At 45.8% G+C, this 57671-nt stretch carries 46 protein-coding genes and 1 tRNA gene (2 of these 47 running past the window's edge); 18 read left to right on the top strand and 29 right to left on the bottom strand.

Annotated elements, in window-relative coordinates:
• The 3 genes from AC3WS5_RS14040 to AC3WS5_RS14030 all read right to left on the bottom strand — a co-directional run.
• Window positions 1-742: the 5' portion of an arsenite methyltransferase gene (locus AC3WS5_RS14040; RefSeq protein WP_492468030.1), read on the bottom strand. The gene continues 95 nt to the left of window position 1, outside the view; the window shows 742 of its 837 coding nt (coding positions 1-742); the start codon lies at window positions 740-742; the stop codon falls past the left edge of the window.
• A gap of 38 nt (window positions 743-780) precedes the next feature.
• Window positions 781-1110, bottom strand: coding sequence for an ArsR/SmtB family transcription factor (locus AC3WS5_RS14035; protein WP_492468029.1), 330 nt, complete (start codon window positions 1108-1110; stop codon window positions 781-783).
• A gap of 468 nt (window positions 1111-1578) precedes the next feature.
• The gene (locus AC3WS5_RS14030) at window positions 1579-3087 is read right to left on the bottom strand and encodes an arabinose isomerase (RefSeq protein WP_492468028.1); all 1509 of its coding nucleotides are present in this window, start codon (window positions 3085-3087) and stop codon (window positions 1579-1581) included.
• Between the two features lie 200 nt (window positions 3088-3287).
• Here AC3WS5_RS14030 and AC3WS5_RS14025 point away from each other — a divergent pair, with 200 nt between their 5' ends.
• Window positions 3288-4193 carry an AraC family transcriptional regulator gene (locus AC3WS5_RS14025; RefSeq protein ID WP_492468027.1) on the top strand — a complete coding sequence of 302 codons (906 nt, stop codon included), beginning with the start codon at window positions 3288-3290 and terminating at the stop codon, window positions 4191-4193.
• A 227-nt stretch (window positions 4194-4420) separates the two neighbouring features.
• Here AC3WS5_RS14025 and AC3WS5_RS14020 read toward each other — a convergent pair whose 3' ends face one another.
• The 5 genes from AC3WS5_RS14020 to AC3WS5_RS14000 form a co-directional block, all read right to left on the bottom strand.
• The gene (locus AC3WS5_RS14020; protein WP_492468026.1) at window positions 4421-4822 is read right to left on the bottom strand and encodes a hypothetical protein; all 402 of its coding nucleotides are present in this window, start codon (window positions 4820-4822) and stop codon (window positions 4421-4423) included.
• 376 nt (window positions 4823-5198) lie between these two features.
• Entirely contained in the window at window positions 5199-5633 is a 435-nt protein-coding gene (locus AC3WS5_RS14015; protein ID WP_492468025.1) for a hypothetical protein, read from the bottom strand.
• Window positions 5620-6093, bottom strand: coding sequence for a helix-turn-helix domain-containing protein (locus AC3WS5_RS14010; RefSeq protein WP_492468024.1), 474 nt, complete (start codon window positions 6091-6093; stop codon window positions 5620-5622). Before AC3WS5_RS14010 ends, AC3WS5_RS14015 begins: the two co-directional genes overlap by 14 nt.
• Window positions 6083-6511 carry a hypothetical protein gene (locus tag AC3WS5_RS14005; protein WP_492468023.1) on the bottom strand — a complete coding sequence of 143 codons (429 nt, stop codon included), beginning with the start codon at window positions 6509-6511 and terminating at the stop codon, window positions 6083-6085. Before AC3WS5_RS14005 ends, AC3WS5_RS14010 begins: the two co-directional genes overlap by 11 nt.
• Before the next feature lie 407 nt (window positions 6512-6918).
• A tRNA-Arg gene (locus tag AC3WS5_RS14000) sits at window positions 6919-6992 on the bottom strand.
• Between the two features lie 97 nt (window positions 6993-7089).
• On the opposite strand from AC3WS5_RS14000, the gene AC3WS5_RS13995 reads away from it, so the two are divergent.
• The 3 genes from AC3WS5_RS13995 (at window position 7090) to AC3WS5_RS13985 (ending at window position 8806) form a co-directional block, all read left to right on the top strand.
• The gene (locus tag AC3WS5_RS13995) at window positions 7090-7563 is read left to right on the top strand and encodes a 23S rRNA (pseudouridine(1915)-N(3))-methyltransferase RlmH (protein WP_492468022.1); all 474 of its coding nucleotides are present in this window, start codon (window positions 7090-7092) and stop codon (window positions 7561-7563) included.
• Between the two features lie 234 nt (window positions 7564-7797).
• The gene (locus tag AC3WS5_RS13990) at window positions 7798-8442 is read left to right on the top strand and encodes a rhomboid family intramembrane serine protease (protein ID WP_492468021.1); all 645 of its coding nucleotides are present in this window, start codon (window positions 7798-7800) and stop codon (window positions 8440-8442) included.
• Window positions 8443-8521: 79 nt separating this feature from the next.
• On the top strand, window positions 8522-8806 hold the full coding sequence (locus tag AC3WS5_RS13985; RefSeq protein WP_492468020.1) for a hypothetical protein: 285 nt from the start codon (window positions 8522-8524) through the stop codon (window positions 8804-8806).
• Between the two features lie 60 nt (window positions 8807-8866).
• On the opposite strand, the gene tilS is transcribed toward AC3WS5_RS13985, so the two are convergent.
• Window positions 8867-10198 carry a tRNA lysidine(34) synthetase TilS gene (gene tilS, locus AC3WS5_RS13980; protein WP_492468019.1) on the bottom strand — a complete coding sequence of 444 codons (1332 nt, stop codon included), beginning with the start codon at window positions 10196-10198 and terminating at the stop codon, window positions 8867-8869.
• Between the two features lie 58 nt (window positions 10199-10256).
• On the bottom strand, window positions 10257-10571 hold the full coding sequence (locus AC3WS5_RS13975) for a tetratricopeptide repeat protein (RefSeq protein ID WP_492468018.1): 315 nt from the start codon (window positions 10569-10571) through the stop codon (window positions 10257-10259).
• Window positions 10572-10642: 71 nt separating this feature from the next.
• Here AC3WS5_RS13975 and AC3WS5_RS13970 point away from each other — a divergent pair, with 71 nt between their 5' ends.
• From AC3WS5_RS13970 to AC3WS5_RS13955, 4 genes are all read left to right on the top strand, one after another.
• Window positions 10643-11386, top strand: coding sequence for an electron transfer flavoprotein subunit beta/FixA family protein (locus AC3WS5_RS13970; protein WP_492468017.1), 744 nt, complete (start codon window positions 10643-10645; stop codon window positions 11384-11386).
• A gap of 68 nt (window positions 11387-11454) precedes the next feature.
• Complete coding sequence (locus AC3WS5_RS13965; protein ID WP_492468016.1) at window positions 11455-12423, top strand: electron transfer flavoprotein subunit alpha/FixB family protein; 969 nt, start codon at window positions 11455-11457, stop codon at window positions 12421-12423.
• Window positions 12424-12573: 150 nt separating this feature from the next.
• Entirely contained in the window at window positions 12574-13191 is a 618-nt protein-coding gene (locus AC3WS5_RS13960; protein WP_492468015.1) for a helix-turn-helix domain-containing protein, read from the top strand.
• A 70-nt stretch (window positions 13192-13261) separates the two neighbouring features.
• The gene (locus AC3WS5_RS13955) at window positions 13262-14800 is read left to right on the top strand and encodes an MFS transporter (protein WP_492468014.1); all 1539 of its coding nucleotides are present in this window, start codon (window positions 13262-13264) and stop codon (window positions 14798-14800) included.
• A gap of 135 nt (window positions 14801-14935) precedes the next feature.
• On the opposite strand, the gene AC3WS5_RS13950 is transcribed toward AC3WS5_RS13955, so the two are convergent.
• Together AC3WS5_RS13950 and AC3WS5_RS13945 are read right to left on the bottom strand one after the other, a co-directional pair.
• Complete coding sequence (locus AC3WS5_RS13950; protein WP_492468013.1) at window positions 14936-17350, bottom strand: sodium-translocating pyrophosphatase; 2415 nt, start codon at window positions 17348-17350, stop codon at window positions 14936-14938.
• 354 nt (window positions 17351-17704) lie between these two features.
• A complete protein-coding gene (locus AC3WS5_RS13945; RefSeq protein WP_492468012.1) occupies window positions 17705-18388 on the bottom strand; it encodes a DUF4230 domain-containing protein in 684 nt (227 codons plus the stop codon).
• A gap of 246 nt (window positions 18389-18634) precedes the next feature.
• Here AC3WS5_RS13945 and dnaG point away from each other — a divergent pair, with 246 nt between their 5' ends.
• Entirely contained in the window at window positions 18635-20659 is a 2025-nt protein-coding gene (dnaG, locus tag AC3WS5_RS13940; protein WP_492468011.1) for a DNA primase, read from the top strand.
• Between the two features lie 40 nt (window positions 20660-20699).
• Here dnaG and AC3WS5_RS13935 read toward each other — a convergent pair whose 3' ends face one another.
• Window positions 20700-21476, bottom strand: coding sequence for a M90 family metallopeptidase (locus tag AC3WS5_RS13935; RefSeq protein ID WP_492468010.1), 777 nt, complete (start codon window positions 21474-21476; stop codon window positions 20700-20702).
• A 385-nt stretch (window positions 21477-21861) separates the two neighbouring features.
• Here AC3WS5_RS13935 and AC3WS5_RS13930 point away from each other — a divergent pair, with 385 nt between their 5' ends.
• From AC3WS5_RS13930 to AC3WS5_RS13920, 3 genes are all read left to right on the top strand, one after another.
• Window positions 21862-22908 carry an efflux RND transporter periplasmic adaptor subunit gene (locus tag AC3WS5_RS13930; protein WP_492468009.1) on the top strand — a complete coding sequence of 349 codons (1047 nt, stop codon included), beginning with the start codon at window positions 21862-21864 and terminating at the stop codon, window positions 22906-22908.
• A gap of 181 nt (window positions 22909-23089) precedes the next feature.
• Complete coding sequence (locus AC3WS5_RS13925) at window positions 23090-26212, top strand: efflux RND transporter permease subunit (protein ID WP_492468008.1); 3123 nt, start codon at window positions 23090-23092, stop codon at window positions 26210-26212.
• 24 nt (window positions 26213-26236) lie between these two features.
• Complete coding sequence (locus AC3WS5_RS13920; protein WP_492468007.1) at window positions 26237-27571, top strand: TolC family protein; 1335 nt, start codon at window positions 26237-26239, stop codon at window positions 27569-27571.
• Between the two features lie 122 nt (window positions 27572-27693).
• Here AC3WS5_RS13920 and AC3WS5_RS13915 read toward each other — a convergent pair whose 3' ends face one another.
• The 9 genes from AC3WS5_RS13915 to AC3WS5_RS13875 all read right to left on the bottom strand — a co-directional run bounded on the left by AC3WS5_RS13915 (window position 27694) and on the right by AC3WS5_RS13875 (window position 37583).
• Window positions 27694-28086, bottom strand: a complete 393-nt coding sequence (locus AC3WS5_RS13915) for a hypothetical protein (protein ID WP_492468006.1) — start codon at window positions 28084-28086, stop codon at window positions 27694-27696.
• A gap of 54 nt (window positions 28087-28140) precedes the next feature.
• Entirely contained in the window at window positions 28141-28641 is a 501-nt protein-coding gene (locus AC3WS5_RS13910) for a DinB family protein (protein WP_492468005.1), read from the bottom strand.
• 51 nt (window positions 28642-28692) lie between these two features.
• Window positions 28693-30408: a sodium:solute symporter family protein gene (locus AC3WS5_RS13905; protein WP_492468004.1), complete on the bottom strand. Its 1716-nt coding sequence runs from the start codon at window positions 30406-30408 to the stop codon at window positions 28693-28695.
• Between the two features lie 128 nt (window positions 30409-30536).
• The gene (locus AC3WS5_RS13900; RefSeq protein WP_492468003.1) at window positions 30537-30719 is read right to left on the bottom strand and encodes a hypothetical protein; all 183 of its coding nucleotides are present in this window, start codon (window positions 30717-30719) and stop codon (window positions 30537-30539) included.
• Entirely contained in the window at window positions 30716-33220 is a 2505-nt protein-coding gene (locus tag AC3WS5_RS13895; RefSeq protein WP_492468002.1) for a PIG-L family deacetylase, read from the bottom strand. Before AC3WS5_RS13895 ends, AC3WS5_RS13900 begins: the two co-directional genes overlap by 4 nt.
• Before the next feature lie 277 nt (window positions 33221-33497).
• Entirely contained in the window at window positions 33498-34004 is a 507-nt protein-coding gene (locus tag AC3WS5_RS13890) for a TlpA family protein disulfide reductase (protein ID WP_492468001.1), read from the bottom strand.
• Between the two features lie 184 nt (window positions 34005-34188).
• Entirely contained in the window at window positions 34189-34596 is a 408-nt protein-coding gene (locus AC3WS5_RS13885) for a heavy-metal-associated domain-containing protein (protein WP_492468000.1), read from the bottom strand.
• A gap of 76 nt (window positions 34597-34672) precedes the next feature.
• A complete protein-coding gene (locus AC3WS5_RS13880) occupies window positions 34673-36778 on the bottom strand; it encodes a putative porin (RefSeq protein WP_492467999.1) in 2106 nt (701 codons plus the stop codon).
• A complete protein-coding gene (locus AC3WS5_RS13875; protein WP_492467998.1) occupies window positions 36699-37583 on the bottom strand; it encodes a purine-nucleoside phosphorylase in 885 nt (294 codons plus the stop codon). Before AC3WS5_RS13875 ends, AC3WS5_RS13880 begins: the two co-directional genes overlap by 80 nt.
• Window positions 37584-37692: 109 nt before the next feature.
• Between AC3WS5_RS13875 and sucC the strand changes: the two genes are divergently transcribed.
• Window positions 37693-38904, top strand: a complete 1212-nt coding sequence (sucC, locus tag AC3WS5_RS13870) for an ADP-forming succinate--CoA ligase subunit beta (RefSeq protein ID WP_492467997.1) — start codon at window positions 37693-37695, stop codon at window positions 38902-38904.
• Window positions 38905-38971: 67 nt separating this feature from the next.
• Here the strand turns inward: sucC and AC3WS5_RS13865 are convergent, their stop codons facing one another.
• Window positions 38972-41542, bottom strand: coding sequence for a beta-mannosidase (locus AC3WS5_RS13865; RefSeq protein WP_492467996.1), 2571 nt, complete (start codon window positions 41540-41542; stop codon window positions 38972-38974).
• Window positions 41543-42204: 662 nt separating this feature from the next.
• On the opposite strand from AC3WS5_RS13865, the gene AC3WS5_RS13860 reads away from it, so the two are divergent.
• Entirely contained in the window at window positions 42205-42684 is a 480-nt protein-coding gene (locus tag AC3WS5_RS13860; protein ID WP_492467995.1) for an LEA/WHy family protein, read from the top strand.
• Window positions 42685-42848: 164 nt separating this feature from the next.
• The gene (locus AC3WS5_RS13855) at window positions 42849-43760 is read left to right on the top strand and encodes a hypothetical protein (protein ID WP_492467994.1); all 912 of its coding nucleotides are present in this window, start codon (window positions 42849-42851) and stop codon (window positions 43758-43760) included.
• 74 nt (window positions 43761-43834) lie between these two features.
• Here AC3WS5_RS13855 and AC3WS5_RS13850 read toward each other — a convergent pair whose 3' ends face one another.
• The 3 genes from AC3WS5_RS13850 to AC3WS5_RS13840 form a co-directional block, all read right to left on the bottom strand.
• Window positions 43835-45136: an amidohydrolase family protein gene (locus AC3WS5_RS13850; protein WP_492467993.1), complete on the bottom strand. Its 1302-nt coding sequence runs from the start codon at window positions 45134-45136 to the stop codon at window positions 43835-43837.
• 20 nt (window positions 45137-45156) lie between these two features.
• A complete protein-coding gene (locus AC3WS5_RS13845) occupies window positions 45157-48222 on the bottom strand; it encodes an amidohydrolase family protein (protein ID WP_492467992.1) in 3066 nt (1021 codons plus the stop codon).
• Window positions 48223-48482: 260 nt separating this feature from the next.
• On the bottom strand, window positions 48483-49805 hold the full coding sequence (locus AC3WS5_RS13840) for an ammonium transporter (RefSeq protein WP_492467991.1): 1323 nt from the start codon (window positions 49803-49805) through the stop codon (window positions 48483-48485).
• A gap of 141 nt (window positions 49806-49946) precedes the next feature.
• Here AC3WS5_RS13840 and AC3WS5_RS13835 point away from each other — a divergent pair, with 141 nt between their 5' ends.
• Window positions 49947-50540, top strand: a complete 594-nt coding sequence (locus AC3WS5_RS13835; RefSeq protein ID WP_492467990.1) for a GNAT family N-acetyltransferase — start codon at window positions 49947-49949, stop codon at window positions 50538-50540.
• 49 nt (window positions 50541-50589) lie between these two features.
• On the opposite strand, the gene AC3WS5_RS13830 is transcribed toward AC3WS5_RS13835, so the two are convergent.
• Window positions 50590-51789: a pyridoxal phosphate-dependent aminotransferase gene (locus AC3WS5_RS13830; protein ID WP_492467989.1), complete on the bottom strand. Its 1200-nt coding sequence runs from the start codon at window positions 51787-51789 to the stop codon at window positions 50590-50592.
• Between the two features lie 89 nt (window positions 51790-51878).
• Window positions 51879-52274, bottom strand: coding sequence for a DUF1573 domain-containing protein (locus tag AC3WS5_RS13825; protein WP_492467988.1), 396 nt, complete (start codon window positions 52272-52274; stop codon window positions 51879-51881).
• Between the two features lie 143 nt (window positions 52275-52417).
• Here AC3WS5_RS13825 and AC3WS5_RS13820 point away from each other — a divergent pair, with 143 nt between their 5' ends.
• Window positions 52418-54808 (top strand): alpha-ketoacid dehydrogenase subunit alpha/beta, encoded by a 2391-nt coding sequence (locus tag AC3WS5_RS13820; protein ID WP_492467987.1) that lies wholly within the window; start codon window positions 52418-52420, stop codon window positions 54806-54808.
• A 43-nt stretch (window positions 54809-54851) separates the two neighbouring features.
• Here the strand turns inward: AC3WS5_RS13820 and AC3WS5_RS13815 are convergent, their stop codons facing one another.
• Window positions 54852-57005 (bottom strand): S9 family peptidase, encoded by a 2154-nt coding sequence (locus tag AC3WS5_RS13815; RefSeq protein WP_492467986.1) that lies wholly within the window; start codon window positions 57003-57005, stop codon window positions 54852-54854.
• A gap of 430 nt (window positions 57006-57435) precedes the next feature.
• Here AC3WS5_RS13815 and AC3WS5_RS13810 point away from each other — a divergent pair, with 430 nt between their 5' ends.
• Window positions 57436-57671 carry the 5' portion of a 4Fe-4S dicluster domain-containing protein gene (locus AC3WS5_RS13810; RefSeq protein ID WP_492467985.1) on the top strand. Its footprint extends 106 nt past the window's final position, so only the first 236 of its 342 coding nucleotides appear in the window; the start codon lies at window positions 57436-57438; its stop codon lies off the right edge, out of view.

The following is a 57671-nucleotide window of genomic DNA, read 5'->3' as shown; positions in this document are numbered from 1 at the left end:
TTTCTTCCTCATCCAGGTAGTTTCTCAAAATGTCATCCGGCACAATGATGGGTTTTTCTTTTTGTAAACTGAGATTTGTAAAACCGGCGTCCGTGATAATTTTCAAGTAAGTCGTTTTGGAAATGGCGCTGGCTACGCAACCGGCATACATTTCCGCGGCACTTTTGATCTTTTCAGGTAATTCGCCTGTCAGGACAATATCGGAAATGCTAAAGTGCCCGCCCGGTTTCAGAATCCGGTAAACCTCAGCAAATGCTTTTGGTTTATCTGGCACCAGGTTCATCACACAATTGCTGACTACCACATCCGCGACGTTCGCTGTGATCGGTATTCTCTCAATATCGCCGTAACGGAACTCCACGTTGTTATAGCCAAGTTTTTCTGCATTCTCCCTAGCCTTATCGATCATTGCTTCGGTAAAGTCGATACCGATGACTTTGCCTGTCTCGCCAGTTTCGTGGCGCGCGACAAAGCAGTCGTTACCTGCACCACTTCCGAGGTCAACGACTACATCACCTTTTTTAATGTGAGCAAATTGCGTAGGCAAACCGCAACCCAGACCCAGGTCTGCATCTTTGTTATACCCCGCAATGTCATCATATTCTTCCGACATGATCGTGTAAGCATCGGTACTGCAACATCCGGAGCCGCAGCAGGATGAGCTGTTAGTTTCTTTTGATTGCAGGGCAATCTCGCTGTATTTCTCCCTGACCATCTCTTTTATTTCTTCATTCGTTTGCATATATAATAGATGATTTGTTTTATTTTATTTAATGAAAATCAGCAACAGGTCGTCACGCCGGAGTAGGATTGAAAAAATTGATTGAACGCTTCACTGAGATCTTTCCACACATTTTCGTCAATGCAATAGCAAACGCTGGTCCCGTCAATATTTCCCTTTATAATGCCGACATTTTTCAGCTCTTTCAAATGTTGCGAGATAGTCGCCTGAGCCAAACCGATTTCGCTGACCAGGTCATTGCAGATACAGGCTTTGGCGTTAATGATATGCTGCAGAATGGCAATCCGGGCCGGGTGCCCCAGTGCCTTGAACAGAACAGCCAGCCGGTTCTGCTGATCGGTAAATATGTCGGTTTTTGTGATTCCCATCTCAATCTATTTATTCATTGCAATATTACGATGAATTGAGAAAACTTTAGTAATTCGTCAAATATTTTTTCTATCGAACCGAATTTATCGGCAATGCGTACGCGCAAGATCCACTGAAAGATATTCCTATTTTGTACTGATAACCAACAACCCAGACGTAATTAGTTCTAATTTTTCCTAGGTATCACCAGACGACTTTCTCAAAAGAATTTGCCTGCTCAATCCAATTCAATCAGTTAATGGGTACTGCAGAATGAACAGGTATATTCCTTGGAGCTCCAATCCTTAACGGAGACAACGAATTACACCAGGATTTATGATATACTGCAGAAGTCGGATGGCGATTTTGGAAACTACGCTGATTCGGAGAGACACTGAATATACAAATTAGCCCCATTGCGTAGTCGGAGCCACTACGCTGATGCGCATATACCTTTGAGCCCCTTTAAAAATAAATGCATCTCTTAGTTAGCAAACTTTTACAACTTCCATGTTTATCAAGGCGCCAAGTTTTTCAATTTTGGTTGCTATATGTCCGATGCCCACAGCACAGTGGTGTGCCGGACCGTGCATATTCCAGCTGTTCATGAAATTTCTTGCGCCAATCGGGAACCTGTACCGGCTGTTGGTGTTGCCGATTTGTAAAATCGGTCCTGGGACGGATTCCCCCTCAGCGGTTAAAAGCATCAGTTTACCTTGCCTTGTTTCGACCACGGAAAGTAAGGTAACAGGGCCGTGCTTTACAGACATTTCCACCGATAATCCATTGCCTACTTTTCCATGATAAACAACCAATGGCTTTACTTTCGTCTTCCCCTCTGCAATGGCAATATGCCCCGGCCCGTCATGCCCCATCAAAACCACGTCGTCCTTATAATCCATGGCGTAATATTCGGTGAATGATCCCCCGGCTCCAAAACCATCCAATATTTTCATGGCTTGCACGTTCTTAATTTCGTATTCACCTGCAACAGGGACGCCGTTAGCAGTCAGCAAAGAATTTCCAAGAATAATGGAACTGATGGTGTCCTCATTCTCTTCACAACCTGTACCCTTGTAATAATAAGCGATCGAACCCAACTTGTACTTATCGACTAATTTCTCCAATGCAACAGAGGTTTTTGCAGCACGCTCCAATTCAAATTCCGGGCAATCTTTCTGCACTTCAAAAACGTTCCTGAACAGGCTCACTCTTTTCTCAATGGCCTTTTCGGTCACTTCACGCCGCAAAGCCGACAGCTCATCCACTTCAAGCATTTCCATATGCCCTCCAAAATAAGCATACTGTTTGGTCAGATCCGTATAGATATCCAGCATGCCGCTGTAATAATGCCCCATGCACCCCATTCGGTTGTAAGCCATCATGTGTGATACTTTAGCAGCCTGAATCCAGTCTGTAATTTCATTCCAGCATGGCTCATCGTTCTCCAGCATACCGGTCACCTGGTGAAATTTAATCCCCGTACGATTAAATACATTGGCAATCTCCGGAACAGGGCAAGCTGAACAATACGCAAGCCATTCGCCTGTCATTTTAGTACGGTCACCCAACCTATTGAAAACCTCATAATCAATATTAGCTCCTGGAGAAAGATTTAAAATAATTACCGGGACTTTAGCTCTTTGGACAACCGGCAAAACAGTTGCAGAAAGCGCGTAAGTGGTTACATATAGAAAAATAATGTCAACACCCTCTTTGCGAAAGATATCGCCAGCAGCAAAAGCCTTATCCGTATTATCGACCAGACCAACGTTCAGAACATTATCATGTATTGAAGCTATTCTCTCTTCGACAATCTTTAAATACCCTTCCAGCCTCGTTTCCAACCCATCAAATTGCTCCCAGTACGCATCTAGACCAATACCAAATAAACCTATTTTCAGTTCATTCGCAGAGGTTTTCGTGTTTGTTATAACGCAATCTGATTGCGGGAATCCTGTCCCTTGCGACTCTTCCAAGTCATTAATTTTTGTCATTTTTGTATACTTTAATTTAATATTCCCCTGAAAGATCCGAACCTTATAAACCCGGAAGCTGTAACAATTGACATTAATACTTATACATTTGACAATGTATTGTAAATGGAGATGGGGATTATATTTTACATAGTATATCGTTTATATTTATCTGATAATGATTTAATAACGAATCTGCTGAAAACATGTACTTTAGTAAGATGAAGAAAGGTAATTCCGATACCGTATTCAAATATCTCATTGTCACCAGTAAAGACAAAGACTTTGGGCTGGTGGTTAACACGGTAGGGTATGAAAGCGTTTTACCTTTTGAGAAGTATCCTGTGAAAGGACACCCGACCGAATATAACTTTGCTCCCAACCGGGGCAGGACACTGAAGGAATATCAAATTATCTATTTTGTCGATGGCGAAGGTTATTTCATGCCCGATTCAGCTTCTAAGATCAAGATTGAAAAAGGCAATGCAATCATTTTATACCCACGTCAATGGCACACATATAAACCCTCAGCAAAAACGGGGTGGAAAGAGTTTTATATTGGCTTCGAGGGACCGATTGTTGAAAATATAGTCTCGAACAAATTCATTTCCGAAAAGAACCAGATTTTACAAATTGGTTTCAGTCAGACACTGGTTGACCTATTTAAAAAGGCTATTGAAATCGCCAAAGAGGATAATATATTTTCGCAGCAGAGACTTGCAGCTATTGGGCTAAATATTATGGCCGAGCTCATTTTCTTATCGCAAAGGGATAAATCAAAATTTGATCGATCAGCTGAAATCATTGAACAGGCAAAAGCCATTATGTACGAGAACTACAGTAATGATATAGATTTGGAAAAAGTTGCGCAACGCCTGGGGGCTAGTTACTCGTGGTTTAGAAAAGTATTCAAACAGTATACCAGTCAATCACCCGCTCATTATTTTCAGGAAATTAAAATACGCAAGGCGAAAGAGCTGCTACTGGAAAGTAATTTGTCGATCAAAGAAATTTCCTACGAGTTAAATTTCAGCTCCTACGAGTACTTTATTTCAAGGTTCAAAAAAAACACGGGCATGACTCCGTTTGAATTCAGGCGCGGCAATGCAACTGCGTTCGATAATTAAGTGAATGAAGTCGAACTATCACTGCACGCATATCCTTGACTTGTCACGGCAAAACCTGAAGATAAAAATAACAGCGTAAGAAACACTTTCATATATATTGCCATATTTTGGTTCAAGGCTAAGCTCAACCAATTTCAAATCAAATCAGAACTGATCGCAGACTTTGGCCAATGCGGAAAGGCCAACCGTTGGGGCCGGCCGTTAAGAAAGAATTATTCCTTGCTATTTTACTGTCCGCCGGAAAGTAAAATGAGGGTCGCCGCTAGGTTAACGCCAAAAGCAATTCCAAGGTTTTTCCAGACCTTCCCCTGCTTTATTTTTTTTGCCCGGTTGGAATAACCATCATAGTAATCGGAATTCTTGAGTAGTTCGGGATCAGGGGCATTTAAATTTGCATCAGACGGCGTAGTGGATGATGTAATGATGGCCGGTACTAGCCCAACGATAGGACTCACCAACCCGGTGATTAGCGTACCGGTTGCGGCTGGCTTAAATTTCCGGTAATGCTTCCCTGCATCCAGTCTCCCCTGCGTAAACAAGTCGCCCGCCGATACTGATACTTTTTCGTCCGAAAAGACGTCCTTTGTTCCATTTTCATATTTGATAAATAAGGCATCTGTCTTTGGCATAGAATAGGACGGCCCGTCCGGGTTCTAAAATTTCCTGTACTTGATTTCAGTGGTTCCGACTTCCAGAATTTTCGATTTGATTTCATCACCATTTTTCGTGGTAATTATATCCTGTGAAAAACAAAAGGGCATAGCAATGAAGGTCAGGGCAATTGTTAGAATTTTTCTCATTTTTTGTTAGGTTTTTGTTTAGAAAGGTATCAGGGGCGAATTTACAGTAAAACAAAGAATTTATCAACACTTATTGATTTTTTCCAGCTAATTCCAGTCTGCCTCTCCCTTTTTCATCGGCACACAATCCTGAAATTGCTAACCCAGTGAATTTTTGAGTTAATTTTTTCGATTTGACCGGGCCTATGTGTCGATGCCGGCTTATTTAAATATCTTGTTTACGCACAAACGTCGTAGGATCAACAATTGGCAAGATTGCGTTCTGCAGATAAGTACCTTTTAAGTTTGAGTACATGATTCCCCTGGTTGTCGATAGGGCTATACTGTTCAACGTGGTCGCTGCAGGCGCGGGTAATAAATACTGGTTTTGCTCCTTCTGCACTATATCGCTGAGATTTTCAACATCAAATACGCAAAGAGTGGAAAGGGTCGCCAGACCGGGGAACTTCTCGGTTAACGATATCTTGATAGCGACAATTACAAATACTAATTTATTGGGAAGATCGATTTTTTGCTGAATCTCAATATTAAATGAATATCCATCTTCGCCGACATCCACGGCTGGACAAGGGTTCAAAGAATATTGGACCACGTCAATTGCCTTAATCCTAAAGTTTATTATTTGTTCAGGCTTTCGCATCTGTTAAATTGAAATTCATTGAGCCGGACTTTAATGTCGCATTGTAGGTCCTGACGAGCTTCTTTCCCTTTTTTAGCTCCTCCACATAAGTCTTCAGACTCAAGGGCTTGTCTGCCGGAACTGTCACAACAATCGTCTCATATTTCACTTCGGCTATTTTAGGCACCTCCTTCACAGGTAACAAATCAATTCCTAATGCATCACCGACGGCCCACAGCGTGGTTGCACCCGGATTCTGCGTTCCACTTAAAAGGCGTGAGATCTCTGCCTCGGTTTTATTTAGCGCCGCCGCAAGATCCTTTTGCTTCCAGCCCTTTGCCACCATCGCATCAAATATTCTGGCGGCAAGCATCATTTTCCTGTCGGTTTCTTTCTGCTGCTCAGGTGTGACGCCTTTGAGCAATTCATCCAGCAATTGACTGTCATAATTTTGGGCCTTCACGTTTTTTTTATTCTTCATCTTCCTGATTGAAATTTAAGTTACCGATAAGCTGAAACCCATCTTCAGACCATTTTATCTCCCTGTTCAGCATTCTGTTGTAAATATCCAGGGACACTTGACGTATCCACTTATTTTCTAACGTTAACTTTTTGTCTTCCTGCAATGCCCGGACCCTCTTGGGGCCACCACCGCCAAGCAGGATGCAACTTTTGCCAAATCGAACACAATACAGCCTTAATAATTTTTCAGGCTCGTCAAATAATGCACAAACCAAATCACCTGGACTTCCTTCTTTTTGTTTAAAGAACTGCTCCCTTGCTCCTACCTTATTGGCAATTGATATTAACCTTTCAAGTATACTCTTCAATTCCTCCTGGTATTCGTCTTTGTTTTCTAAGAGAAATCTGTCAAACAACGTGATTTGCTCGTTATCCAAAAGCACGGTATAAACACTTGCCTCCTTACCCGAAAGGGCCTGCAATTTTACCAGTCTGTACTTTACTTTTATGTTAAGCGACGACAAATTTAGTGAAATTATTTCAAATTTATTGATATTTACGTTAAGTTTTTATGAGCCGCAGCTTTCGTTTGCATGTGTTATTGATTTTCACCTCGTTATACAAAACACAGTTTTAAACGCGATGCTTTAAAAATCTTTTTCCCGGCTGATTCAGCAACAATCTTTATACTTACTTCTTTCTTATACTTACTTCTTTTTCAACAACAACAAACAATAATTGACAAAAAAACCGCCCTAAGGCGGTGTAAATTTAATAGCATTTCTCCAATTTCATTCAATTTAACTTCAAATTTGCACGACCAATTAATTATCAAATTATATTGTGACCCCATCAGGATTCAAACCTGAAACCTTCTGATCCGTAGTCAGATGCTCTATTCAATTAAGCTATGGGGCCTTCCGGCGGAGTGCGAAGGTAGCATTTTTCCCTATAAAACCCGAAATTCAGCTAAAAATAATTGCCCGAACCTTAGCTTTGCAACAACTCTGGAAGCATGAAAATCCTCTTTTGGTCGGTCGGTAAATCCCATGAATCCTACGTGCAGGAAGGCGTGAATGATTTTTCAACCCGCATCAACCGTTATTTCAAAACCGAATGGGAAATCATTCCGCCGCTGAAGGATGCAGCCAGTCTGAAACCCGCTGAACTTAAAAAAAGAGAGGGTGAAATGATTCTTGGCCGGATCCTGAAAGACGATTTCCTCGTAGCACTGGATGAAAACGGCAGGCAAATGACTTCCGAAGGCGTCGCTCAATTACTCCAAATCAGGGCCAATGCCGGGACTAAGCGACTGATCTTCCTGATTGGCGGTGCCTACGGATTGGATGAGGCTGTACTAAACAGAGCCAATATAACATGGAGCCTCTCGCATCTCGTGTTCCCCCATCAACTGGTCCGGCTGATTCTCGCCGAACAGATCTACCGGGCATGCACCATCCTCCGCCACGAAAAATACCACCACGCCTGAGTTATGAAATGGACACCGCTCATCAGTCGGCCGAAACCGTTTGTAAAACAAGAGGCGTAGCCTTGATCCGTTCCAATTACCAACTGACACATTAACTATTATCTATCCATCAAGATCTCTGACACGATCTAATCACCTACATCGCTAACGCTAAAATTGACCCATTATTAACGTTGCCAGATCCGTCGCACAAACAGGTTTTGACCATTAAGAATTCCCGTCTAAATTTGCCGGATGGAAATTACTGTCACACTGGCCATTACGATAATAACTACTGCTGTATCAATTTGGGGTTTTAGCAGCCCGAAAGTTATTGACGACCTGATATTTTTCGGACCGGCTATCTCAAAACAAAAGCAGTATTACCGTTTTGTGACACACGGACTGATCCACGCGGACATCATGCACCTCGCCTTCAATATGCTGGCCTTCTACTCATTTTCGGATGTCCTGGAAAAGTATTTTTTCGCCTCCGATCTTATCTTCGGCAAGGACGGCAAATGGTACCTCCTAATGCTGTACCTGGGCGGACTGATTATCGCCAGCATCCCCGACTATTACAAGCATAAGGACGATTATACGTTCAGAAGCCTTGGCGCTTCAGGCGCGGTCTCGGCCATCATCTTTGCTGCAATCGTGCTCTACCCCACCCTGCCCATCAGCATCATGTTTATACCTTATGGCATCCCCGGCTGGATCTTTGGTATTCTATATATCCTGATTTCAGCCTGGCTGGATAAAAGGGGCGGCGGCCGGATCAACCATGGCGCTCACCTCTGGGGAGCTATCTTTGGGATCGTCTACACTGTTGTTTTCGTCAGCCTGAAAGGTCATATCAATGTCTGGCAGAACTTCATACACCAGATCACAGGCGGATGAAATCTATCACAAACTTTAACACTAGAAAATAGGAAAGTCTGAAAATTCAACCTAACTTGTATTTTCAAGTTTATTTACTATGAACGAATCTGACGATCCACAAAAAAAGAAACCGGAAGAATTCGATCTTTCTAAGATTCAATACCCGGCCAGCGAAGACGTTTACCAGACGGATGAGGTATTACCCCTGGAAGAAAAAGAAGTTCCGAATGAAGAATCTGAAATGTACGGTTCCGACCTGGACGTACCGGGGGCTGAATTGGACGATGAAGAAGAAAGTGTTGGCAGCGAAGATGAAGAGAACAACTATTACAGCCTGGGAGGTGATAACCATGACGATCTTGAAGAAGACGATAACAGCTAATACCCGATCGGCTGTCGTGCATCGTCACTAGCCAGGAACTGGTGAATACTGGAACTTCGCCTAACCTTTAATGAACCTTAGCTGAACCTCCTCCCTGGTGGAAGGCCTGATCTTGAACCGGTCATCGATCCGGAATCCTATTACCCAAATAATTTTCTGATTCATCTCAATCACCCAAACTTTTTCTTTATCGGTCAGCGAAAGTTTCTGATCAATGAGAAAGCGTGAGATTTTTTTCTTTTTGGGCATGCCCAAAGGGTAAAAATAATCACCTGTTTTCCAGCGTCTCAAAATCAGCGGAAAAACCAATTGCTTAGCGTCCAGACATGCCATTAACGAATCATGTGGAATTATCCCAGTGACCGGTTCGGGCGAACCAAGCATCAAAGTTCCCTGATCAAATACATAACTTCCCGGCCCCTCTATAATCACCGGCACATTCCCGGCACGTTCCAGCGGAGCAATCACCAGGTGCTTCCGGTTTTTCAGGATCCGGTGCGTGGGTGACAAGACATATTTTCCTGAATCGCTATTGAGCAGTTGCAGAACATCTTTCAACTGACCCGGACTAAAGTGATAATCTCTGACTATTTCATAAAGGATGGACCTGTGCGCCTCCTGCAACTTCAGCAGGGCCACGGGAATAAAAAGCTCCTCCCCTTTTTGAGTCAACAATTTTTTTCGGTATCGATCGATGGCTTCACGGTATAAGATTTCAGTCTCGCTAAACCTGGTAATATTGCCAAGCAGGTTCTCCCGTACCTCAGGGTACACTTTTTCAACGGCAGGGATAATCGTGTTACGAAAATAGTTCCGGGTATAATCATCGCTGTAGTTGGTCACATCCTGAACGAATAAAAGTCTCTCCACAGTGATAAAATATTCCAGCTCCTTTCTGCGTGCGAACAACAACGGACGCCTGATCCTGCCATTTTTTTCACCTATTCCGGTAAGTCCCCTGATACCTGTTCCCCTGAAAAAATTCATCACAACCGTCTCCAGGTTATCATCGGCATGATGCCCCGTGAGTATATGATCATACTGATGTTCGATACGGATCTCCTCAAACCATGCGTAACGCAGATCACGCGCGGCCTCCTGGGTTGATACCCCCTTTTCAGCAGCGTAAGCCTTGGTCTCGAAGCGGGTCGTAAAAACAGGAACACCCATCTCTGCAGCAAGCGAAATCACAAACATTTCGTCGCGCAGACTGTCCTCCCCCCTCAGTTGGAAATTACAATGCATCAGTGCAAAGTTCAATCCCGACAGCTGGCATAACCGGCAAAGCGATACAGAATCAACTCCACCGCTGACAGCTAAAAGCAATTTGTCTTTTTCGGTAAAAAGATTATTTGCATGGTAATGCTCGATAAATCGATCTGATAAAGTCATCCTCGTATGAATCTAAATCAAAGACACAGTAAATTAACGGGCCACTGACTCGTTGCCCTCAGGTAAGCGACAACGCCTCCCTAGCAGCTTTCAGCTCCCGGTAGGCATGCTGGTCACCCGCGTCTTTAGCGACCACCAAACCCTGGTCATAAACACCGACTGCTGCCGTTTCATCTCCCAGTCGCTCAAACAGTTTTCCTAAATGGTAATAACTCCCCACATAACCGGCATCACTGATCAGCAGTTCCTCAAAAATCCGCCTGGCATTTATGTCATCACCCAGTTTCACGTATTCGAGCGCCAATGCATGCTTCAGAAAACTATCGCCGGGATGCTCATGGAGAAAGGATTTTAGTTTTTCAATTCTTTCCATTTAAAAAATTATTCCTTTAACTTTGTTAGATAGTTGCATAAACAACTATTTCACTTTAAAAAAATGCCCGTATGAAGATATTAGTGTGCATCAGCAAAACGCCCGATACCACGGCAAAAATAGCCTTCACCGGTAACAATACGAAATTTGACACCAATGGTGTGCAATGGATCATCAATCCAAATGACGAGTATTATGCGTTAGTTCGCGCCATCGAATGCAAGGAAGCCGACCCCACTGTTCAGATCCACCTGATAAACGTAGGCGGCCCCGATAATGATGCCATCCTCCGCAAAGCCTTTGCCCTCGGTGGAGATGAAGCCACCCGGGTCAATACAGAAGATGGCGATAGCTTCACCGTTGCCACCCAAATCGCTACGATCGCACGGGAAGGCAGCTTCGACCTGATCCTCCTGGGCAAAGAGACCATTGATTATAATGGCAGTTCAATCGGTGGAATGCTGGCAGAGATGCTCGAAATGCCCTTTATTTCTTACGCGACAAAACTCGAGCTATCAGGAAATATCGCTATTGTGACCAGCGAAATAGAAGGAGGAACAGAAACCTGCGAAGTAACACTCCCCGTGGTGATCAGTTGCACCAAGGGAATGGCCGAGCAGCGAATTCCAAATATCCGAGGCATCATGGCGGCAAGGACCAAGCCCCTGAAGGTCGTTGAACCGGTACAAGTTGACGCTCTTACCGAAATCGTTCAATTCAGTTTGCCACCGGTCAAGACCGGCCTAAAGCTGGTCGATCCGGATAATATGGACGAACTCGTTAGACTGTTAAAAGAAGAAGCGAAAGTGATCTGATTCAAACCCTGCCCGGCAGACAATCAGGTTTCCTGACACAGCGGTTTTACTTACTAAATTATCTTAATATGCCTGTTCTTATATATGTCGACGTTGACAGCGATGGCAAGGTCAAAAAAGCCACCCTCGAAAGTTTAAGTTACGGAGCCGCCGTTGCAGGACTACTGGGCGATGAAGCAATCGGTGTAGTCCTGGCTCCGGTGTCTGAAGATCTGCAGCAATTAGGCTCTTCGGGCGCCCGGAAGATTCTGCAGGTAACGCATGAATCGTTGAGTCATTTTGATGCGGGGGTTTACAATAGTGCGCTCGCGCGCGTAACGCAACAGACAGGTGCCACTGTGATCGTATTTCCAAACAATAGCACTGGGAAAGCACTGGCACCGGGACTTTCTGTTAAATTAACCGCCGGGCTTGTCACCGGAGTTTCAGGCCTCCCCGAAATTCAGGGGAATGATTTTACGGTGCAGAAAAGTGTATTTTCCGGAAAAGCATTTGCTGCAATTAAAATCAAGAGCCCCATCAAAATACTGACTATTCAACCCAACTCATTTCCACCCGTTCACCAGGACGGACAAGCAGAACTAATTCCGTTTGAAACAGAGTCGGAATCTCCACGAATCAAAGTAACCGGCATCCACAAGACCAGTGGGGAAGTTCCCCTCACAGAAGCATCAATCGTAGTAAGCGGCGGCCGCGGCATGAAGGGCCCGGAGAACTGGGGTATTCTGGAAGAACTGGCAAAGACATTACACGCGGCCCTGGCCTGCAGCCGGCCAGTATCCGACGCAAACTGGCGGCCACATGAAGAACACGTTGGGCAAACCGGGGGAACCATTGCACCGAATTTGTATATAGCCTGCGGAATTTCAGGGGCTATCCAACACCTGGCGGGTGTGAACAGAAGTAAGGTTATCCTGGTGATCAACAAAGACCCCGAAGCACCTTTTTTTAAGGCTGCAGACTACGGTGTGGTCGGCGACCTTTTTGAAGTAGTGCCCAAATTTACCGCGGCTTTAAAAAAGATATCTGTGGGGTAATTATTCGGATAACCACCCGGGCCCACTTCTAAACCCGCGAAAATCCAGACTGGCGCTAGACTGCCATTTCTTTTCAACCGAATGTGGAAAAGAAAAATGAGCGATCTATAAAAAACCCCGGGAAAAAGTGTATCTTTAAAGATAATCTTAATGATAAGCGACCTTATGAAAAACAATACGCATGAAGGAAGGAATATCCGTCGTTTCCGGGAAATGCTGGGCATGAAGCAGGAGGCACTTGCATTTGAGCTGGGTGAGGAATGGAGCCAGAAAAAAATCTCGCTGTTAGAGCAAAAAGAAACGATAGACCAACGCATCCTGGAAAAAGTCGCGGCTGTTCTGCAAGTACCTGCTAAAGTATTGCAGAACTTCGATGAGGACTCTGCACGCAGGCTGATCATAAGCAGTGTAGAGGGTGTCAACAACCTCACTGATTCGCCTCCGAATCGCCCCCTTTCCATCGCCGATCCCTGGGACAAGATCACAGAACTTTTTGAACAGCTACTCGCCAGTGAAAGAGAAAAAGTGACGCTGATGCGCCAGGTACTGGAATGGTGGGCATCAGACCGGCAATCCGGCAAAATTCCGGAGACAAGCAGTTCGCATATCTACGCCGATGATTCCGCCAGCGAGGAACTGGATGCGCCGAATATTAGCGAATCAACGTCTGTTTACTATCTCACAGCCCCTGGATCCAGCCATAAGCGCAGGCGTCATTTGCCCGCCAATCATCTGGTCCAACAGATGCCGCAGACTTCTTACAACTAATTAATTTGGTAACTTAGGTTACAAAGTAGTTTCATTCCGGCCATCATCTTTGCACTAAAATCAGGAAAAGTTGACAGGTGCACATATTCAATTAGGGCTGAAAGAAAACTGGAAGCAGTTCACGCTCCTCGTTATCGTTAACGCGTTTGTAGGAGGTATGGTGGGCATGGAAAGAAGTATTTTTCCACGTTTCGCCGAACTCGAATTCGGCGTTGCATCCAAAACAGCAATCCTTTCATTTATCACTGCGTTCGGCATTACCAAGGCCCTCACAAATTTTTTCGCAGGTAAGCTGGCCAACAAATTCGGTCGCAGAAACCTTTTGCTTTTTGGTTGGTTCTTTGCAATCCCCGTTCCTTTTCTCCTGATCTATGCCGAAAGCTGGAGCTGGGTCATATTCGCAAACATTCTGCTTGGCATCAGTCAGGGCCTGACCTGGAGCAGTACCATCGTCATGAAAATTGATCTGGTAGGCGAAAAGAACCGCGGGCTGGCGATGGGACTGAATGAATTTGCAGGTTATTTTGCTGTTGGTCTGGTTGCCTTTCTTTCCGGTTACGTTGCAGATCGCTATGGAATCACCCCCTACCCTTTTTACATCGGGATTGTCATCGCGCTGGCGGGCACGCTGACGACCTGGATCTGGATCAAAGATACACGGGCTTTTGTGCACAAAGAAAGCCAGTCAGACACCACCGGTCTTATGAAGAATATTTTTATCGAAACCACGTTCAGAAACAAGACCCTCAGTGCTGTGACTCAGGCCGGACTCGTCAATAACCTCAACGACGGGATGATCTGGGGCCTCCTTCCAATTCTGTTAGCCTCGCTAAGTTTCAATCATGCCAATATTGGTGTTATTGCTGCTGTTTATCCGGCGGTATGGGGAATCGGACAGCTTTTCACGGGACGGATGGCCGATATCTATTCAAAAAAAGCAATGCTTACCTGGGGTATGTTCATTCAGGGCGTCGCGATCCTGCTGATTCCCTTCAGCCATGATTATTTCCTGCTGGTTTCACTTTCGGTCATACTGGGACTGGGAACCGCGCTGGTATACCCAACTTTTCTAACCACTATATCCCTTGCCACCCATCCCGGTCAGCGTGCAGAAGCCATCGGCACGTTCAGGCTATGGCGAGACCTGGGTTACGCTTTCGGAGCCTTGGTTTCCGGTGTGGCCGCAGATCTGTTCGGACTTGGATTTGCAATTATGCTGATTGGTATACTGACCCTGATCTCATCGCTGATCATACAGCTCAGAATGCCCGCGCAACTCAGGGAAGAAACAGCTTGTATGGAACCGGAACAATTAAAAAAACATCTGGCCGGAGGCAAGAAACTGAGGATCATTGATGTCAGAGATCCGGAAGAATTTGAAAAAGGACATATCCCCGATGCGATGAATATCACCCTTGCGAATCTTCAGGCCATGATCCCCTACTTGGATAAAAGAGCTAAATATATTACGGTCTGTGGCAAAGGTGGTGGACGCTCGCTAAATGGCGCAAGTCTGTTGAAGCATTCAGGCCGACAAGCAGTCTGGCTTTGCGGTGGTACCAACCGCTGGCTGGAATTGGAACAACAAGGAAATGCCGCCGGCTCTTGAACCTCAGATGAAAGACAGGTAAAGGACCCAAAGAGCTAAACAGCGATATCGTAATATTCACTGACTGGTGAATAAATACAAAAAAGACGGTCCGTAAACGAACCGCCTTTCAGGTTTGAACAATGGTTATGATAATTATTTTTCTATACGCATCTTATAGAATGATCTCCAGACAAAGATCAACGCTATTGCGAAGAATACTAATCCCACGTAAGGTGCTACGTTCCGGAAGTTTTCTGAGATAGAAATTTCCATAGCCAGCAAGCCAAACAGGGTTGTAAATTTAATAATAGGGTTCATAGCCACGGAGGAAGTATCCTTAAACGGATCACCAACAGTATCTCCGACAATAGTGGCATCATGCAGTTCCGTACCTTTTGCCCGCAAATCAACTTCCACTACTTTCTTGGCGTTATCCCAGCTTCCACCGGCATTCGCCATAAACACAGCCTGGAACAAACCAAACACCGCGATACCTATCAGATAGCTTATAAACAACGCTACCGCGTCATTACCGCCGATGGCAGCGGGTGATGAAATACACGCAAAAGCAAGGGCAAAAAAGAAGACGGCAATAAATATATTGAACATACCCTTTTGCGCATATTGCGTACAAATCTTTACCACTTCCACTGATTTAGCCGGATCAGCTTTTTTAGGTGCGTTTGGATCCAGGTTGATATTCCGCTTGATATATTGAACCGCACGGTAAGCACCCGTGGTAACCGCCTGAGTGGAGGCGCCCGTGAACCAATAGATAACCGCGCCGCCCAATATGAATCCAAGGATGGTGTAGGGGTTCAGTACATTCAGGATGGATGCAGGATCCACGTTGAGGGTCTTCTGGATCAGTAGTATCAGGGAGAAGATCATCGTTGTGGCACCTACCACGGCAGTTCCGATTAATACCGGTTTAGCTGTCGCTTTGAACGTGTTACCCGCACCATCATTAGCCTCCAGGTAGTATTTTGATTTTTCCCAATCAGGTTTAAATCCGAAATCCCTTTCAACCTCCTCATCAATTCCCGGAATAGTTTCGATCAGCGACAGCTCGTAAATAGACTGCGCATTATCTGTAACCGGACCATAACTGTCAACGGCAATAGTCACAGGCCCCATTCCCAGCATTCCAAAAGCAACCAGGCCGAAAGCAAATACGGAGGGGTAGATCATAATTTCATGAAGTCCGAAAGTACTGGCAAAATAGGCAGCAAACATCAGCACGAAAAATATCATACCTTTCCAAAAGGCGCTGAAATTTCCTGCAACGAATCCTGACAGGATCACCAATGAAGCACCACCTTCCTTACCGGCATTTACAATTTCTTTTACATGAGCAGATTTTGGAGAAGTGAAGATCTTCGTAAACTCAGGAATCAGGGCGGCACCCAGGGTTCCGCAACTAATGATAATTGAGAGAATCCACCACATATTGGTATTACCATTTATTTCGGGGATGACCAATTTGCTGACAATAAAGGTTACGATGATGGAAAGTATAGACGTAATCCAAACGAGGTTAGTCAGCGGCGCTTCAAAATCGATTTCTTCTTTATTCGAGTAAAGCATTTTACTAATCCACTTATTAACCCAATACGCTACTACAGAAGTGATCACCATCATGATCCTCATGACAAATATCCAGGCTAACAGCGTGGTCTGAGTTTCAGGTCCGGTAGTAATAGCCAGTAAAATAAAGGAGACCAGCGCAACACCGGTAACACCATAAGTCTCAAAACCGTCAGCAGTCGGTCCGACACTATCTCCCGCGTTGTCGCCTGTGCAATCTGCGATCACTCCAGGGTTCCGGGGATCATCTTCGTCGATCTTAAATACCACTTTCATCAGGTCGGAGCCGATGTCCGCGATCTTAGTGAAAATACCACCGGCAATACGAAGTGCAGCTGCACCAAGGGATTCACCGATGGCAAATCCAATAAAGCAGGCGCCGGCCAGCTCACCCGGCATTAGTAAAAGAATGACCAGCATCAGGATCAGCTCCACGCAGATCAGCAGGACACCGATGCTCATACCAGCCTGTAAAGGAATATTCAACAGATTCAGGGGCTTCCTCCTGAGGGAGGCAAATGCCATCCGGGAATTAGCCAATGTATTCATCCTGATTCCAAAAGCTGCCACCGAATAGGAACCCAGGATACCGATTACAGTCCAGCTGAGAATCAGGAGTACACCTCCAGCGCTAAACAACTGATTACCCTGGTGGTCCTTGGCGAGAAATCCAAAATATCCGGCCACTGCTGCACCAATAAAGATGAACAGGATCGCCAGAAATTTTCCTTGTTGCTTCAGATAAGCCTTACAGGTTTTATAAATCACGTCCGCGATATCGAGCATGGATTTATGTGCAGGTAGCTTTCTTATACGCGAGTACTGAAAAAAGCCAAATAACATTCCCAGCAACGTCACAGCAAAACCCCAATAAAGGAAGGTATGGGATTTAATTCCTTCCGGGACTTTCAAGTCCGCCTCACTGGCCATTGCCGGCACTGCAAATAGCAGGGTGAGAAATAGCGATGATAATCGTTTCATAAATCGTTTAAGTTTAAATAAAGATGAATAGAGTGAAGATATAAATATGAGTTCACAGCGTTATATGTGATCAGACATTTTCCCATTTAAAAAATCTTCAAGGGTTTCATGATACGGCAATCATTACATGAATGATGGGCGAATATAGACCCAATTTTTTAATTAAAACCTGCTTTATATCATAAATCACCAAAATTAATATCAGTGTAATACCTGAACGTGGAAGGCCCGCCGGAGCTAGGAAAAAGGTCCTACCGTCACGATCACCGAATCAAAAAAAGAATCCCCACTACCCCGCCATCATCATGACAAACATTAAACCGTGCTATCAAAAGCTGGCGTAAAATAATTCATTTAATTCAATTCACCACTGTATAATTCCGGATCCTTTTCTGAAAAAAGTATCTTCACCCGTAAATTTCCCGGTGCATACCAAGCCTCGAGGATCCGCGTAATCCGGCTCCTCGAACGATCGATGAGTGCCTGGTTGTTTTCGAGCTGGGCCCGTGACTGACTGTACAGTTTTTGTTGGATGCGATTAAAAACTATTTCATCTCCGGATGTCAGTATGCCTTTTTTTACTCTGGTGTCCGCCTGATCCAGCTTAAGCTCATAACTCAGCAACCTGGGTTCGGGCAGTATAATAAAAACAGTCTGGTCTTTTTCAGTGATCCAGGGCCCATGCTCTTTCAGACTGACGCCAAACCTGGCCGTGTACGGAACAGTGATCTGCACGGTCTTTTCCCCAAAGAGTTTGCGGAATGTATTTTTGAGCCCGCTATCGTCAGTTAGATTTGTACTTTGAATACTGGCCATACCATGAGTCTCAACCGTAGCAAGTTCAGCTATTTCACGAAGTGAGGTGCTGTCAAACCGCGCAGGTGCAACGACCTGACTGCTATTTCCCCGGCCGATCAAATAGGCGATCATTATCAGACCTGTAACCAGCAAGCCCAGCAAAAGGCCCCACAAAAAAGCCTTCCGGTTTATTTTCCACCATGAAAACGGTTTTCCGTATTGATCTTTGTTTGAGTTCATGTCTGCAATATTTTCAGCGTTAAGTTCCGGTCCCGCGCAACTTTCGCCCCTGATTGTCATTTGAATGAATCCCGGGAATCTGAATGTAAATATCCAAAATTCCAGACATAGTGGACAGTCTCCCAACGATGCGGAATAAAAAGCTTAGTTTGCCGGTGTCCCAGCGTTTGTAACTGCTGCGCCTGAGTGCGGGGCCTCAATATGAACAAATTCCTCAAACTGGGGCCTAAACATTAATTTCGTGCAATGATAAGCCAGAGCACCATACAGGAAATACTGGGGCGCATTGATATTGTGGATGTGGTGGGAGAATTCGTAAAATTGAAAAAGAGAGGTGCTAACTACCTGGGCCTCTGTCCGTTCCACAACGAAAAGACGCCTTCTTTTACCGTTTCACCCGCTAAGGAAATTTACAAATGTTTTGGCTGTGGCAAAAGTGGCAATACCATCAGCTTCATCATGGAACATGAGAAATATGGTTACGTGGAAGCGCTGAAATGGCTGGCGGCGCGGTATAACGTGGAAGTAGAAGAAACGTTTGCAAGCGACGAACAACGCGAACAGATGCAAACGGCCGACAGCCTCTTTATCATCAACCAGTTCGCCGAACAATTTTTTATTCGTTCGCTGTTTGAAACGGAAGAAGGACGCAGCGCCGGACTCAGTTATTTCAAGGAAAGGGGATTCCGGGAGGGAACCATCGAAAAGTTCAAACTGGGGTATGCACCGGATTCGAAGAGCGCTTTCACAACCGAAGCCCTAGCGAAACAATATAACCGTGAACTGCTGCTCAAGACCGGGCTGATCATTGATCGTAATGACACGCTGATGGACAATTACCGCGGCAGGGTCATCTTTCCGATACATAATCACAGCGGCAAAGTGATGGGCTTTGGCGCCCGGATTCTGAAGACAAACGACCGGGCTCCGAAATATATCAATACACCCGAAAACGAAATTTATGTAAAAAGCAGGATTCTTTATGGTTCTTATTTTGCACGTACCGCCATCGACAAAGCAGACGAATGCCTGCTGGTGGAAGGATATACCGATGTGGTGTCCCTCCATCAGGCGGGTATTGAAAATGTAGTAGCCTCAGGAGGTACTTCACTGACCATTGATCAGCTCCGGACGATCAAGAAATATTCAAGCAATCTTACCATCATCTATGACGGGGATGCCGCAGGTGTCAAGGCGGCGCTGCGGGGCCTCGACCTGGCGCTGGAGGAAGGACTGAATGTCAAACTGGTGCTGATACCCGATAACGAGGATCCCGACAGTTATGTGAACAAAGTAGGCGCTACTGCGTTCGCGGAATTTGTTCAGAAAAATAAAAAAGATTTTATCCTTTTCCAACTCGAACTGGCACTCAAAGACGTTGGCAACGACCCAGTCAAAAAATCAGAGTTGGTGAACAGGATTGCTGCCTCCATCTCCAAAATAAATAAAGCGGAAGATTTCACCAAACAGCAGGATTACATTAAACAATCAGCTGATATTTTAAAGATCGACGAGTTGGGATTACACGCACTTGTTAATAAGTATATCCGCGACCGGATCACAACCCAGGAAAGGAAAGCCGCAGACTCGGAAGAAAAAAAGGCTCAACGTGGGAGTACCGAAGCGGACAATTTTGATGATGCCAGCTTTGATCTCCTGTTTCAGGATCAATTGCAGGAAAGAGAACTTGCGAGGATCCTGCTGGAGTTTGGCGGGAGACCCTGGAACGACCATTCCCTGATAGCGAATTATGTGTTCGATGAAATCGATGAGATGGATATAGAAGACAGGGAGATATCTACACTCCTGCACACGATGAAAGATCTGTTACATTCCGAACCGGAAAAATTGAATGATAAATATTTCGTATATCATCCCGATAAACAATTGAGCACACTTGCTGTAAGTCTGCTTAACTATCCCTACGAGGAAAGTCCGCGTTGGGTCAAGGATCTTGGGAATACCCTGGGATTTCAGCAGAACCTGTTTGACCGCAGCACGGCGGAGTTTCTGCAGATCATCTCCAAGGGCAATGAAGACGAACTCAATAAATTCAAACACATCTCTGAGGACAGAACGCCGCAGAAAGTCATCTCAGCCATTCAGTACCTGAAGCTGAAAAAGATCAAGAGAATGCTGCTGCAAAATCAACAGGACATGGATAAAGATATTTCAGGTGAAAAATTCATGGAGCTTCATTTTATACATAAGTCACTGAAGGATATGGAACGTGAGATAACCTATCAGTTGGGGACTGTCATTCTGCATTAATGAGGCAGGTCCATACATTACGTCAGATACGAACGAGTCCTTATTTATTTTCATAACCATCATGCAGGATCTGATAAAGTTCAGGATGATTTGCCTGCAGATGTGAAGGTTGCTGAAAATAATACTCTGTAAGAACGGCGAAGAATTCAGCCTCATTGACGCTTGCGTAGGCGTCAATATCGCTGGGATTGTATCGCAGAAAATTCATATAATCATACATCAGCCGGATCCACGAATCCCGATGCCTGTCCTTCAGGATGAGTTCTGGAACGCCGTCTGTTGCCCCGTCTGCCTTATCCAGCAAGTGAGCAAATTCATGAATGGCTGTATTTGTTGCCCCATTGTTACGGAATCCACTGCGCAGCCAGGGCAGGGAAAGAACCATCGTTCGGTGAAGCGCCCCATCTCCCACTAATCCCGCCAGCCGCCACCCGCGCTCCGTATTTGAAAAGTCAATGTTGAAGCTGTCCGGATATAACAAAACCTCGTTCAGGTTATTGAATAGCCATTTCCGGTATCTGAACAAAGGCATTACACCGGCGGCAGCAATCAGAACCCGGTCTTCTTCGGTAACACTTGCAGCGCCTACTCCATTGATCTTGACCCGCTCCAAAAAAATACCCACACGGTGCAAAAACTGTTTCTGATCTTCCTCATTGAGTTTTTCATAAAACAAGACCTTATCCAGCAGAATCGCTTCAATCCGCTCGCGCGCCACCAGATTGGCTGCGGGCACTTCTCTTGCATTCAGATAAGCCCGGTATCCCAGGTAAAACAAGGTGACTGAAGAAAAAAATATGATAGCTCCCGAGATCATCTCATTCTGTAAGTTAATTTATTCCTGATTAACAACAAAACGGTCGGTGCTGACTCGCCAGCTTTTACGCTGAACGATTAAAACAGCGAAAAAAGGAAAAATCAATTTGAAATGAAACCGAATTTCCCTGCTTGAACAAACCGTATTTTGGAGCCATACTTAACCGTCAGAACTTTTACCATTTCTTTTTGTTATCAGGGAGCATGACTTTACAGAGAGTACTGATTTGCCAGCTTTCCATATGGCATCCTGATTTCACAGCATCCAAAAAAGGGCTGGATTCCTGCAGCAACCGTTTATCAAGAAATTGCAAGGTTTATCCGGATTCGGCGTCTTATCTGTTACGGCTGCTTTACCTTTAACCCCAAACGCATAACTAAAACGGATGAATCTGAATTTATTAAGCAAGTTATTTACGATTATATTCCTGGTGATTCTGACGGGCTGTGGCGCTAAGAAACAAGACAAGCGAGCCGCCAACAAACGACCTGTTCCCCGATTGGACGGCTATGTTGTCAAGACTGAAACCTATTCTGAAACGATCCAGGTACCAGGTTCATTACGGGCAAACGAAGTCACTGAGATCCATCCTGAAGTCTCCGGGCGAGTAGTCAGCCTGAATGCCCGGGAAGGTCAATTTGTGAGCAAGGGCGCTGTACTGGCAAAAATTTATGATGAAGACCTGCAGGCCCAGCTGCGAAAACTGAAGGTTCAGTTAGAGATTGCGGAGGCGAATGAAAAGCGGGCCTCTCAGTTGCTGGATATCCAGGGAATCAGCAAACAGGATTATGATGCCACCGTGCTGAATTCGCATAATATTAAGGCCGATTTGGATATTGTCAGGGCAGCTATCACGAAGACTATTGTGAGGGCCCCTTTCAGTGGTAAAATGGGTTTAAAAGATATAAGTCCCGGCGCATATGTGACGCCAGCCACGGTCATTGCGACGATTAACCAGACTAATAACCTGAAGCTGGACTTTTCTGTTCCTGAAAAATATACGCGGAGCATCCACAAAGATCAGGTGGTTAATTTTAAAGTGGAAGGAAACAACAAAAACTATGCAGCCAGGATCACGGCAACGGAATCCAACGTGACGGTCAGCAATCGCAGTCTGGATATTCGGGCAATGGTAACGGGAAATGCGGAAGGACTGTTACCCGGCACTTTTGCCTCTGTGACGGTGGAGTTTTCGCCCCGCTCCAATGTAATATTTGTTCCCACACAGTCTATCATCCCAACGGCCAGAGGAAAGCAAATTATCCTGTATACCAGCGGGAAGGCTCTTTTTACTAACGTGGAAACGGGTACCCGAGACTCAGCCAGGTTGGAAATAACCAGCGGACTTAAAGGGGGGGACACGATACTGGTAACCGGTATGATGTCCACAAAACCCGACGACAGTATTTTAATTAACAAAATTATCAACTAGCAGAAAGGGCGTGTTTACCCGCTTTTCTGTTATTTAAATATTTGATTGGACCCTGTTGCCCTGTAAAAGAAAAACGGTGGCAGCAAACGAGTGAAAAGATACAAAGGCATTGCGCGTCATCCCGCGAAAGCTGGTGAGGATGGAAAGTCTGGCAATTCAATTTTTAATCCACAGTTTCAACATGAATATTTCTGAACTTAGTCTGAGGCGCCCGGTACTAGCCATTGTGATGAGCATTGTCATCATTGTGTTTGGCGTTATCGCGTTCAAGTTTCTGGGTGTACGGGACTATCCGGCTATTGATCCCCCCAATATCGGTGTAAGGACAAGCTATCCTGGTTCGAATGCGGATATCATTGAAACGCAGATCACCGAACCGCTGGAACAGGCTATCAATGGTATTGCCGGAATACGGAATATCACATCCAGCAGCAGCAACGGAAGCAGCACTATTAACGTGGAGTTTAACCTGGGTACGGATCTTGAAGCAGCAGCTAATGATGTTCGCGATAAAGTGTCGGCAGCATTAAGATCCCTTCCGCCGGACCTGGAGGCGCCGCCCGTTGTGAGTAAGGCCGATGCCAGTGCGGACGCTATTATTTCCATGACCGTTCAGAGCGATACGCGCAACCAGCTTGAGCTTACGGAATATGCCAACAATAACCTCGTGGAGCGACTCCAGACGATTCCCGGCGTGAGTGGGATGCAGATCTGGGGTGAAAAGAAATTTGCCATGCGCATCTGGATCGATCCCGAACGGATGACTGCATATGGCATCACGCCATCGGATTTACAGTCGGCGCTGCAACGCGAAAGCGTAGAATTACCCTCAGGCAAAATTTCGGGAAATAATACAGAGCTGATCGTAAGAACCTTTGGGAGACTTAATACAGAATCTGAATTTTCCAACCTGATCATCAAAAGTGTAAAGGGCTCCGACGTTCGGCTCAAAGACGTGGCCGACGTGGTTCTTGGCCCCGAAAATGAAGAAACCATTTTAAAGGAAAGCGCGATTCCCATGATAGCGCTGGCTATCATTCCCCAGCCAGGATCCAACTACGTTTCTATTTCAAACGAATTTTACAAACGCCTGGAGATTATCAAAAAAGAAGTGCCAAAGGATATCAAGCTGAATATCGCGATGGATCAGACCACCTATATCAAGAACTCCATCTCTGAGGTTGAAGAAACACTTTTTATCGCGATAGGCCTTGTAGTGCTGATCATATTCCTGTTTTTCCGCGATTGGATCATGGCGATCCGCCCCCTGATCGACATACCGGTGTCACTGATCGGTGCATTTTTTATCATGTACCTGCTGGGATACACCATCAATGTACTTTCGCTTTTGGCGATTGTCCTGGCAACGGGTTTGGTGGTGGACGATGGCATTGTGGTAACGGAAAACATTTTCAAAAAACTGGAACAGGGTATGCCCAAGCGGAAAGCAGCCCTGGAAGGGTCTAAAGAAATTTATTTTGCCGTTATAGCAACCTCGATAACACTTGCGGTGGTTTTCATACCGATTATTTTTCTACAGGGATTCGTAGGTAGCCTGTTCCGGGAATTTGGTATCGTGGTGGCCGGTGCTGTGCTGATCTCTGCTTTTGTTTCGCTGACCCTCACGCCGGTGCTGAACGTATTCCTGACCAAAAAGAATGTCCATCAGCATTCCTGGTTCTACAATGTAACAGAACCATTTTTTAATGGTATTGAAAATTTTTACAGTCGAACACTCGCATCATTTATGAAAGTGCGGTGGATGGCCTGGGTTCTTGTGGCGGCCTGTGGTGCTATTATTCTCTTCATAGGTTCGAATACACAATCGGAACTGGCGCCCATGGAGGACAAAAGCCAGTTCAGGCTTACGTTAACGGCGCCTGAGGGGACATCATTCCTTGCCATGGACAAATTTGTCGATAGGGTTTCCCGCCTCGTCATGGATTCGGTACCTGAAAGCCAGATCGTGTTATCGGTGACCTCACCCGGCTTCAGCGGGTCGGGTAACTCCAACACCGGGTTTGTGCGGGTCAGGCTGGTTGACCCAACAGAACGAAGCCGGTCGCAGCAAAAAATCGTGGAAATGATCAACCGAAATGTGGCAAAATTCACGGAAGGAAGGGCCTTTGCAATCCAGGATCAAACGATTCAGGTGAACCGCAGGGGCGGACAGGATGTGCAGTTTGTGCTTCAAAATAATAATTTTGAGAAATTGAGTTCGGTGTTACCCAAATTTCTTGAAGAAGCCCAAAAAAGCAATGTTTTGCAGCAGGTGGATGCCGACCTGAAATTCAACAAACCGGAGTTAAGGATTATGGTGGACAGGCTCAAGGCTGCCCAACTGGGCGTGTCGATCAGTGACATTTCTCAGGCTTTGCAGATCGCGTACAGCAACCGGAGACTGGGATACTTTATCCGGAACGGAAAACAATACCAGGTGATGGCACAGGTTGACCGCCTTAACCGGGATGACCCCGAAGATCTCAAGAAGATATTTGTGCGGAACAATGTGGGGAATATGATCAGCCTGGATAACCTGACCTCCGCTGTGGAATCAACAACACCTCCAACCATTTACCATTTCAACCGGTATAAATCAGCCACAATATCGGCCGGATTAGTGCCGGGTAAAACTGTGGGAGACGGGATTAAAGAGATGCAGGGTATTGCTTCCAAAGTGCTGGATGACAGTTTTTCCACGTCGCTGAGCGGAACTTCCCGGGATTTTGCTGAAAGCAGCAGCAATATCAGCTTTGCGTTCTTCCTTGCGCTCGGTCTGATTTTCCTGATTCTCGCCGCTCAGTTCGAGAGTTTCATCGACCCCCTCATTATTATGATCACCGTGCCGTTGGCCCTGGCAGGCGCTTTTCTTTCACTCTGGATATTCGGGCTAACATTAAATATCTTCTCAGAAATTGGTATGATCATGCTGATCGGTCTGGTAACAAAGAATGGTATCCTGATCGTGGAGTTTGCAAACCAAAGCCGCAAGAAAGGAATGGCCAAGCGTGAGGCCGTGTTGTTCGCCGCCCGGCAAAGACTAAGGCCCATTCTCATGACCAGCATGGCAATGTCGCTGGGGGCACTTCCCATTGCCTTATCACTGGGAGCCGCAGCGACCAGCCGTATTCCGCTGGGGATTGTGATCGTTGGCGGGGTTATGTTTTCCCTTGTATTAACGCTTTATGTCCTCCCTGCTATTTATAGTTATTTATCTGCAAACAAAAAGGTAAGGGAGTTTGATGATATTCTTCGATACGAAGAACTTCAAATGAGATCAGAAAAAACTGATGCAAAACAGTAACTATATATATTTTTTCGTATAGATATGAACAAACCACTTAGAATAGCTTTCCTCCTGGTAATGATAACCCTGGCCGCGGGTCATTTACCGGTCATGGCCCAACGGGTCCTAACCCTGGAAGAAGCGATTGCTACAGCTCTCCAGAACAATTTCGATATTCAGCTTTCGAAGAACGACTCGATGGTTGCGGCAATCGACTACAGCTATCGTAATGCCGTTTTTTTACCCTCGCTAAATGCGGGAGCCGGCGCTACCTGGAACAATAATAACCAACGCCAGACCCTCGCTGACGGAAGTAAAAGAAAATCTAATAACATCCGTTCTCATAATATCCAGGGAAATGTTGCTTTGAGCTGGGTGTTGTTCGACGGGTTCAAAATGTTCGCCACCAGGGAGAAGACGGAGGCCCTGTTGCAATCAGGGTCTTATACTATCAAAAATCAGGTGGTAAATACCATCTCGTCCGTCATCCAAACCTACTACAATATTGCACGTCAGGAACAGCTTGTGAAAGCGACCAATGTTCAAATTGAGCTGAACAGCGAGCGGGCTAAGCTGGCACAGTATAAACTCGATATAGGCACCGGAGCCAAACCAGATGTACTGCAGAGCAAGGTGGACCTGAACGAACAACTGGCACTAAAAATGCAGCAGGAGTTGTTTACAGATCAATTGAAAGAACGACTGGTTCAGGCGATGAACAGCGGAATTTCGGCACAGGAATTCAGTATTCCGGATACCATTCCCCTTGATTACAGACTTACGCTGGGTGGCGCGCTTGAAGGACTTGAATCCACCAACCCCTCATTGCTGCTCGCCAAATCCAGGATTGAAGTGGCCAACTATGCGCTAAAAGAAGCCCGGGCGGGAATGTTTCCGACCGTAGCTTTTAACTCGGCCTATAACTATAGCCGGACCAACAACAAGAAAGTCATTAATCAATTCTCACCCCTGTTCAACCTGGCATTTGGATATAATTATGGCCTTACAGCAAATATTCCCATTTTCAATCAGTTCCGCGTCAGACGTCAGATCAGGCAGGACCGGCTGGCTATAGACTTCCAGCAGCTCGCTTATGAGAGCCAGCGTTCTTTGCTGAATCTGGCCATTGTAAACGCATTCAGAGAGTACGAACGGTTAAAAAAACAATTAAAACTGGAAGAGGAAAATATCCTGCTTGCCCGGGAAAACGTAGATATTGTACTGGAAACCTACAAGCTGGGCATGGCGACCCTGGTACAACTCCGGCAGGCGCAGCTCAGCTACGCGCAGGCTGCCGACCGGCTGATCGCAGCGCGTTTTAATACTAAAGTTGCTGAGACCGAACTCATGCGACTGAAAGGAGACATTGTTAAATGAAATCTGTCGGGACAGTCTTACCCATGTATCTCAGTATATGAAGAGTATAGTATGGCGTACGTATCGTACTTACATGTGCCTTCCTGAGACATAATCGAGATCTGGAAACGGCATTTCCGTACCTATTTCTTAAGTTCAATGACCTGGACCTTGTTTGTACCATCGGTCGTTGTCCATTTCTGGAATTTCTTTTTGTTGCTCACAACAATCCAGGTTTTGGCAAATTCTGAATTTTGACTTTCAATAGTCACATACTTGTCTCCACTGGATTTCCAGCTAAAGGGAGTCTGGTCGCGGTGTGTAACGCCAAGCACCGGGTAACTGATATTTTTCTCTCCTGTTCCGTTCTTGTTAAATTGGACCGTTCCAATGTTTTTCAAGGCTACTCCCTGCTGACCGGATGTGTTTGTTTCAAAGCGCTGCACGGTCCAGGTACCTGCTAAACGCGGGGAACAAGAAGCTAAAATTGCGAAACAAAACGCAATTGTAATAACTCTGGCTGTGTTTAATTTCATAGCAATATCAGATTTTTTTAATTTTTATATATTTGTTTCGTAGCGTCGGAAAATTCAATGTAAGCGGTCTTCGGCCGTTGGACCATACAACCCCGGAACGTTGTTTCCCGTTGCCCTCAGATATACGATCAGTTCACCCCGGTGATGGTAAATATGATTAAATAGTAAGCTTCTTACTGCTTGAGCCCGGGGCATGGTGGGGATCAGCTCCACTCCCCTGACCAGCATAGTCCAGTCATCAGCCAGTGATTCATTGGACGTAGATTCAAGTGCATCCAATGCCAGTTTGTAATTCTCTTCGAACTTGTCGATTATATTGGAAACCTGGCTATAGTCCTCCCTGTCGTAATGAAAGGTCGCAAAATCAAAAACATCCTGCTCCAAGGCAGGCGGATACCAGGCATAAATAGCCGCGATATGAGAAGCCAGCTCGGCGGTCGACCAGTTCTTTTCAGATGGCTTCCAATTCAATGCACTGTCAGGCACCGCTTTCAATAGCTTCCGGGTATTCTCGGCTTCATGCAAAAATTCCCCAATTAAGGCATGTACAGACATTTTTTCTTTAAAATTAGTGAAAAAAAACTTCCTATTTTTAAATTCGCAAAGTCAATTTGATACTGAATTCACCCCCCGGTATTTACCATGGAAAAACTGAAAGATTACTGCCAGCACCCAAACAGCCAGGGCGCCGATACCGTTTAGCCAAAGAAACCCAAGGCGGATAACTTTATATTCATTCAAAAAGAATAAAAGGATGACCAGCAGCTCCGCAATCACTGCAGCTATGAATACAGCCTTTCCCTTTACGCGCTTCGCATAGAATGCCACCAGGAAGATTCCCAGGATGGTACCATAAAATAAAGAGCCTAAAATATTGACCACTTCTATCAGGCTATTGCCCCAGTTGCTGACAAACATGGCTACCGCAATACAAAAGACGCCCCAGAGCAAGGAATAGAGCCGCGAGTACCGGTAATCATCCTCATTGCCCTCCCCTCTTTTGAGAAATCTTTTGTGAAAATCCACCATCGTACTCGAAGCCAGCGAATTCAGCGCGGCGGCGATACTGCCCCAGCTCGCCAGGAAAATAACGGCGATAATCAGTCCCACTAGTCCGGCAGGCAGATAGTCAACCACGAAATGCAGAAAAATATAGTTGGTATCATTATCACTCCCGTTATTCTTTTTCACCAGGGCTTTGATTTCATTCCTGGCGCTATCTGTAGATTGTTGCAAGACCCGCATCTCGTCAAATACAGCCAGGGATTTTGTTGTTGCATACTCTTTCAATAACACCTGCTTTTGCCGATCAATATTTCCAAGTTTATGTTCAACAACAGCCAGCTCAGTTTTGTAGGGCGATTCCTTCAGTCTGTCTAATTCGTATTCATTAAAAAATGCCGGCGCCTTGTTGAACTGATAAAATGAAAAAACCAGCACGCCGATGAGAAGAATAAAAAACTGCATGGGAATTTTCACGATGCCATTCATCAATAGTCCCAACCTGCTTTCGGTCGTGTTCTTCGCCGTTAGGTAGCGTCCTACCTGGCTTTGGTCGGTACCAAAGTAAGACAGAGCCAGGAAGAACCCGCCAATAATTCCGCTGAAAAGATTATACCGGTCGCCCCAATCGAACTTTCCGTTTTCCGTGCCAAAAGTAATCACGTTAAATTTTCCGAGCTTACCGCCAACATGAAGGGCCTCCTTAAATCCTATGCTTCCCGGCATATCTTTTACAATGAAATAACCTGCCAGGAACATGGCGGTCATAATAATCACAAACTGGATCTGCTGGGTATAGGCAACCGCCTTTGCTCCGCCCGTCACCGTATAAATGATCAGCAATCCACCCATAAAAAGATTGGTAACATAAATGTTCCAATCGAACAAGGCTGATAAGATAATCGAGGGAGCGAAAATACTGATACCGGTGGAGAGTCCTCTTTGCAATAAAAAAAGAAACGAAGTGAATGTCCTGGTTTTGACATCGAACCGGGTTTCAAGGTATTCGTAAGCGGTATAAACCTTCAGCCTGCTAAACACAGGGACGAACGAAATACAGATTACGATGGCAGCAAGGGGAAGCCCGAAATAGTACTGCACAAAACGCATCCCATCGGTATAAGCCTGGCCTGGAGCTGAAAGAAAGGTGATAGCGCTTGCCTGTGTACCCATGATGCTTAGCAGGATGATATACCAGGGCATGCTACGATTAGACAGAAAATATCCGTCCAGATCCCGGGTAGTGCGGCTCTTATACACGCCGTACAGGATAATAAACGTAAGGGTCGCGATCAGAACGATCCAGTCGAGCAGCCTCATGAGAATTTTTTTGTCAACAGGTAAAATATAATAATCAGCACAACCAGAAAGGCTGCTACCAAAATATACCATACCGTCCAGGACGGAAACAACGGCGGTTTTTCGTCATTTTCATCGTGCATTTCCAGCTATCTTTTTATTCTGAGACTATTCAGAAAAACAATAGAGAGGCCAATAAAAAGACCCAGTAACAGACCAAGTCTTATTTTCTTTACAAAGGCACCAATAATCAGACCGAGTATGATCGCCACAAAAAAAGCCATCTCTCCCCTTCTGATCCCAAAATAAGTTTTTTGATCGTTGTTGTTCATTTCTTTACAGTTGGCTGAGGTTGATTCAATGCGATCAGGTTCGCGATAAGCCGCATCGCTCCCGGTACTGCCGCCGGCAGCTCACGGAAAAAAACCAGGCCAGTATACGTAAAATAACCTTTCCCGTATTTGCCGATGATCAAGCTGCCACCATCGGGCGCTTCATCCGGATCCGCCATTGATAAAATTGATTTGAAATGATTATCCCACCTGGCAGCATGGTAAATACTTCTTTCCTGTATCCATCCCTCAAAATCTTTTTCAGTAATTCGATTTGGAAAATTGAGTACTTTATGACCCGGATCTGAAAAGACCACCTTTGCATTTTCATCAGTGATCCGGTTGCGCGAAATATCAAATGGGAAGGGACCTATTTTCGCTTTTACCGGCCCTATATTGCTGCTGGTATTATATTGCACAATCAGGTTGCCGCCCTGCTGCACATAATTCATGAGCTTATCGTAATAGCTGCTGAGCCACTCATTGGTGTTGTAGGCCCTGACGCCGGTGATAATTGCGTCAAAACCCGCAAGGCTGGCTGCTGCCAGTTTTTGCTGATCCAGGATGGTCACCTGGTAGCCTAGTTGTTCGAGGATATCCGCCACCTTATCGCCGGCACCCGGAATATAACCAATATGACGACCTGCTTTTTTCAGGTCGATATTCAGCACTTTAATCAGATCAGGATAAAAATATTTGACGGAAGGAATATGTTCATAATCGATAGATCTTAATGCCAGGTAATAGCCAAATTTTTCCTCACCTGCATCCTGGTTGGCAAAAGCTGTTACCGAAGATTCGGCGTTCTCAAGATGCGAATTGGTGACCTGGAACCGGAAGGTTTTTGTCTGACCTTTCTCCAGGGCGGCTATCTCCTTTTGCGTCCCTTCATCATCAATACCTCTAAGGCCGGCAGTAACTTGTCCGTTGATGGATGTATTTGCGTGAACGGCGACGGTCACTGTTTTCACTTCCTTTTTCTTGTTATCGAACAGCAGCACTTCGGGTGATGTAGTCAGCGTGGCCCTGGGTATCACACATAAAGGTTGATATTGTTCTCCCTTCACCGGATCAGTGCTGTGGTATTTTACAGGCAGGTCAAAAGTAAAGTCGGTACCTTCAATGCTGAATATCAGTCTGGCCAGATAAGCCGGCTCCGCATCCGCTACGCCCACCAACTGCTGGTTTGGAATATGGAAATGCCCCTCATCCATTTTTTCCTTCAACCAGTAAGGCTGGGTAATCTCTTTGGACGACGGGACAAGAAGCTTACGGGAGAAGCTGAGGTTTTTGTTTTTTTCCAGTTTGATTTCTTTGTCATCAGCCAGGTTTTCCAGCAGCATCTTCCTGAATAAAACGTCGGCACCAAGCCGGTTGTTCAGGGACACATTCACCGTCACTGAATCCGTTTGAACGGCATAAGGCTGACCTACATTTACATCCATATATAATCCGCTGCATTGGGCGACAAGCTGCTGAATTTCGGCAAGCTTCTTTTGTTTCCATACGCTCTCCTCAAGACGACCGACCTCATTGTATAAATTCACCAGTTGGTGAACTGAAAGCTGCGGATCCTCAGGGTTAAAGCCTTTTTCCAATAAGGCAATATTTTTTCTGATGGATTCTCCTTCCTTACCCAGCCGCTCCCATATAGTTTCAACGCCATCCATCAGTCCGTTTTGGGGCACAGGACCACCCGTATTGATAAAATATTCCGTCACTGAACCTCTTGTTGCCGATGAACCAAAACCCTGGCTTTTGTGCTGGCTCCTGCTCAGTGCGGCTATTTCTCCGTAACCCTTGCCCAATAAGGGATTAAAGCCGCCAACATCCAGCTTGAACTGGCTTTCGCTTGTGGTATTGTTCCCGCCAAAATTGAAAGTATTCCATAAAATGCGTTTTGCCTGCCAGGGCTTCACCCATTTTAACTGCTCAGGAAATCGGTTGGGATCGGCTGCGGCCGTAAAAGCCTCATTAGCCAAAATCGCGGAAGCTGTATGATGCCCATGACCACCTTCTCCGGTCACGGGAAAACGGGTGATGATCACGTCAGGCTGGAATTTCCGGATCACCCAAACCACATCACTCAATATTTTTTCCCGGTTCCATTTTGCAAAAGTTTCTTTAGGTGTTTTTGAATATCCAAAATCATAGGCGCTGGTAAAAAACTGTTCCCCACCATCCAGCCGCCTGGCCGCAAGTAGTTCCTGGGTGCGGATCAGCCCCAGTTCGACACCCTGCTCATCCCCAATCAGGTTCTGACCACCATCTCCGCGCGTTAGGGAAAGGTAACCGGTTCGGTACAATTCATCGTTGGCCAGCCAGGAAATCAATCGCGTATTCTCGTCATCGGGATGGGCCGCAACATATAATACCGAGCCCAGTACATTTAGTTTTTTTATTGCCTGGAAAATCTGGCCGGAAGTCCAGGACTGAGGAGCCTGGCCGGCGGCGCCCTTCATACAAGCCATATAAAACAGGAAGATCCAAAGCCGATTCATTTCACGAATATAAAGAAAACTGAACAGGGGAAGTAAACCTCAGGACAATGCGCTCACAAAAAATCGGCAAAGGTATTTATTGGGGTATGAATGGCAGAACCCTTTAACGGAAAAACATTCATCACGCGGCTGACTCCTTACTTTGGATAGCTCTATCAGCAGATCAAGACATGCATAGGGCAATTAAAGAAACTCAACCACGTTTCTTTAGTTAGCTCTGTCTGCAGGTCAAAGCCCGTTAATCGCAAAAAAAGTGAAATTTGAAAAGGTTAAAACGCTATTGGGGCAGCATTTTTTTCAAAATCTGTTCCAGGTCGGCCGGACTCAGATTTACAGCAACAATCTCCTGCTCGGCATTCAGCAAAACAGAGGCAGGTATGGCGTTAATATTCCATGCCTCGGCTATGCTGCCTTTGGACACCGGTTTGTCGAGCAACTGTGACCAGGACATTCGATCCTTCCTGATCGCTTTCTTCCACTTTTTTACCGATTCATCCACAGACACGCTGACTATTTCAAAATTCTTCCCACTGTACTGCGGATACATCCTGGCCAGTTGTTTGTTGGTGATTCTGCAGGGAAAGCACCAGGAAGCCCAGAAATCAAGAAACACGACTTTTCCTTTCAGGCTTTGGATGGACAAAGAGTCTCCGCCTGACGTCATAAGGACAAAATCCGGGATTTTCCTGCCAGGTCCCGGAAATGATTGAGCCCGCAATTGAACTGAGCAAAAAATAAGGATGAGGCTGAGTCCAAGGAAATATTTTATTTTGATGAATTTCACGATATACCTTTTAACCGGGTAGCCAGTTTTAAATAATCATCGGGTCGCTGATTATCGCCCAGATGAGCGTAAATAAACATGTAAGGCCTGATAAAACAGACAGGCTGAACAGTCTCCTGGAGAAAGCCATTTCAGATGAGTGATAAAACGATCACCGCCCCGGCGTTTCTTTCAATCTAACTAGCTATTTTCTCTTTCCACCGGAAGCTGGCAGCTTACCAGGTTTTTCTTTTGTTGAATCTCCAGTGGCGGGATAAGTCCGGGTGCGGTCATACTGACAACATTCATGTAATTTTTTATACGCCTCATCATTGCCCCGGATATCGCGGGTATCATACCCGGCATCCGCAATAGCCTGCTGAATGGCTACCGCCTGCGTTTGCTTCGCATTATATTTCACAGTCAGCATTTTTGTGTCTTTATTCCAATCGGCAAAAGTAACATGTGCCTTCTTTGCAGCCCTTTCGATGTTTCCTTTACACATACCGCAGTTACCCGACACTGGTATCACTTCTTCCTTGTCCTGCGCATGCACCATTGAAATACCCAACGCAAGCGTAAATAACGTAATAAATAATCTGAACTGATACATTATAATCTTTTATTAATAAAGTTTGAGACGATTGTTTCTTTTGAAACCGTTCACAAGCATCAAAAATAGCCAATAATTAATTAACAAAACCCCAAAATACGCCTACCCTGATAACCAGGCCTGGGTAGGGATAACCCTGTATGGCGAAGTTGTGATCGTAAAAGCCATAGTTTTGGCCCAGTTTGCCAAAAGTGTTCAGGTTATCAGCACGAATAAAGGCTTTGAAACTATTGATCCTGAAATTGAGGTAAGCAGAAATGTCGGGCAACCTGTAACGGGTGGTCACCGAATCCTGGTAAAAAAACTGGCCGTTTACGGGCGAATAGTTATTGGCTTTGTAAGCGGTATGATAGCGGGTATCAAACCCGAAGGCCAGGTTTAGATTGGGATACCCTAGATTACCTTCATAAGCGAAACGGTTCCGCGTAAAAACCAACGGTACATGAATAGGCGCATTCCCAACAGCCTGCTGAAAATAAACTTCAGATCGCCATTTCCACTGTTTCTTTCTTCCGGTCTCAAAAATCTTGTTGGCATTGACCTGCAAAATATTGAAAAGCGTTCCGTATTGGTTGATCTTGTAAAAATCGGTGTAATAAACATAGTTGTTTAGCAGGTAATAATGTCCACCAAGACTCAGTTTCAGCAGAGGCTGGAAAAGATTGGCAAAAAGATGGATCGTATTTTCCTTTTTCAGTGATTCTTCATCTTTCATCAGGTGAAATGCACTAAGCGGATTGGTAATAAAAGACGGTTTCCTGCTTACATTTTCAAACCCGAGCCGAATAGAACCAATCTTCTTACCCAGGAGGCTTTGAATGCTTGCCCGGGCTTCATAATCTCCAATATTATAACCAGCGAAATAAAATACGCCATTAGCCAGAAGATCCCATTTCTGATTTTTAGTACGGTTACGGTATTCACCATGACCGTAAACATTCATATATTGTTTATTGCTAACCAATGAATCGAAACTGCCCGAAAGATTTTCCAGAGCCGCGCCGAGCTTGATAAACTGCTGGGTATTCTTTTCATCAGGAAAAGTATAAATGGAAAAATCATTCACCATTCTCTTCCACTGGTCCTTGAGCTCAAACGGGTTGTTGCCACCTGGTAGTGTTAGCTTAAAAAAAGTCTCGTAAGCTGCAGGGGACGGATGAATGTCCGTATAGATATAAGTGTACTTACTCCGGGTTATAGTATGTTCCAGTCTCACCCGCGGAAAAAACAAAGGAACAACGGTGCTGTCGGTTACGATAGAATCCTTCCGGCCAAAATCATACTGCTGGCGCATCACCAGGCTGAAATCGTTATATTTATTACCGGTGTTGATTTTCGTATTAAAGAAATTTCTACCATATGGTGTGCCTTCCCCCAGCTTGGTGGGAATATACAGGCGGTCGCTGTAGATAGGATCATTCAGGTAATTAAGCGTATCGATCAGCCCCCCATTTTCCGAGCCGCCTAACTTATTGGCTGCAAGGATGAAGTAGTTATTATATCTCTTATTTTTCGACTGTAACCAATTTGTCAGCAGGTAATTGTTATGATTCGTCTTCTGGTTCAGAAACATCCCCGGCGAATTGATGAATCTGTATTGAAAATGGGCGTTCCAGTTTGGTTTAATATTTTGCGTATGCAACACTTCAATATACTGCTCTGTACGACTGCCAATCAGGTAATTCAGTTCCGAATAAGGTCGCGTGGTGGTAAAAAATCGCGCCTTTTCAACCGTCGTCCTGTAAACATCATAGGCATGAAAACCTGCATCCCACCCCGCTTTCATTCTCGGAGAAAAAAGATAGGATTGAGCCGCGTTTCCGGTATTGCCCAAATAATAATAAGTTGCAGGAATCGGAAATCGCTTATAGAAATCATCGATGGAGGAGTCCAGCCGGTAAATTCGCGTGGTATCCAGGTATCGGTAGCTAATTGAAATAGAGTCTTCGTTCCGGTTTCGTTTGGCGAGACCTTCGCCGCCTCCGCCACCGCTACCGCCCATTCCCCGCATACGGTCAGCCATTCCCCTAACGCGGCCCTGGGAGTTGCCTTCCAAAACGGTAAATAATATAATGATCGCCAGCAAATACTTCATCTTCCCCTCAAATAACTGCCAGTAAATTAATGAATAAATGTGCGAGTTTGGGTTCTGCGAGATTCGCAGCTTCCAAAACCTCTTCATGTGTGATCCTGTTTTCGTCTTCCCGGATACCGATGTCTGTAATCACGCTTACTGCAAATACGGCCACCCCCATATGATTGGCGACGATTGCTTCCTGTACCGTACTCATGCCCACAGCATCTGCACCCAGCAGCCGGATCATCTTATACTCGGCCCGTGTTTCGAAAGTGGGCCCGGTAACAGCAAAATATACTCCTTTTTTTACATCGATTTGATTACTGAGAGCTGTTTCCACCGCCTTCTCTATCAGCCCCCTGTTGTAAGGTTCACTCATATCCGGGAACCGGGTGCCCCATTCGTCGACATTCTTGCCAATTAGCGGATTTGAAATGGCAAAGCTGATATGATCCCTAATGATCATAATATCACCCACCCTGAAATCCGGATTAACACCGCCAGCCGCGTTACTCAGGAACAAGACTTCAATACCCAATAATTTTAAAACTCTTATGGGAAAAACGACCTCCTGCGGAGTATAACCTTCATAATAATGAAAACGGCCTGCCAAAGCAACGATCTTCCGGCCGGATAGTTCCCCGAAAATCAATTTACCGGAGTGCCCTTTCACCGTAGAAACCGGAAAATTTGGTATCTCCGCATAAGGCACCTCAAGCTCCACCCGGATCTTTTCAACGAAATTACCCAGGCCGCTCCCCAATATAATACCCGCGAACGGGCTGTGCGGGTACCTGGACTTCAGGAAGGAAACCGCCTCATTGACTTTTTCGACCATCTGATCCGGCATATAAGTTTTTGGAGGCAAATATATGGAAAGTCCATCCTCAAAGATTTGTGTCGCAAACAAAGAAACAGAAGTTTTAACGTTTGTATACTCAACCTGATGTTTTTGAAATTGTATCCTGATTATAGGTCCTAAAACTGAATCCCTTATCTTCGCATCAAAGTATTGTTATATGAACCTACATGAATATCAGGCAAAGGAATTATTAAAAAAATATAATGTAAGCGTTCAGGAGGGATATCCCTGCAGTTCGGTACAGCAGGCTGAAGATGCATACCGCAAGATCAAAACCGATACGGGGAGTAAGTTCGCGGTCATCAAGGCACAGATTCACGCGGGAGGCCGCGGGAAAGGAGTAATCAGGGAGACGGGGCTGAATGGCGTGAAGGTGGCCAAGTCTTTGGAAGATGTACAGGAATTTGCCAAAGGCATGCTCGGCAATACACTGGTGACCGTTCAAACAGGACCTGCCGGAAAGGTCATCAATAAAATATTCGTGGCGCAGGACATGTATTATGATGGGATAAGCGACCGGAGAGAGTTTTATTTGTCCATACTGCTGGATCGCGGTAGGGGCCGAAATGTAATCATGTACAGCACAGAAGGTGGCATGAACATAGAAGACGTTGCCCACCAGACGCCGGAAAAAATATTCAAAGAATGGATACACCCATCAGGCGGATTACAACCCTTCCAGGCACGGAAGATCGCTTTTAACCTGGGCTTGAAAGGAGAAGCGTTCAAAAACTGCACCCGGTTTGTCACAAATCTTTATCAGGCTTACCTGGGACTGGATTGCAGCATGCTTGAGATCAATCCCCTGTTCAAAGCCGCCGACGAAAAAATAATTGCGGTTGACTGCAAGATGAATATTGACGACAATGCCCTGATTCGTCATGCCGACTTATCCTCGCTTCGCGATGTTTCTGAAGAGGACCCGACCGAAGTAGAAGCCGGAAAGTATAACCTGAATTTTGTTAAGCTGGATGGTAATGTGGGGTGCATGGTAAATGGCGCCGGTCTGGCGATGGCCACGATGGATATGATCAAACTTAGCGGCGGTGAACCCGCAAACTTCCTGGACGTGGGCGGTACAGCAAACGCTCAGACTGTTGAAGCCGGTTTTAAAATAATCCTGAAAGACCCCGCGGTTAAAGCCATACTCATCAACATTTTTGGCGGTATCGTACGTTGCGACCGGGTGGCCGCTGGCGTAATCGAAGCTTACAAAAATATGGGTAACATCGATATCCCCATCATCGTTCGTTTACAGGGCACCAATGCCACCGAAGCCAAGGCGCTGATTGATGAAAGCGGACTGAAAGTTGAGTCAGCCATCTTGTTGAGCGAGGCTGCCGATCTGGTAAAAAAAGCCGTAGCCTGATTACATCCTTCGGGCACAAACTTTAGTATCGCCGACCGGATTTAGATAAAGGCCATTTAGAAACAATTTAATATCCGTCGACCAGGGAGATAATCTTGAGTTGTTTTTCAAATTCAGCCTGTGTTAAACCAGTCCTCGCCTTTATGCTAACCGGCTTGCCCGGAAGCAGATCAAAATAATTGTTTTCAAAAAAGTTATCGAGACCTTCGATTGACATAAACACCGCACGTGCATATTTATCACTTTGAAGTGAGATTTCAAAGCCGCCTGCAACAGGTTTAATCGTTCTGGAGATCGTCACTTTCGGGTAATTCACATCCTTTTGTTTTACCAGGAAATAGTGATTCGTATATATCGGCCCGCCTTTTTCGCTAAACGACACATACACTACAACATCTCCGCGTGGTATGTCTTTCAATACATCAGCAATTTTCAGCGAAACCTGCTTCTGAACTGAGTTTCCACGTACCCCGACCTTCGACTCCTGATAACTGATCTGTTGTCCGTCCAGCTTCAGTAGTTTCACCTCGAGAGCACCCGTCGCGTCCTTTATCCTATCAGAAACGGTATAAACATTCAGTATCCCCTTTTCTTCTATCGGCGAGACAAGGATATCGCGGTAAGCGTCCCTCGCAAAATACTGCTGCGCTTTCCATCGGCCGTAATAATCCCTGGCCGACCAGGAGGCAACCGGCCACACATCGTTATGCTGCCAGTAAAGACTGCCCATATTATAAGGCATCATCCTACGATGCGCCTCCATGGCGGTTTTAATCGCATCCCCCTGCAGCACCTGGTTCATGTACAAAAAGGACTGAAAGTCTTTAGGTTTGCGGTACTCATTTTCAAGATAGGTCTCGATCAGGGCATTGGCGTGAGCTCCCCCCCGCTGATGCGACATCATCACCTCTGACTCAATGCTCCAGTCGCGTGGCTCCGGTGCATATTTCTTAATGGATTCAAACTCAGGAAACGACTGAAAGCCATATTCACTGAAGAACCGGCTTTTCTCGACGTTGTATTTTGCGATAGGTTCTTTACCATGCCATACGGACCAGTAATGCCTGTCACCACTGTGATCATTGGATCGCACCCCGTATTCTGAATAAGGAGAAGACGGCCAGTAGAAAGCGCCCGGATCATTATCCTGAACCACTTTCGGCAGCATGACATTGTACTGCTCTGTAAACTGCTTCCACATCGTTTCGGCGTACTTAGGGTTCTGTTTTTCTATTTCCTGTTTCCAACCCCAGGTTAGCCAGGCTTCCTGGTTCTCGTTATTGCCGCACCATAACGCAATGCAGGCATGATTTCGCAGGCGCCTGACATTACCAATAGCCTCCTGCCTCATATTCTCCAGCAAAGCTCCCTCCGCAGGATACATGCTGCAGGCAAACATAAAGTCCTGCCATACCATGATGCCATATTTGTCGCATAGCTGATAAAAAATATCATTCTCATAAATCCCTCCACCCCAAACGCGCAGCATATTCATATTCGCTTTCACGGCATCACCGATCACCGAATCATATTTAGCGTCTGTGACCCTTGGCAGGAACATATCATTCGGTATATAATTAGCACCTTTCGCGAAAACGGGCCTGCCGTTCAGCTCGACGTAGAAGGTCTTGCCGTACTCATCCGGCTTATTAATAATACGAATAGAACGAAGGCCTACCTTTTCTGACTGACTATCCGTTATTTTATTTCCAAGCTGAAGTGTCGTAGTAAAATCATACAGGTGAGGTTCACCCAGTCCGTTGCTCCACCAACGCTTCGGGTTCCTGATATTAAACGGCAGTTCTAACCGGTTGGTGCCCGCTTTCAGGGACACTGTTTTTGAAACAAGGACTTTACCTTCAGCGCCTTCCCTAATGGTTAATAAGGCATTCGGAATATCCTCGTTTGCCCTGACCTCCACGACACCCTGCACTGCAGCATTTTTTTCGGTCACCTCCTTTTGATGATAGAAAACATTTTCTATTCTTGCCTGATCCCAGGCCTGCAACAATACGGGCCGCCAAATACCGGAGGTAACAAGTCGCGGACCCCAGTCCCAACCATAGTGGTAACCGGCTTTACGGGCGAAAACGCTCACCTTCTTGTCGAACACACCTCCATTCTCAGACTGGTCGTTACTGGCCTGGTAGTGAAATGGCAGCGCGTCCCATTTCGGAATATCCATCTTGATGGGCGAGGTAAAGTATACCCGCAAAGTGTTTCCAGTGTCTTTCAGCAAGTTTTTAACATCAGCATCCCACTCCCTGAACATGTTATCCGCGGTGATTATTTTTTTGTCATTGAGGTAAACATCGGCATAGGTGTCCAGTCCCTTAAAAAGGAGACGAATATTTTGTTTCTGCAAAATTTCAGGGGAGATGTCAAACTTTGTCTCATAGATCCAATCTTCCTTATCGATCCACTGTGCTCCCCGCTCATTGAGTCGGAAATAGGGATCTTCAATGATCCCGTTCACCATCAGATCCGTATGCACAACGCCGGGCACATTGGCCGGATACCAGTTTGTCAGCCTGGCTTGTTTGAACTTCCAGCCCGAGTGCAGAGGCTGAGATAAGGGTAGCTGTGCCGTACCGATTAAAGTTGAATGCAGAATAGTCATAGCTAAAATAATTCTCATCAGCATGTTCATATGGATGAATTTCCGCAAAATTATGCATTAATCGAATTGTAGAAAGATGATTGTAGTAAGGTTATTTAAATCACTTTAAACCTGCGGGTGAAGTATGCCGACTTAAAAAATCAGATAGCCGGGGGAAGCAAATGCCTGTTGAACAATGCCAGACTGAAGTGCCCAACCATAACTTCAGAAAGATGATCAGGTTCATTCAGGGGTATGAGGGTATCAAACCCGATGCAGTTTGTAGTGTTACTAGATTCATTATATTATCGATATTGTGTATATCATAGTTATCATAAATATATATTAAGATAACCCATGTAGCTAATTGTAAACCAATATTTATGAACAGTCAAATGACTTAAAATATTTCTCGAAAATATCTCCTCATTTACTGCTCAATTTGGCTCGTTTAATATAGAAACTCGCATAATATAATATTTTCTTAAATGCTAATTATCAGCACTTTATAGTTTTTGTAGATACTAATATAGTTAGCAGTTGTTTTGTGCATCTTCGAACGCAGAAATACTAATTATATTAGTATCGCAAAAACGCTCGTTTAACAATATTTTTTTCATTTGAATTTTGCTTTCTGCATTTTCATAGAATTTTAAGTATTAACTCCCCCACCCCACCGAAAGAAATCCTAATTTGCGTTCATGAAGAAATCTTATCCTTTTCTGCCGGGTTTACTATACCTGTTTGTCGTTCTGTCTTTGACTTCGTGTATGCGTTTTGACGACATCCAGTTTGAGGGGATTCAGAATACGAATCTGGGCAAACTGAGCGTTGACGAATCCACCCTGGATATGGACCTGGTATTTCACAACCCTAACCGCATCGGCGGCGTGTTAAGTCGGGCGACCGGCAAGGCCTGGATCCAGGATATTTACGTGGGCGATTTCAGCACCAATAAAGAAGTCAGCATTCCAGCCAGAAGTAACTTCACGGTGCCAGTCAGGGTATCGGCAAATCTGAAGGAAATCTTCTCAAACGCCCTGACACTCATGTTTAAGGACTCCCTCCAGTTGCGGGTGGAAGGCAATGCAAGGATGGGTAAGGGAGCTTTAAGAAGGGACATTCCCATTCGCTACAGGGGTAAGAAAGCCACACTTGAATGGATTAACCAGATCCGGTAAGTAAAATACGGGGGGAGATCTAAAACCCAATAATGGTTCTCCCATTTCAACTTTCTACGTCAGGGAGTTGGCCTATCTACCGGGAGGTGGCTTACCAGGCCTTGAATGATGATATTTAATTAAGGTTTAGTTAAGAACTATATATTTCTGATAACAAGCTAAATATGCATTTTATAATTCCCGGATCAGTCTTATTTTTACTGTTAATAATCATCCTGCCTTTGCTGCCCGATTGTGCAACTGCTCAGCCGTCGCGACTTCAAAAAAAACCAGAACTCAGTATTGGACCGGTATGGCAAAGAACAGATTTCAGGTGGTCTATCGATGGTACGATGAACGGCCAATACATTAATGTTCTGTCGGAACTGATTTTTAAACCCGTACACGCAGCAGGGTTTTTCGCGCGGGGTTCTTATCCTGTTTCTGAAAAGATTTCGGCATCTGCTTTTTTTGCACAACAATTTACGTTTCAGGGAAAGGTTTCCGACCGGGATTATAATGGCTCGGACCGCAGCCAGATGGTAACCGATCTTAATCTTCAAAGCAAGAGCGGTAACAGCCAATCTGTTTCGGCTCAGCTGGATTATGACCTCTACACTGACCATGGATTTTCTATACGTCCCGGTGCCGGTTTCAGTCTGGCTAAAGAATTATTCAACCTGTCCGATGATAACAACCCTGATTTAAAAAGCAGTTATTCCCCAAAATGGTTTGGGCCATTTGCATTGATGAACCTAAAAAAAGAACTATCCCCGAAAGTTGTGGCCGGGGCGGGAGCACGAATCTACTACCTTAATTATCGTGCAAAAGCCAACTGGAATCTGATCGAAACGGTTCAGCACCCGGTGAGCTTTAGGCACCACGCCCGCGGCTATGGGCTGGATCTGGATGCTAAGGTCGACTACCGGGTAAACAGAAATATTACCGCAGGCATTCGTGCCTTTTATTCAAACTGGCGCAGTGAAGTTGGAACCGATAAATTGTATCTCTCGAATGGACAAATACAAACGACAAACATGAACGGCGCTTTTCGGAAAACTTTCGGGACTGAGCTGTCCACAGGCTTTTCCTTCTGACGGACTAGAAATCCTGCTACATCACGCATCGTCGTTAGCAAATAGTCGCCAAATAGTGATATTTATCAATTAGGTTATTTAAGCCCGTACCTGTATTTATATCGCTCGTAAAGTTGGGTCTGTTTATTGGACAGGTCAATTTTCCGGCCCTGGATAAATGCATCCGTTAGTTTGCTATGTTGCATATCCAGTATATCACCTTCGCTAATAATAATATTCGCGTCCTTACCGGCTTCCAGCGACCCGGTCCGGTCGGCAATACCAAGGATCTTAGCGGGATTCAGCGTAATGGCCTGAAGGGCCTGCTCTTTGGTCAGGCCATACGCTACCGCGGTACCTGCCTCAAAGGCGAGGTTCCGGTAACGGCTGCTCCCATCGTCATCATTCAGTGCAAATAACACCCCCGCCTGTTGGAGGATAAAAGGCGTTTTAAAAGGCTGATCGATATCATCATCCTCCATGACCGGCAGGTTATGAAGCTGATTTAAAATAACCGGGATACTGTGCTGTTTAAGCAGGGGCGTCACCAGGTGACTGTCCGCCCCTCCTACCAATACCATATCAATATTCAGATCTTTGACCAGGTCGATGGCAAGCAGGATCTGCCGCAGCCGGTCTGCGTGTACAAACAATTTTTGTTTCTTCTCAAACAGTGGCTTCAGCGCCTCGAATTTGAGATTCACATCCTGCTTGCGGAGCATTAGACTGTAGGCTTTGGCTTCCTGCAGAAACTGTTTTACTCCAGCAACTTTTTGCAATCCCTCTTTCAGCGGGTCGGTTGTTGGTTCGTTCTGTACCGGCAATGATCTGTGCGGAGGAGCCATTAGCGCGGGCATGTTCAGGTGCAGCCCGTAATCTGCCTGGTAAAGCGCGTCCTCCCAGGTCCAGGCGTCCAGCTGAACCACAGAAGAATAACCTGTCAGCAGATTTCCTTCCGGAGCAACGCCAGCCAACAGGATTCCATTGGCGCGGAGTGTATTAATAATTTTTGAATCTGTATTGTATGCAACAATAGAACGGACACTCGTATTGTAATCACCCAGTTCGGAATAATCGTTGCTACCTCTAACGCCGCTGGCAATTTCCTTAAGCCCAAGATCGGTATTGGGTAGGATCAATCCGGGATAAATTTCTCTTCCGCTGGCATCAATAACGGTTCCTGCTGTGGTGCCGGCAGTGGCACTTCCAACGCTTTTAATTTTTCCATTTTCAATAACAATGGTGCCCTGGCTGATCACTTCTCCTGTACCTGTATGGATGTTTCCATTCTTAATGACGATGACTCCTTCCTGAGGTTTGGCGGGATAAATGTCGTCCTGAGCAGAAATACCCAAAGCGGAAAAAACAAACAGGCTTATATATATGTATATTTTCATAATGTAATGTTTTGGCTTATTCAAAAACGGTCTTCATAGCTATCGGTTTCCAGGACACCCTTTGCGTGTTCATGGTCTTCACAGTGGAGTACTACCTGCGGGGTCGGCCTGGCCGCAACCGTTGGGCTGCCTGACTTTCTTTCGCTAATCATTTTTTGGATCAGTCTGTTTCTCTCGGCCGCAATCTCTTTTCGCATTTTAGCATCCTTTTCCCTATCGAAATATACAGTACCGTCTACGAGTGTATACAAAGCTTTGGCATAGATGGAAAGAGGATGATCGCTCCACAGTACCAGGTCGGCATCCTTACCCACACGGATACTCCCTACTCTATCTGAAATATGCAGCGCTTTAGCGGGATTGAGCGTGACCATTTTGAAAGCTTCATCGGGGTTGACGTCACCATATTTAATCGTTTTAGCGGCTTCCTGGTTCAGCCTCCTGGCCATCTCGGGGTCGTCGCTGTTGATGCACACATTGAGTCCAACTTTCTGCATGATAGCCGCGTTGTAAGCGATCGCATCCTGCACTTCGGTCTTATAAGCCCACCAATCTGAAAATGTAGAGGCATTAGCGCCGTGCTGTTTCATCCGGTCAGCCACTTTATAACCCTCCAGGATATGCGTAAATGTATTTACCTTAAACCCATATTTTTCCGCAACGTTGATCAAAGCCAGGATCTCGCTTTGCACATAACTGTGGCAGGTAATAAAGCGCTTTTTATTCAGTATTTCTACCAGGGCATCCAGTTGAAGATCCCTTCTCACATCTTTCCGTTGTTCTTTAGTTGCCTGCTCATAATCTTTCGCCCGCTGGAAGGCATCTGCCAGTACTTCTTCCACACCCATTCGCGTATCGGGAAACCTGGTGTTCCCCATTGGCTGCGCTGTTCTTTTGACATTTTCTCCCAGGGCAAATTTTATAAACGGATCGGCGCCGGCAAATTTAAGTCCCTCATCATCTGCGCCCCACCTGAGTTTAATGAGCTGGGTCTGGCCGCCGATGGTATTGGCTGAGCCATGAAGGATATGAGAAGTCGTTACCCCGCCACTTAGTTGCCGGTAGATATTGATATCTTCCGGGTTCAGGTTGTCGCCGATGCGTACTTCCGAAGTAACCGAATGTGCTCCCTCGTTAATCGAAAACGCGGCAATATGTGAGTGTTCATCAATGATACCCGGTGCAAGATATTTACCGGTGGCATCTATAATCCTGGCGCCGGCTGCCGGAATATTTTTACCGATCTGTGCAATTTTACCATTCCTGACCAGAACATCTGTCTGGCTGAGCGTCCCTTCTTTTTCGTTAGTGATGACGGTTGCGTTTCTGAACAGGAGGTTTTCCTGAAGGGGCAATGTCTCATTTCCGTAATTACCAAATGGGTAAGTGATCTTGGCCTGTGGAAGAGGCGTCTTTCGGTCATTTTTATCTTTAGATGTGATTTCTGCTGTCTGTTTTTCAGCAGTCCAGGTAACGGGCTGCCCGGTAGTATCCTGTCCAATCCCTTGCCAGGAAATTCCATAATCGGCGCCACTCAGTCTGATCATGGCGAATTCCTTCTGAGCTTTTTGGCCAGGTTCCTTTGTAGAGGGCACAGATGATTTCCCTCCCGAACCTGGTGCAAAACTGATCGTGACCAGCTTATCCTCTTTTTTAAACTTTGCAGTAAGGGTGTCTTTGGCCAATATCCTGGCCTGGTTATTATCTTTGACTTCAAGAACATAGACTGAAGTCCCAAAATTTCCCTGAATGGTGAGTTTATATTTCCCTGTCGCGCCTGCAGTAAGCCTCGAGTCGGTATCAAAGCGCTGACCCTGCACCCAGTTTTCAAGGATATGTGTTTTAGTTTCAAACAGGTTCCCATCCGTGATCAGGAAATTCGCTAGTTTGCCTACATCCAGGCTGCCGACTTTGTCGTAGACCTTGAGCAAGGTTGCAGGCGTTTTCGTGAGTGCTTCCAGGGCGGTCTTTTCCGTTAGTCCGTAGTCGATAGCCTTCCTGAGATTTGCGCGAAAACTCTTCAGATCTTTTAGATCTGCTGATGTGATCGCAAATTCAATATTTGCTTTTTCGAGTGCGGCGGCGTTGCCCGGTGCCAGTTCCCAGTGCTTCATATCGCCTAGTGATACGTACCTCGCATCAGCCGGATCCTCTACGTTCTGTGTCTCGGGAAAGTTCAGATTCAGAATAAAAGCCGCTTTAGTTTTTGAAATTTCTTTGATTCGCTGATATTCATCGCCCCCGCCTTTGATGATGAACTGGACGCCAAATTCATCTCCGATCCGGTCGGCCCGGATGTCTGCCCATTTATCGGTAGATTCAAAAATCCAGGGTAGCCCCTTTGAATTGTTCCAGGCCTCGAGCGTCTTGTTGATACCCTCTTTAGCGGGCTTGTTTTTTACATACCAATCGGCATCTAAAAATGTTTGACGTAATAAAGCCACAGCACCCATCATGCTGGAGGGGTAGGTCTGCGTAGAACTTCCTTTGCTGAACGAATAAAATGCTGCTGCTTTTTCTCTGATGACGGAAAGATTTTTCTTGTCTCCGGTTAGGGTGACTAAAAATCCGGTGCCTCTGGCTATTCCATCTTTCTGGTGACTGACAACCGTTCCGAAGCCCTGCTCTCTCAATTGCTTTGCGCGTGTGGCGTCAGCGCTGAAAATGGATACGGCATCGAATTCACTTTTGACTGCCTGATTCCAGTTTACCGGACCCTTGTTATTGCTGGTAAATTGCTGTGGGCCAAAAAATGAAAATCCAACGGCGGGCCTTTGCGCAGCAGGAAGTCCATAATCACTATATATGTCGATCAGTGAAGGGTATATTATCTTTCCCTGACAATCGATGATCACAGCATCATCCGGTGCTTTTCCCTTGCCAACAGAAATAATTTTTCCTTCGCGGATAACCAGTGTAGCGTCTTCAAGCTTTGTCATAGCATCTTTTACGATGGTCGCGTGGGTAAATGCATAATAGCCCGTCCGTGGGTCTGCGACACCGTTTACCGGAAAGGTGGTCTGAGCTGAAATATTCATTCCCATTATGGCCGCAATCAGGGTATTCAGCAGTCTTTTAGTCATCATTCTTGTGTCTATTGTTTATTAGTCAATCTGCAACTTTAACGTTGGTCCGGTGTAATATTGAGATTTTGTTAATCAGCGATGAATTTCCGAATTCTATGCAGGAAAATATAACAAATTGTTGAATCATGTAAAGAAATATGATGAACGGAATTTCAGGCTAGTATCGGGCGTTTCGCGGGTCTAACATCAACCTGCCGAAATAGGAACCGGGGGATCAATGTTCCCCCGGTAAAAACTGTTGCCCCACTTATTCAGCGCTCTTATAAGGATTCACCGTGCTGGCTACGGTCCAGACCTTCCGCTTCTTCTTCTACACTGACTCTTAGTGGTGTTATAAGATCTGTAATTTTAAGCAGCAGAAAGGATGCCCCGAAAATGACTACGGCCACGCTAACCAGTGCTATCAGTTGAGTGAAAAAGAGTTTGGTCTCACCGAAGATCAGACCGTTTCCAGTGACATTTGAGGGATTGATGGCCCTGTTGGCAAATACTCCGGTTAAAAACATACCTACCATTCCACCGATGCCATGGCAAGGGAACACGTCCAGCGTGTCATCAATGGCAGTCCGGCTCCGCCAGTCCACCATAGCGTTGCTGATTAATGATGATACAATGCCTATTACGAGAGAATGCGGCAGGCTGACATACCCAGCCGCTGGTGTGATGGCGACCAGTCCGACTACTGCCCCGATCGATGTGCCCATGGCCGAGGGTTTCCGGCCTTTGACCGCATCAAAAATCACCCAGGCAAAAGCAGCGGCAGCCGAGGCTGTAGCGGTTGTGGCCAGGGCAGATGCAGCCAGGGTATTTGCGCCCATAGCGCTACCCCCGTTGAATCCAAACCATCCAAACCAAAGCAATCCTGTTCCCAGCAATACATAGGTGATCCGGGCAGGTTTGTGTTCGGGCTCATTTCTCCGCTTCAGGTAAATGGCCCCCGCCAGCGCGGCTATCCCTGCACTCATGTGAACTACAGTCCCGCCAGCAAAATCCAGCACCCCCGCCTTGGCCAACAGGCCATCGGGATGCCAGGTGAGGTGAGCCAGTGGGCTATATATAAATATAGTAAAGAGGCATATGAAAAAAAGATAGGAAGTAAACCGGATCCTTTCTGCAAAAGCTCCCGTTATAAGCGCCGGGGTAATAATGGCAAATTTCAACTGGAAAAAGGCAAAAAGCACCAGTGGAATCGTCGGTGCAGCGGGCCAGGGTTTTCCTTCGAGCACCCCATTCATCAGGAAAAATGTGCGCGGATCGCCAATAATTCCCCCGATCGATTTTCCAAAAGCCAGGCTGAATCCAAATACGACCCAAATAACTGTAATGATCGCCATACAAATAAAACTTTGTAACATTGTGGAGATTACGTTTTTCTTCTTAACCATACCTCCGTAAAAGAATGCCAGTCCGGGCGTCATCAGAAGGACAAATGCGGCAGAGGTCAGCATCCAGGCGGTATCACCCCGGTCAATTTCGGGGTGGGCAGAGATGGTTTGAGGATTATGGCCCCAAAACAAAGCAATCAACCCCAATAAAATTAATAGAATGAACGGATAAATCGCCATCTTTCTAGTCATGTGCATAGTAATAATATTAATACTTACAAATTATCGACGTTAAACTAATAAATGACAATCGAACGTCGAATTTTATGTAAAATTAGATACAATTAGCATTATTTTTGATAAAATCGTCAAATTATTTAACATTTTTATTATTACAATATGATAATTAGACCAATTAGAGGTGCTGACGCTCAGCAAGTGCTGGACATTTATGCACCATTTATAACCGGTTCATTTGTAACTTTTGAGAATATTATCCCCTCCCTGACAGATTTCTCAAACCGCATCAAACAAGTTTCCCTACAATACCCCTGGCTGGTAGCCACAGAGGGAGACCAAATTGCAGGGTATGCATACGCAGGCAGATATCGGGATAGGGAAGCCTACCAGTGGATGGTTGAAAGCTCTATCTATATGCGCCCGGATTTTAAAGGGAAAAAAGTAGCTAAACGACTGTACGGGGCACTTTTTGAACTGCTAAAAGAACAGGGGATTTGCAAAGTTTTCGCCGTCATTAGCGTTCCAAACGCGGAAAGCGTGGGATTTCACGAGCATATGGGATTTTCCGGATTCGCAACTTACCGGAATGTTGGTTTCAAACTGGGCGTCTGGAAAGATGTCGGCTGGTGGGAGCTTCCGCTAACCACACAAAACACAGAGCCCACAACGCCGATCCCCTGGTCAGAAATGGACCGTGAGCTAATAGGCGGCATTCTCCAACGCTATAACGCGGAACTAGCGGATCGCCCGTAGACGCACAGGACCAACAGAATTAACTAGCTCTTTCGCGACCGCCGCAAGTTTACCTCCTGCCAGGATAGACCTTCAACGCTTCTTCCAGGCAATCCATGGCAAGATTCAAAGCCTCCATCTTAATTACGTAAGCGAGCCGTACTTCATTCTTCCCGGCGCCAGGCGTGCTGTAAAAGCCGCTGGCGGGCGCAAGCATAACCGTTTGACCCTGGTACGAAAACTCTTCCAGCAACCATTGGCTGAAAAGATCACCATCATCGATGGGAAGACGGGCAATCGCATAAAACGCTCCGCCGGGATTCGGACAATAAACCCCCTCCATAGCGTTTAATCTCCACACCAACAAGTCACGCCGACGTAAATATTCATTTTTTGGTCCGTCAAAATAATCGCTGGGTAAGTCAACTGCGGCCTCCCCCAGTATCTGTCCCAATCCTGGTGGACTCAACCTGGTCTGGGCAAACTTCAACGCCGTCTCATACACTTCCCGGTTCCTTGTTACCAGCGCACCAACCCGAGCCCCACACGCACTGTAGCGTTTACTAACCGTGTCAACCAGGATAACCCTATCCTCCAAACCCTCAATCTGCATCGGACTGAGATACGGCCACCCTTCTTCATAACAGAACTCGCGGTATGCTTCATCGCTGATCAGAAAAAGATCGTGCTTTTTGCATATTTCTCCCAGTCCCCTTACTTCTTCCGGCGTATATAAATACCCGGTCGGATTATTGGGGTTGCAGAGCAGGATTCCCCGGGTCCGGGACGTAATCAATCTTTCAAAATCGGCTATCGGCGGCAGTGCAAAACCGGTCTCTATTGTCGAAGAAACAGGTATAACCCGGACGCCTGCAGCGTGCGCAAATCCATTGTAATTGGCATAAAAAGGCTCGGGAATGATGACTTCATCCCCTGGTTCAAAACAAGAAAGCAACGCAAAAAGGATGGCTTCGCTCCCACCCGTTGTTACCAGTATCTCTTCGTGGCTGACTTTTATCTGCCACCTGTTATAGTATTCCACCAGCTTTCGGCGGTACGACGGGTTACCTGCGCTATGGCTGTATTCCAGTACTTTGATATCTGCATTTCGAACGGCATCCAGAATGGCAGGCGGCGTTTCAATATCAGGTTGCCCAATATTTAAATGATAAACCTGAATACCACGTAGTTTGGCTTTTTCTGCATAAGGCACCAGTTTTCGGATCGGAGACGCGGGCATATCAAATCCCCGCCGGGAAATCTTTACCATACTCAAAGGTAATCCCAAAGTTCGTAATTAAAAACCCCTGCCGTTAAAACAGGGGTCTTTTCAAAATCAATATGTATTTCCTCTATATCTTATTTCTTCGCCAGTACTTCTCCGGTAAAATAAATGATCTTCGGCTCGTTGATTCCGGCAAATTTAATTTCCACATCTTTATTTACAGGCCCTGCTGCTGCTGCATTATACACAACCTTAACCTTTCCGGTTTTACCAGGCATGATCGGCTTCACCGGTTTATCCGGTACCGTACACCCGCAGCCCGCCATCGCATTTTCAACTACGACCGGTTTGCTGCTGATATTGGTAAATTCCATATAGAAAGTATATGGTACTCCCTGTGGAATTTTTCCGATATCGTACTTTTCCTTACTCATCTTAATAATCTTGTCTGCGGGATCGCCCGACTGAGCTTTGGCGACCATGAAAGACCCGGCACAAACTAACATCAGCATCAAGGATAATTTTTTCATAATTATTGCGTTTATAAGTAAAATAGCATCTTTTGACGACTCAAAATTAACGGGTAGACGATTTACTTGTTTAAATGGTTGCACAAAATTTGCCCAAATTCATTATATTCGTAGCTATTGGGGAGGACCCACTTCTATATTGCATGGATAATTTAACAAGTTCAGCGACAGAGCAGGAAAGTGTCCTGTCTTTTGATAAATTCAGAAATCAGGTTCTGGGCGATTACTATATTGCAGTCCTGAGTCGTGAGATCAGCCTCCTGGCCAGACGGGAAGTATTGACCGGGAAGGCTAAATTTGGCATATTCGGCGATGGCAAGGAAGTTGCACAGGTGGCGATGTCCAGATTTTTTAAGCCTGGCGACTGGCGAAGTGGTTATTACCGCGACCAGACCTTGTTACTGGCTCTGGGTATAGGTACGCCGCAGCAATATTTTGCGCAGCTATATGCAGATCCGATCGAAGGAAGGGACCCTTTCAGCCGTGGACGCCAGATGAGCAGCCATTACGCCAGCAGGATCGTCGACGAGAACGGAGAGTGGCTGGACCTGGTTCACCGTAAAAATGTGGCGGCGGATATGGCTCCGACTGCATCACAAATGCCCAGATCCCTGGGTCTCGCCTTCGCGTCCCGGGTTTTCAGAGAAGCACCTGTGTTGAAACAGTTCTCAAATCTTTCAGATAACGGCAATGAAGTTTGTTTCTGCACGATTGGCGATGCCAGCACCAGCGAGGGACATTTTTGGGAGACGATCAACGCAGCCGGTGTATTGCAAGTTCCTCTCGTGATTTTTGTTTGGGATGATGGCTATGGCATTTCAGTCCCGACAGATTACCAAACCACAAAAGGTTCAATTTCCAAGGCCCTTAAAGGATTTGAAAAGGAAGAAGGCACCAACGGCTTTTATATCGCCGAAGTGAAAGGCTGGGATTATATGGGTATGGTGGAAAGTTTTGAAGATGGGATCACGCTGGCGAGAGAAACACATACACCTGTACTTTTCCATGTACAGGAGCTGACACAACCCCAGGGTCATAGTACTTCCGGCAGCCATGAACGTTATAAATCTGAAGAAAGACTTGATTGGGAGCGGGAATGGGACGCCCTGAAAAAATTGAAAGAATGGGTCCTGGCTAATGCGCTGGCTAGTGAGGACGACCTGTTGAACCTGGAAACTAAAGCACGCCAGATTGTAAAAGAAGCCCGCGATGCTGCCTGGAAGGAATACACGGCGCCTTTGAAATCGCAGCTTGGAAAGACACTTGAAATTTTAAAGGAGATGGCAGCCCGTGAGCCGGAACAGGCTCCAGCACTTAACGGTCTTGCGTCCAACCTGAGAGTTAGTCGCGAACCGCTCAGGCGAAATATCCTGGAAAGCTTGTTCAGAGCAATGTTGCACTGCAAAGAGGAAAACAACCAGGCAGCCCGTAAATACTATGACGAACTACAGGAGGAAAATAGAAACCTGTATAACACATTCCTTTACGACAACGGTCCGAAAAGCGCGTTGAAAGTACCGCAGGTGGCACCGGTGGTCACCAGCGAAAGCCCGATGCTGAACGGGTTCGAGATTATGAACCGTTACTTTGATCAACTGTTCACTTCCAATCCAAAGGTAATGGCATTTGGAGAGGACGTTGGTAAAATTGGTGGCGTGAACCAGGGTTTTTCGGGGCTTCAAAAAAAATATGGAGAAGAAAGGATCTTTGATACCGGCATCCGGGAGCTCACGATAGTCGGACAAGGTATCGGCCTTGCACTCCGCGGACTCCGCCCGATAGCAGAAATACAATACCTGGATTACCTGATGTACGGATTGCAACCCCTTTCAGATGACGTGGCTACTTTGCATTTCCGCACGGCCGGTCAGCAAAGTTGTCCGCTGATCATTCGTACCCGTGGTCACCGGCTGGAAGGAATCTGGCACAGCGGTTCACCAATGGGTCTTATCCTTAGCTCACTTCGGGGAATATGGGTGTGCGTGCCGCGAAACATGGTGCAGGCCGCAGGTATGTATAATACTTTATTAAGAAGCAATGATCCGGGACTAATTATCGAAAGCCTGAACTCCTACCGGCTTAAAGAACGGCTTCCGGAAAACCTGGGCGAAATGACCGTCGAATTAGGTGTTCCGGAAATACTTCACACTGGCGACGACATTACCATTGTCAGCTACGGATCCACCCTTCGCGTAGTCGAGGAAGCTATTAAGCTGGTAGCGTTAAAAGGAATCAGTTGCGAACTGATCGACGTCCAGACACTGCTTCCGTTCGATATCCACCATGAAATACTGCGTTCACTTAAGAAAACCAGCCGGATCATTTTTGTTGATGAAGACCTTCCCGGCGCGGCTACGGCGTATATGCTCGATAAAGTATTGGAAGAACAAGGTGGATACAGGTACCTGGATACGGCGCCCCGGACTATTACTTCAAAACAACACCGACCAGGGTATGGCAGCGATGGCGACTATTTCAGTAAACCCAATGCTGAGGAAATTGCCACAGTGATCTTCGAAGTCATGAAGGAGTAAGTTCCGCCGTTCATATTATTTTCGTGCAGATGATGAATACCTGCTACCTGATCTCGTATTCCTTGGGTGGTTCGGCGCCCATCAGGTTTTTCACAAAGTAATCCCATCTGCGACGCATCATATACCTGTTGTCCGGTCCATAACCATGCCGGGCATTGGGAAAAATAATCAAATCAAAATCTTTATTGGCTTTTATCAGGGCGTCCACCAGCAAGTAAGCATTGTAGGGCGGGACGTTATCATCCATTCCTCCATGCGCAATCAGTAATTTGCCCCTTAGATTTCCCGCATAGTTTTGATTGGCTTGCGGGGCATAATTGTCACTCCCCCTACTGTTTCGCGTTAACAAGCCGATATATCTTTCTCCCCAGTCGTCTTCATAATTTCGGTTATCGTGGTTGCCCGACTGAGACACACCGACTTTAAAGAATTCAGGATATCTGAGCAAAGCGGCTGCAGTGGCGAATCCTCCGCCGGAATGTCCCCATATACCTACCCTGGTCAGGTCAAGAAATGGAAACTTTTGGGCTAGCTGGTTTAACCCCGCTATCTGATCAGGGAGGGTATTTTCTGAAATATTGCCATAGCACGCGTCATGAAAAGCTTTGGATCGGTTGGGATTGCAACTGCCTTCCAGTTGAACAACGACAAACCCAAGTTCAGCAAGCGCCTGGTTGTCGCCCCGTGCAGGTAAAAACGACCAACTGCTCACGCTGCCGCCCTGCGGGCCAGGATAAATATTCACCACTACGGGATATTTTTTTCCAGGATCCGTTTGTCGGGGTGTGAACATAAGCCCATACAAATCAAATTTCCTGTTGGCGGATTTCACCTGGAAAACTGCCGGGGGCTTCCACCCTGTGGTCATCAGCATTGAGACATCAGACTGTTCCAGGATACAAATAAGATTCCCTTTAATACCTTTCAATACAGTTACCGGGGGCACATCCGGCTGTGAATAGCGATCGATAAAATAATTACCGTCGGGAGACATGGATATGTCGTGATCGCCAATCTCAGGCGTTAACCATTGCAAATTTTTCCCATTAAAACCGATGCTGTAAAAATGAGTAAAATAGGGATTTGAACCCGGGACTTTCCCTTTGGCTTTGAAGTAAATAACCCGGTTCTTCTCATCTACCTGTACAATTTCCGTCACGACAAAATCTCCCTGGGTGATCCGGTTTTTCAGTTGCCCCGTTTTCAGATCATGCAAATATAAATGACCCCAGTTGTCTTTTTCGGAATACCAGATAAACTCGTTACTTCCCGGCAGGAACCGCCAGTTAGACGCTCCCCTTCCCGATTCATACTGCGTAGTAACATCCTCTTCAAATACTGTTCTCACCAGGCCGGTTGCAGCTTCGGCGATCCTCAGGGTCGCTTTCTTGTGGTCCCGGGTCGTGGAAATGAACGCAAGCTGAGAGCCATCGGAATTCCATATATTATCGTCAAATCCCCCTTCACAGGAAATATCATCACAGAGTGTGCTGCGATGTGCATCGGGGTTCATTTTCAGTGGTATCAGCTTCCCACGATCAAGATCGATTATTACGCGGTGAATTCTGACAATATCACTGTCTCCCGGCAGGGGGTACTTCCATTGTTCCAATTCAGGAGCGCCCACTTTTGTGCGGACCAGATACATATCACGTACATGCCGCTGATCCTGTTTAAAGGTGGCAATTTTTTTTGAATCGGGTGACCAGAGCAGTATCGGCCGGTCGGTATGCTTCCACCCCGCATTGTCTGTGGCATAACCAAAATCTTTGACGCCATCTTTGGTGAGCGCCTTTTCAGTACCGGTATTCAGATCTTTCACCCAAAGATTCCAATCACGGATAAAAGCCAGCTTGGTGCCATCGGGCGACAAAACCTCTGTATAGCCAACTTCGGGGCGCGTCTTGCTTTCCTGCAAACCCTGCAGCAGATCCCTTTTGCTGCCGGCCGTTTTACGTGCCCCCTCCTTCGGATTGATCAGCACAAACTCTAAACTTCTGCCTTTCTTGTTCATGTACCAAAAATCTCCCGAAGGCAGCCAGACCGGATTCACCGAACTGCGTTCCACCAGGCTGCTTACATAATTGGGAAGCATTCTTTCGGCTTTGGCGTAATCTTCTGAAGTTAGTTTTTGAGCATTCTGGGCGTTTGAAACAGAAACCACGGCCACAATACCCAATAATACATATTTCTTCATATGCATAATTTTATTTTCTCTTTTGGTCACCCCCCTAAGGTTTTGCAGTAACTACAAAAATCAGGGATTATAGTCATTTAATGCCTCTAAATATAAATCTTTTCCAAATCAGATGGAGGTCAATTTATTCGGGCGGTCGGACCAGCCTGAAAAAGGGGCGCAAAAGTGGTCATTGTGGGTGTTAAAGGATGAACTCGATGGGTTGGAAGTTCAATTTCGCTGTAACTAATGCTGGGTCACTATTTGCAGTAAACTCCCGCAAAAAAAATCTCGCGGTGTATTACAGGATCCCCGCCCTGAATCATGTGTGAAAAGACTCAGATTGTTCGATTAATTTCCTGATAAATGATAATTATCATAATTATTGTCATTTCACCTTTGTTACTTTGTATAGCCCAACAGGGCGTACTTTTCATTTTAAACGCTTGCAATGGACAGACCTGATGATCGACCGGCCCAAAGGAAGATAAAGGGCAAGGTTGAGATTGACATTCAAAAGTGTAAAGGATGTGAGCTTTGTACTGCAGCATGCAAGGAGGGTGTTCTATCTCTCTCGGGAACCATTAACCACAAAGGTTATCGTTACGTGATAGCCAACAATGACCTGTGTACCGGGTGCGTTAATTGCGCCCTGGTTTGTCCTGATGCAGTAATCACCGTTTATAG

The sequence above is a fragment of the Niabella sp. CPT15-335-S11 genome, assembly GCF_058792415.1.
Note: the sequence above shows the minus strand (reverse complement) of the source record. Positions and strands in the feature narration are given on the sequence as shown.

Coding starts and splice junctions, on each gene's coding strand:
- AC3WS5_RS14035 (WP_492468029.1), bottom strand. CDS start 1,110: ATGGGAATCACAAAAACCGACATATTTACCGATCAGCAGAACCGGCTG.
- AC3WS5_RS14030 (WP_492468028.1), bottom strand. CDS start 3,087: ATGACAAAAATTAATGACTTGGAAGAGTCGCAAGGGACAGGATTCCCG.
- AC3WS5_RS14025 (WP_492468027.1), top strand. CDS start 3,288: ATGAAGAAAGGTAATTCCGATACCGTATTCAAATATCTCATTGTCACC.
- AC3WS5_RS14020 (WP_492468026.1), bottom strand. CDS start 4,822: ATGCCAAAGACAGATGCCTTATTTATCAAATATGAAAATGGAACAAAG.
- AC3WS5_RS14015 (WP_492468025.1), bottom strand. CDS start 5,633: ATGCGAAAGCCTGAACAAATAATAAACTTTAGGATTAAGGCAATTGAC.
- AC3WS5_RS14010 (WP_492468024.1), bottom strand. CDS start 6,093: ATGAAGAATAAAAAAAACGTGAAGGCCCAAAATTATGACAGTCAATTG.
- AC3WS5_RS13995 (WP_492468022.1), top strand. CDS start 7,090: ATGAAAATCCTCTTTTGGTCGGTCGGTAAATCCCATGAATCCTACGTG.
- AC3WS5_RS13990 (WP_492468021.1), top strand. CDS start 7,798: ATGGAAATTACTGTCACACTGGCCATTACGATAATAACTACTGCTGTA.
- AC3WS5_RS13985 (WP_492468020.1), top strand. CDS start 8,522: ATGAACGAATCTGACGATCCACAAAAAAAGAAACCGGAAGAATTCGAT.
- tilS (WP_492468019.1), bottom strand. CDS start 10,198: ATGACTTTATCAGATCGATTTATCGAGCATTACCATGCAAATAATCTT.
- AC3WS5_RS13975 (WP_492468018.1), bottom strand. CDS start 10,571: ATGGAAAGAATTGAAAAACTAAAATCCTTTCTCCATGAGCATCCCGGC.
- AC3WS5_RS13970 (WP_492468017.1), top strand. CDS start 10,643: ATGAAGATATTAGTGTGCATCAGCAAAACGCCCGATACCACGGCAAAA.
- AC3WS5_RS13965 (WP_492468016.1), top strand. CDS start 11,455: ATGCCTGTTCTTATATATGTCGACGTTGACAGCGATGGCAAGGTCAAA.
- AC3WS5_RS13960 (WP_492468015.1), top strand. CDS start 12,574: ATGATAAGCGACCTTATGAAAAACAATACGCATGAAGGAAGGAATATC.
- AC3WS5_RS13950 (WP_492468013.1), bottom strand. CDS start 17,350: ATGAAACGATTATCATCGCTATTTCTCACCCTGCTATTTGCAGTGCCG.
- AC3WS5_RS13945 (WP_492468012.1), bottom strand. CDS start 18,388: ATGAACTCAAACAAAGATCAATACGGAAAACCGTTTTCATGGTGGAAA.
- dnaG (WP_492468011.1), top strand. CDS start 18,635: ATGATAAGCCAGAGCACCATACAGGAAATACTGGGGCGCATTGATATT.
- AC3WS5_RS13935 (WP_492468010.1), bottom strand. CDS start 21,476: ATGATCTCGGGAGCTATCATATTTTTTTCTTCAGTCACCTTGTTTTAC.
- AC3WS5_RS13930 (WP_492468009.1), top strand. CDS start 21,862: ATGAATCTGAATTTATTAAGCAAGTTATTTACGATTATATTCCTGGTG.
- AC3WS5_RS13925 (WP_492468008.1), top strand. CDS start 23,090: ATGAATATTTCTGAACTTAGTCTGAGGCGCCCGGTACTAGCCATTGTG.
- AC3WS5_RS13920 (WP_492468007.1), top strand. CDS start 26,237: ATGAACAAACCACTTAGAATAGCTTTCCTCCTGGTAATGATAACCCTG.
- AC3WS5_RS13915 (WP_492468006.1), bottom strand. CDS start 28,086: ATGAAATTAAACACAGCCAGAGTTATTACAATTGCGTTTTGTTTCGCA.
- AC3WS5_RS13910 (WP_492468005.1), bottom strand. CDS start 28,641: ATGTCTGTACATGCCTTAATTGGGGAATTTTTGCATGAAGCCGAGAAT.
- AC3WS5_RS13905 (WP_492468004.1), bottom strand. CDS start 30,408: ATGAGGCTGCTCGACTGGATCGTTCTGATCGCGACCCTTACGTTTATT.
- AC3WS5_RS13900 (WP_492468003.1), bottom strand. CDS start 30,719: ATGAACAACAACGATCAAAAAACTTATTTTGGGATCAGAAGGGGAGAG.
- AC3WS5_RS13895 (WP_492468002.1), bottom strand. CDS start 33,220: ATGAATCGGCTTTGGATCTTCCTGTTTTATATGGCTTGTATGAAGGGC.
- AC3WS5_RS13885 (WP_492468000.1), bottom strand. CDS start 34,596: ATGTATCAGTTCAGATTATTTATTACGTTATTTACGCTTGCGTTGGGT.
- AC3WS5_RS13880 (WP_492467999.1), bottom strand. CDS start 36,778: ATGAAGAGGTTTTGGAAGCTGCGAATCTCGCAGAACCCAAACTCGCAC.
- sucC (WP_492467997.1), top strand. CDS start 37,693: ATGAACCTACATGAATATCAGGCAAAGGAATTATTAAAAAAATATAAT.
- AC3WS5_RS13865 (WP_492467996.1), bottom strand. CDS start 41,542: ATGAGAATTATTTTAGCTATGACTATTCTGCATTCAACTTTAATCGGT.
- AC3WS5_RS13860 (WP_492467995.1), top strand. CDS start 42,205: ATGAAGAAATCTTATCCTTTTCTGCCGGGTTTACTATACCTGTTTGTC.
- AC3WS5_RS13855 (WP_492467994.1), top strand. CDS start 42,849: ATGCATTTTATAATTCCCGGATCAGTCTTATTTTTACTGTTAATAATC.
- AC3WS5_RS13850 (WP_492467993.1), bottom strand. CDS start 45,136: ATGAAAATATACATATATATAAGCCTGTTTGTTTTTTCCGCTTTGGGT.
- AC3WS5_RS13845 (WP_492467992.1), bottom strand. CDS start 48,222: ATGATGACTAAAAGACTGCTGAATACCCTGATTGCGGCCATAATGGGA.
- AC3WS5_RS13840 (WP_492467991.1), bottom strand. CDS start 49,805: ATGCACATGACTAGAAAGATGGCGATTTATCCGTTCATTCTATTAATT.
- AC3WS5_RS13835 (WP_492467990.1), top strand. CDS start 49,947: ATGATAATTAGACCAATTAGAGGTGCTGACGCTCAGCAAGTGCTGGAC.
- AC3WS5_RS13830 (WP_492467989.1), bottom strand. CDS start 51,789: ATGGTAAAGATTTCCCGGCGGGGATTTGATATGCCCGCGTCTCCGATC.
- AC3WS5_RS13825 (WP_492467988.1), bottom strand. CDS start 52,274: ATGAAAAAATTATCCTTGATGCTGATGTTAGTTTGTGCCGGGTCTTTC.
- AC3WS5_RS13820 (WP_492467987.1), top strand. CDS start 52,418: ATGGATAATTTAACAAGTTCAGCGACAGAGCAGGAAAGTGTCCTGTCT.
- AC3WS5_RS13815 (WP_492467986.1), bottom strand. CDS start 57,005: ATGAAGAAATATGTATTATTGGGTATTGTGGCCGTGGTTTCTGTTTCA.